The sequence below is a fragment of the Ectopseudomonas composti genome, from assembly GCF_001567565.1.
GTDB classification, from domain to species: Bacteria; Pseudomonadota; Gammaproteobacteria; order Pseudomonadales; family Pseudomonadaceae; genus Aquipseudomonas; species Aquipseudomonas composti_A.
The window spans coordinates 1-56,827 of sequence record NZ_LSSW01000013.1 but is presented as its reverse complement, the minus strand read 5'-3'; the positions used below and the strand labels follow the sequence as shown (position 1 = coordinate 56,827).

Genomic DNA, 56,827 nt, shown 5'->3' with positions numbered 1-56,827 from the left:
AGTCAGGGCATGCTGAGCAAGATCGAGAACGCCCAGGTCTCCACCAGCCTCGACACCCTCAGCCGGCTCTGCGACGTGCTCGGCATGCCCATGTCCAAACTGTTCAGCCAGTACGACCAGCAAGGCGGCAGCGCCCTGCTGGTGAAAGCCGGTGAAGGCCTCGAAGTGGTGCGGCGTGGTACCGACAAGGGCCATACCTATCGCCTGCTCAACCACACCCGTGGGCCGAAGAAGAGTTTCGAGGCCTACATGGTCAGCATGGACGACGCCAGCGAGGAGTTCCCCACCTTCGCCCACCCCGGCACCGAGTTCCTCCATCTGCTCGAAGGCGAGCTGGTGTACCGCCACGGCAACCAGCTGTACCCGATGCAGGCCGGCGACAGCCTGACCTTCGACGGCGAAGTACCGCACGGCCCGGAAAAGCTGGTGCAGGTGCCCATCCGCCTGCTGTCGATCATGAACTACGGGGCCGATTGAGCGGCATCGCGCAAGCCCCCTGGCCCATAGTGCGCAGCCTGGTATCCGGCCAGCGCGCACATCATTGCCCATCCCCCTCGAAGCGCTTGACTTAGAGCGCGCTCGAACCTCTAGGCTGCCTCCATGGAATCACATCTGAGCATCGACGAAGTCGCCAAACGCACTGGCTTGAGCGCCCACACCCTGCGCTACTACGAGCGCATCGGTCTGATCGCGCCAGTGGCCCGCGCTGCCGGAGGGCAACGCCGTTATGCGGCTTCGGACATGGCCTGGATCGAATTCCTGCTGCGCTTGCGAACCACGCGCATGCCTATCGGCAAGATGCAGACGTTCGCAAAGCTACGTGGCGCTGGGGACTCGACGGTCAAGGATCGTCGCCAGATGCTGGAGGGGCACTTAACGGACGTCCTTGCAGAAATCGAGGCGATGCGCCAGGCCGCGAGCGCACTGCAGAGCAAGATCGAGCACTACCGCTCGCTCGAGCAGCCCTCGGCGCCGGACTCAATCTATGAGGAAGGACATGCCGATGAACGCCAACGATGATCGCTACACCCGTGGACTCGCCAAACTGCGGGAAATAGACGGCCACGCCGGAGAGCAGGTGGTGGAAAGCCTGGCCGCCATCGCCCCGGACTTCGCCCGCTATCTGATCGAATTTCCCTTCGGCGACATCTACTCCCGCCCCGGGCTGGATCTGAAAAGCCGGGAAATTGCGGTGGTCGCGGCGCTGACGGCGCTTGGCAATGCCGCCCCGCAACTCAAGGTGCATATCCAGGGCGCACTCAATGTCGGCGTCAGCCGCAGCGAAGTGGTCGAGACCATCATGCAGATGGCGGTCTACGCCGGCTTCCCCGCGGCCCTCAATGGCCTGGCTGCGGCCAAGGAAGTCTTCGCCCAGGCAGAACCGGCGCGCTGATCGGCGCCAGCCTGAGATACCCCAGGTCTAGGCCCGCTCGGTTTCCCGCAGTTGCTGGCTCAGCCCGTCGCAACTGCTCGACCACAGCTGCAGCCATTGCGGCAAGGGTGGCGACTGTTCGTCCAGGCCAAGCTCACGGGCGAACTCGGCGGGCGTGACATTGCCTTTCGGCCCACGGAACAGCCCGCGCATGATCACCACGGCGATCACTCGCTGATCCTTGACGAAGCGGTGCTCGACGAAGCTCCACCTGTCGTCCCAGCCGAGCATGCGCGTGTGCACCTCGAAGCGCTCGAACAGCCTCAGTTCGCGGCGAAACTTGCCGCAAACATCGCCGACGATGGGCAGTGCGCGATGGCGCAGGGCCACGCGAAAGGCGCCGCTACGCAGCACGTAATCCATGCGTCCGACATCGGCCAGGGTGAAGTAGCGACCATTGGTGACGTGCCGATTGAAGTCCAGATCCAGCGGCCAGACCCGCATGCGCACCACGGTGGTGGTGAGCCCTGGCACCGGCTTGCGCCAGGGTCTGCGCAGCAGCATCAGCAGAAGACGAAACCATAGGTTCATACGACGAACACCTGTTTGAATGAGAGTGCCGCACTCTAAGTAGGGCGTCTGCAGTAAAGTAGGTGCAGAAATGACTAATACCATGCGACTTACGCAAGAGACGCTTCATGCATATCACCCTGCTCCTGGCCGAACACAGTTCACTGGCCAGCGCCGCGCTGGCCCTCGAAGTGCTCGATGCGGCCAATCGCTTCGCCCTGCCAGCCCCTGCGCCCTTCACCCTCAGCGTGGCCTCGCTGGATGGGCAAGCGGTGGCCAATGCGCTGGGGCGTGCCATGCCGGTAGACATGGCGCTGAACGCAGTGGAGAAAACCGACCTGGTGCTGATCCCCGGCTTTCTCTTCAGCCTGCGCGAGGCCCTGCCCACCTTCGCGCACTATCGCGGCTGGCTGCGCCAGCAGCATGAGCAGGGCGCGGTCATCGCCTCGATGTGCACGGCCACCTTCATGCTCGCCGAAGCCGGCCTGCTCGATGGTATCGAAGCCACCACCCACTGGGCCTTCGCCGACCTGCTGCGGCGCCGCTACCCCAAGGTTCAGGTGGACGAGCGGCGTATTCTTTGCGAGGACGGGCGGATGATCAGCAGCGCCGGAGCGAGCGCCGCGATGGACCTGTTGCTGCACCTGATACGCCGCTTCGCCTCGCGCGAACTGGCCCAGCAATGCAGCCGCTACCTGCTGATCGACAACGTGCGCAGCGAGCAGTCCGTCTACATCAGCTGGTCGATGCCCCGCAGCCATGGCGACGAAGCGGTCCTGCGCGTGCAGGACTGGATGGAGGCGCACTTCGCCGAGCCCTGCAGCATCGACGACCTGGCCACGCGCTTCGGCTTCGGCGTGCGCAACTTCAAGCGCCGCTTCAAGGACGCCACCGGCCACACGCCGCTGGCTTACCTGCAGGCCCTGCGTCTGGAAAAGGCCAAGGAACTGCTGGAAACCACCCGCCTGAATTTCGAGCGGATCACCAGCCGAGTGGGCTATGAGGACAGCAACTCGTTTCGTCGTCTGTTCTGCCAGCGCGTCGGTATCTCGCCGGCAGTCTTTCGCAAACGCTTCCAGCGCATGCCAGGTAACGCAGAGCAAGCCTGAGAGACAGGGATCCCCCGTTGCTTACAGCAAGCGCCGAACGGCTGATCGGCAGAGACCAATGTGCAGAAGTAGCGCCTTGTCTACGCTCTCTGCGGCCTAGCCGGTAACGCCGTTCAGGCCCCAGCTTGCCGGGCGCAGGTCTGACTCAACCAGTGCTGCAGATCCTCCGCCGAAAGTGGTCTGGAAAACAGATAGCCTTGCCCGACTGGATAACCCTGTTCGCGCAGCAGCCGATGCTGGGCTTCGTTTTCCACCCCTTCGGCCACCACCGTCAGATGCAGGCTCTTGCCAATCCCTAGAATTGCACTGCTCAGGGCACGAGTCGCTTCGTCATGCTCCAGGTCGAAAACGAAGCTGCGGTCGAGCTTCAGTTCCGAGATCGGTAGTCGCCGCAGGTAACTGAGGCTGGAGTAGCCAGTACCAAAATCGTCCATCGACAAGCGGATACCCTGCCGATGCACCTCATCGAGGACTTTCATGGTGCTGGGGTTGCTATCGAGCAGCATGTTCTCGGTCAGCTCCAGAGTCAGATCCTCTGGTTGCAAGGCATTGGCCTGCAGGGTCGTAGCCAGGAAGTTCGGCAAATCGAGGTTGTGGAAACTGGTCGGTGACAGGTTGACCGATATGGCCGGCACATGCAGCCCTGCGGCGCGCCACGCGGCCAATTGCCGGCAGGCCTCCTGCACGGCCCAATGCCCCAGTTCGACGATCAGGCCGCACTCCTCGGCCAGGGCAATGAAGCGCACGGGCGGGATGTCCCCCAACTCCGGGTGCGTCCAGCGTGCCAGTGCTTCGACCCCATAGAGACCGCCACCGACCATATCGATCTGCGGCTGGTAATGCAGGTGCAATCCATCCTGCTTGATCGCCTGGCGCAAGGCGCTTTCCATCTGCAGGCGTTCCTGGGCCAACCTGTTGATTTCGCTGCTGTAGAAATGGAAGCGGCCTCGCCCGCTGCTCTTGGCCTGGTACATGGCCATGTCTGCGCGGCCCATCAGCGTCTCCATGTCACGCCCGTCATTGGGATACATGGCGATGCCGATGCTGCCGGAAACCTGCAAGCTGGTGCCGATCAGGGTGAATGGCTCCGCCAGCAACTGCAGCAGCCGCTCGGCCACCGCAGTCACGTCGTTGGCATCGCAACCTGGCAATACCACGACGAATTCATCACCTGACTGCCGCCCGGCGATGTCCGACTCGCGCAGCACGCTCTGGAGGCGCGCCGCGACCTGACGCAGCAGGTCGTCCCCGGCCGAGTGCCCGAGTGAGTCATTGACGTGCTTGAAACGATCGAGGTCGATGAACAACACCGCCAGGCACTCACCCTCGCGCGTGACAGTGGCGATGGCCTGATCCGCACGGGCCTGCAGCAGGCTGCGGTTCGGCAGGCCGGTGAGGGCATCGTAGAACGCCAGTTGGCGTATGCGCCGGCGTGTCTGCTCGCGCTCCAGCGCCAACCCGCACAGATGCTGGCAAGCCTCGACCAGGCGCCTGTAGAACTGCATCGAGCAATCCTGCGGCGAGCGCCGGAAGTAGAAGGCGAAGGTGCCGACGACCCTATCCTGGGCATTGAGCACAGGCGCCGACCAGCACCCCCGGAACCCCAGTGGCAGGATCAGATCTCGGTAATCGGCCCAGAGCGGGTCACTGGCGATGTCATCGACCCAGACAGAGGCCTTGCGCCAGGCCGCCGTCCCGCATGAGCCGACTGATGGCCCGATCGCCACGCCATCGAGTTTCTGCTGGTAGTCCAGCGCCAGGCTTGGCGCCGCCAGTGGGTGTAGCAGGCCATTCTCGTCCACCTCGAGAATCGAGGCGACCACCTCGGGAGCAATCCGCTCGACCTCTTCGCAGATCAACTCCAGCACCTCGGTCAGCGGACGCTCGCGGGCCATGGCCTCCATGACGCTGTGCTGCAACACCTCATGCATCTTGGCCTGGGTGATGTTGGTCAGGATGGTCACCGTCAGCTGCCATTGTCCGACCTCGTCCATGATCGGGTTGCTGATGCTCTTGACCCAGTAACGCTGCCCGTCCCTGCCCTCGACGATCTCCTCACGCTCCACCGGCAGGCCTGCTGCCAGCGTGTCACGATACTGCTGCGCATACGCGGCGTCCTTTTCAGGAGCCAGCAGGCGAATGGGGCGACGCCCCAGCACTTCCTCTGCCGTCCAGCCAAACATCCGACAGAACCCGGCATTGACGTAAACGATGTAAGGGTTCGCATCGCTGATCACCACAGCCGAATCGCTGGCGTCGGCCACCAGCGATAACCGCCTCAGATGCTGTTGCTGCTCCTGCTCGTGCAGCAGCCGCACGGTGATATCGATGGCGACCTGGAGGATCTGCCGCACCTGGCCGGTTTCATCCATGACCGGCATGTAAGTGGTCTGCAGCCAGCAACTGCGGCCATCCTGACGCAGGCGTTCGACCTGCCCGCTGTAGGCCTCGCCCGCACCCAAGGGCTGCCAGAAACGCTCGTGCGCCGCCTGCTCGGCGCAATCGGCATGGCAGAAGAATGAATGATGCCACCCTTCGACCTGCTCCGCGCGATAGCCGAACAGGGCCAGATAGTTGTCGTTGGCGCGCACGAGCTGGCCATCGAGGGCAAATTCGGCGATGGCCATGACCCGTTCCAATGCAGCCCATTGCGCATCGAGCAGTGTCTTCAAAATGATCGAACTCCACGGCTATACAAACGGTGCGGTGACATAAACCAGGGCCTTGCAGTGGAACAAGCCAAATGCAGCGCTGCTGTCTCTGCAGCTTGCCAACGGCTTTGCCGCGAGCCTGATAGCGCCCGTCCTTTCGGCGTCATACCCATCGATTAAGCCTAGATCATCGCGTCGTGGCTGCTCGTAGGCGAAGTGCCGCAGCAGCCTACAGGCTTCCGCTCAAGGGTCGCGCAACCACTGCGCCTCCTCTTTCATCACTTGCGCCAGTGCCTGGCGTCGGGCGTCGGTCATGCGCGGTCGGGCCAGCGCGCAACTGAGGGCACCGAGCGGCTGACCATCGCCATCGAGAATCGGCACCGCCAGGCCGGTGTAGCCCGGCAGGCGCTTGTCCACCAGACCACTGGCGTAACCCAGGCGCTTGACGCTGGGCAGGCTGGCGGCGATGCGCTCGACGTCCAGGCCATAGTCCAGGCGCAGTGTGGCGGCGTTGTGGGCGAGGATGTCGTTGCGCTCGGCGCGGCCAAGCCAGGCCAGCAGCACCTGCGAGGCCTGGCCGACGCCCATGGGGATGCGCCCGCCCACCGCGCCGCTGTAGCTCTGCACCGGCAGTTGCCCGGCCAGCATGTCCAGGCACAGCAGCTGATGACCGTCTGCCACCAATAAAAAGAAGGTATCGCCAAAGCGTTGTGCCAGGCGCAGCAGCACCGGCCGCGCCCGTTCGCGCAGCGCGCTGGCATTGCCGGCCTGGGCGCCGAGGGCGAACAGTTCGTAGCCGAGCACGTAGCGCCCGCGCTGCTGCGCCCCCCGCACGAAGCCCTGCCGGCGCAGGTACTGCAGCAGGCGGTAAGCGGTGGCCTGCGAACAGTCGGCGGCCTCACGCAACTCGGCCAGGCTGGCGCCCTGCCGGCCGGCAGCGGCGATGACGCGCAACAGCAGGAACGCTCGCTCCAGGGTCTGGGTGCCGCCCATAGCATTTCTCACATATTGATAAAAGAAAGCGGACGGATGCAATGCAAATTGCACGCCTTGAGGGCCGGCGCATGCTCGCCGACATCACAGCGCAGCCCGAGGAAAGGTGCATGTACCCACAGATCGAACAGGTGACCAGCGACAAGCTGCCGGAGAGCACCGAGGTGGCCATCATCGGTGGCGGCATCATCGGCGTCAGCACGGCCTACTGGCTGGCCCGCCGCGGTATCGCCGTGACCGTACTGGAGAAGGGCCTGATCGGCGCCGAGCAGTCGTCGCGCAACTGGGGCTGGTGTCGCAGCATGGGCCGCGACCTCAGCGAAATCCCCCTGGCCATGGCCAGCCTGCAGCTGTGGGATCGCTGGCAAACGCAGCTCGGCGAAGACCTGGGGTTTCGCCGCAGTGGCGTGCTCTACGCCTGTGAAACGCCGCGCCAACTGCAACAACAGGCGCACTGGCTACAGGCGGCCAGCACCCATGGCGTGCAGGCGCGCCTGCTGGAGGGTGCCGATCTGCTCCGGGTGATGCCCGAAGGCGCCGCTGCCGGCTGGAGCGGCGCACTGCATACGCCCAGTGATGGCCGCGCCGAACCGCACCGCGCCAGTGCAGTGATCGCCCGTGCGGCGCAACGCCTGGGCGCGCGCATCGTCACGGGCTGTGCGGTGCGGGGGTTGGACATCACGGCCGGCAAGGTCGCCGGGCTGTACAGCGAACAGGGGCGCCTGAGCTGCAGCAGCGTGGTGCTGGCTGGCGGCGCCTGGTCGACGCTGTTCTGCGCCAACCTCGGCCTGCGTCTGCCGCAACTGAAAGTGGTGGCCTCGGTACTGCGTACTGCACCGATGGCGGGTGGCCCGGAACTGGCGGTCGGCGCCAGCCGCTACGCCTTTCGCAAACGCGCCGACGGTGGCTACACCATTGCCCAGCGCAACGGCAACCTGGCGCCGATCACCCCGGACAGCTTTCGTTACCTCGGCGATTTCCTTCCGGCGCTGAGCCAGCAGTTTCGCGAAGTACGCCTGCGCCTGGATGGCCGTTTTCTCGAGGAACTGCGCCAGCCCAGGCATTGGGCCATGGACAGCGCAAGCCCCTTCGAGCGCTGCCGGGTACTCGACCCGCGCCCTTGCCCGGCCATCCTGGCCGAAGCACGCGAAGCCCTGGCAGGCGCCTTTCCCTTCTTCCGGCAAATTCGCGTGGAGCAAAGCTGGGCCGGGGTGATGGACGTCACCCCGGACGCCATTCCCGTGATCGGCCCGGTCGAGCGACTGCCAGGGCTGTTTCTCTCCACCGGTTACTCCGGCCATGGCTTCGGTATCGCGCCAGGCGCCGGTCATCTGCTCGCCGACCTGATCGATGGCAGCACGCCGCTGGTCGATCCACGCCCCTTCGCCTACGACAGGCTCTAGGCCTGAGCGGTGGCCCCGGCGCGCCAATGCGTGGGCGTGGCCGCCACTCGTCTTTTATTTCTTGAAAGGATAAAAAAATTCCCCACAGGCATGGACACGCTTTGTTCATTCACTTATAAAAATCACCAGCACGAAAAATAGATTACCCACAGTTAATTTTATTCATGAACGAACATCCATTTCATTCATGAAGATTTTCCTGCCGCCGCCCCCAGCAGAGGATTCGCCATGCACGCCAAGCACCCATACGTGATCAAGATCAGTTGCCCGGCCACATCCGGCATCGTCGCCGCCGTAACGTCCTTCCTCGCCGACCATGGTTGCTACATCAGCGAAATGGCGCAGTTCGACGACGAGATCAGCGGCGCCTTCTTCATGCGCGCGGTATTTCGCTTCAACGAAGGTTTAGCCGGTGATATCCAGCAGATCGAGGACGGCTTCGTCGAGGTCGCCGAGCGCTTCGAGATGAGCTGGGAGCTGCACGACACCACCGAGCCGACGCGCGTGCTGCTGATGGTCAGCAAGTACGACCATTGCCTGGCCGACCTGCTCTATCGCCACCAGAAGGGCGAGCTGCAGATGACGATCACCGCCATCGTCTCCAACCACCTCGACCTGCGGCCAATGGCCGAGCGCGAAGGCATCCGCTTCATCTACCTGCCGGTGACCAGGGAGACCAAGACCCAGCAGGAAGCCGAGCTGCTGAAGATCGTCGACGAAACGCGCACCGAGCTGGTGGTGCTGGCGCGCTACATGCAGATCCTCTCCGACGATCTGTGCAAGCAGCTATCGGGGCGCGCCATCAATATCCACCACTCCTTCCTGCCCGGTTTCAAGGGCGCCAAGCCCTATCACCAGGCCTTCGACCGTGGCGTCAAGCTGATCGGTGCCACTGCCCACTACGTCACCTCCGACCTCGACGAAGGCCCGATCATCGAGCAGGAAGTGCAGCGCGTGGACCACAACTACACCCCCGATGCCCTGGTGGCGGTGGGCCGTGACACCGAGACCGTGGCCCTGTCCAAGGCGGTCAAGTACCACCTCGAACACCGCGTGTTCCTCAACCACGACAAGACGGTGATCTTCCGATGAGCGCACAACTGATCGACGGCAAGGCCACCGCCGCACGCGTGCTCGCCGAGGTCGCCGCTGAAGTCACCACGCTCAAGGCCCAGGGGATCGAGCCGGCGCTGGCCGTGGTGCTGGTCGGCGATGACCCGGCCAGCCAGGTCTACGTGCGCAACAAGGTGCTGCGGGCGAGCGAAGTAGGCATCCACTCGCTGGAATATCGCCTGGGTGCCGACGCCAGCGCCGCGGCGGTGCTGGAAGTGGTGGCCGGGCTCAATGCCGACGTCTCGGTCAACGGCATTCTGGTGCAGTTGCCGCTGCCGGCGCATATCGACGAGACCCGCGTGCTGCAGGCCATCGACCCGGCCAAGGACGTCGACGGTTTTCACAGTGAGAACGTCGGCGGCCTCAGTCAGGGCCGCCCGGTGCTCACACCCTGCACACCGGCCGGCTGCATGCGCCTGCTGCGCGACACCCTCGGCGACCTGTCTGGCAAGCATGCCGTGGTGGTCGGCCGGTCGAACATCGTCGGCAAGCCGATGGCGGCGCTGCTGCTGGCCGCCAACTGCAGCGTCAGCGTGCTGCATTCGCGCAGCGTCAAGCCGGAGAAACTGTGCGGCCAGGCCGACATCGTGGTCGCCGCCGTCGGCCGCCCACGGATGATCGGCGCCGACTGGATCAAGCCCGGCGCGGTGGTGATCGACGTTGGCATCAACCGCATCGAGGACAACGGCCGCTCGCGCCTGGTCGGCGATGTCGACTTCGATGCCGTACGCCAGGTGGCCTCGGCCATCACCCCGGTGCCCGGTGGCGTCGGCCCGATGACCATCGCCATGCTGATGCACAACACCTTGCTCGCCGCCCGCCAGCAACACGGCCTGACGGCCCAGGAGTAATCGCAATGCCCCTTGCCCTGCTCAAGTACGGCCTGTCCTCGGAGTACCCCGTGGAGGTCGACCTGCCTGCGCCGAAGGATCTCAAGCCGGCCTACGACGTGGTCATCATTGGCGGCGGCGGCCATGGCCTGGCCACCGCCTATTACCTGGCCAAGTACCACGGCGTGACCAACGTCGCGGTGCTGGAGAAGTCCTACCTCGGCGGTGGCAACACCGCGCGCAACACGGCGGTGATCCGTTCCAACTACCTCACCAGCGAAGGCGTGCGCTTCTATGCCGAGTCGGTGCGGATGTTCAAGGAGCTGTCTAACGAGTTCGACTTCAACATCATGTATTCCGAGCGTGGTCAGCTCACCCTGGCGCACACCGACGCCACCGTGCGCGCCTTCCGCCAGCGCGCCGAGGTCAACAAGCACTTCGGTGGCCGCACCGAGATGCTCGACCGCCAGCAGATCCGTGAACTGGTGCCTTGCCTGAACCTCGACCCCGGCCATCTGCCGGTACTCGCCGGGCTTTGGCATATCGACGGCGCCACCGCCCGCCACGACGCCGTGGCCTGGGGCTACGCCAAGCAGGCGGCCAAGCGCGGCGTGGAAATCCACCAGCTCACCGAAGTGCAGGATTTCGTCGTCGAGCACGGTAAGGTCACGGCAGTGAAGACCAACCGTGGCGACGTTCGCTGTGGCTGCGTGGTGCAGGCGGTGGCCGGCGCCAGCTCGCTGCTGATGAACAAGCTGGGGATCAAGGCACCGATCCACACCTACCCGCTGCAGGCCATGGTCACCCAGCCGTTCAAGCCCTTCCTCGATCCGCTGGTGAGCTCCAGTGCGCTGCACTGCTACGTGCAGCAGACCAGCCGTGGCGAGATCGTCTTCGGCGGCGGCTCCGACCCCTACCCGCTGTACAACACGCGCTCGACCCTGGATCTGAAGGAAAGCCTGCTGGCAGCAGCCATCGAGATGTTCCCCTTCATGGCCGGCGCCAAGCTGATGCGCCAGTGGGCCGGCAGCACCGACATGACCCCGGACTACAGCCCGATCATGGGCCTCTCGCCACTGGACAACTACTACCTCGACGCCGGCTGGGGCACCTGGGGCTTCAAAGCCACGCCGATCTGCGGCAAGACCATGGCCGAGCTGGTGGCCACCGGCAGGCCCCCGGCGCTGATCCAACCCTTCGCCCTCGAGCGCTTCTCCACCTTCCGCCAGGTCAACGAGATGGGCGCCACGGCGGCGAGCCACTGAACGAACTCCCCTCTCCCGCTTGCGGGAGAGGGGTTGGGGGAGAGGGCTGCATTGATCAAAAGCACCCTCTCCCCAGCCCTCTCCCATAGATGGGAGAGGGGGCAGATAGAAGCTCGGGTGGCGTTCCGACGCCACCCGCTACGCAAGCTGAATGACTGGGGATCACCATGAAGATCATGCCCTGCCCGCTCAACGGGCCTCGCAACATCAACGAATTCACCTACGGCGGCGAACTCAAGCGCATGCCCGACCCGAGCACCTGCTCGGACGCCGAATGGGCCGACTACGTGTTCAACAGCGAGAACATCGCCGGCGTGGTCACCGAATGGTGGATGCACAACGCCTCCAGCTACTGGTTCCTGGCCGAGCGCCACACCGTCAGCGACGAGATCCTGCGCACCTTCGACCCCAAGGAGCTGTTCGACCACCGCGTCGATTTCGCCGCGCCCGCCCAGGAGGTGAACGCATGAGCGCCGATGTCCGCCTGCCGGCCCCGCTGGGCCTGCTGATCGACCGCAACCGCCCGGTCAGCTTCGACTTCGAGGGCAGCACCTACCAGGGCCTGGCCGGCGACAGCATCGCCAGTGCCCTGCTGGCCAACCAGCGCTGGCTGCTGTCGCGCTCGTTCAAATACCACCGCCCGCGCGGCCCGCTGTCGATGGCCGGGCAGGACGCCAACACCCTGGTGCAACTGCCGGACGAGCCGAACGTGCTGGCCGATATGCAGCCGCTGGCTGGCGGCCTGCAAGTCAGCGCGCAGAACTACAGCGGCAGCCTGGACAAGGATCGCGACGCCCTGCTCGGGCACTTCTCCAGGTTCATGCCGGTGGGCTTCTACTACCGCTCGTTCTACAAGCCCAAGGGCATGTGGAAGGCCTGGGAACCCTTGATCCGCAAGAAAGCCGGCCTCGGCGTACTCAACCTCGAACTGCAGCCGCAGTACCACGACAAGGCCTTCCTGTTCACCGACCTGGCGGTGATCGGCGCCGGCCCAGCCGGCCTGTGCGCGGCGCTGACCGCAGCCAACGCCGGGGCCAAGGTGCTGCTGATCGAACAGCAGAATTATCTGGGCGGCGCGCTGGCCTGGGCGCGCTTCGATGTCGAAGGCAAACGTGCCGCCGAGCTGCGCGCCGAGCTGTTGGCCGCCGTCGAAGGCCACGCCAATATCCGCATCCTCAAGAAAGCCACCTGCAACGCCTGGTTCACCGACCACTACCTGCCGGTGATCCAGGGCAATCGCATGTACAAGGTGCGCGCCCGTCAGTGCATCAATGCCGCTGGCGCCTTCGACCAGCCGGTGGTGTTTCGCAACAACGACCTGCCCGGCGTATTGCTGACCAGCGCCGCACAGCGCCTGATCAAGCTCTACGCGGTCAAGCCGGGCCAGCGCGCCGTGCTGCTGACCGGCAACGACGACGGCTACCTGGCCGCCCTCGACCTGCTCGATGCCGGTGTCGAGGTCGCCGCCCTGGTGGACATGCGCGAACGCGCCGAAGACGCCAATCTGGCCACGGCCCTGCAAGCCCGTGGCGTCGCCTGCCATGTCGGCAGCACGGTGTACGAGGCGCAGGGCGACAAACACCTGAACGCCGTGGACGTGCGCCGCATCGCTGCCCAGGGCGAGGTGGCCGCGAGCGGCCTGCGCATCGACTGCGACCTGCTGTGCATGTCCGCCGGTTACATGCCGGTGTACCAGTTGCTGTGCCAGGCCGGCGGCAAGCTGGCCTACGACGACGCCAGCGCCTGCTTCAGCCTGTCCGGCCTGCCAAGTGGGTTGCAGGTGGTCGGCTCGGTCAACGGCCGCAACGCCCTCGACGCGCTGCTCATCGATGCCGTCAACGGCGCCCTGCGTGCACTCGCCGCCCTCGGCCTGGAGGCGGGTTCGAGCCCGCGCGAGCTGCCAAACGAGCCGCGAGTCAACTTCCCCTGGCCGATCTTCCCGCATCCCAAAGGCAAGGATTTCGTCGACTTCGACGAAGACCTGCAGGTGCGCGATATCGTCAATGCCACCCGCATCGGCTACCGCGACGTGCAGCTGGTCAAACGTTTCTCCACCGTCGGCATGGGCCCCTCGCAGGGCCGCCACTCGGCGCTGCCCACCGCACGCCTGGTGGCCCAGGCCACCGGGCGCAGCGTCAGCGAAACCGGGGTGACCACCGCGCGCCCACCGTTCTGCCCGGAAACCCTGGCGCAGGTCGCCGGCCGTGGTTTCGACCCGTATCGGCAGACCGCCATGCACGCGCGCCATCTGGAGCTGGGGGCGAAGATGATGCCCGCCGGCATCTGGCAGCGCCCGGCCTACTACGGCAAGCCGGAAGAGCGCGAAGCCTGCATGCAGGCCGAGGCGCGCCAGGTGCGTGAGAAGGTTGGCCTGATCGACGTCTCTACCCTGGGCGGCCTCGACGTGCGCGGCCCGGACGCCGCCGAGCTGCTCAACCGCCTCTACACCTTCGCCTTCGCCAAGCAGCCGGTGGGCCGCTCGCGCTATGCGCTGATGACCAACGAGCACGGCGTGGTGATCGACGATGGCGTCTGCGCGCGCTTTGCCGACGAGCACTTCTACGTCAGCGCCACTACCAGCGGCGTCGACCGCGTCTACCAGCAGATGCTCAAGTGGAACGCGCAGTGGCGCCTGAACGTCGACATCACCAACGTCACCGCCGCACTGGCTGCGGTCAACCTGGCCGGGCCGGATGCGCGCAAGGTGCTGGCAAAACTGTGCAGCGACGTCGATCTGTCCGCCGAAGGCTTCCCCTACCTGGCGGTGCGCCTGGGCACGGTTGCCTGCATTCCCGCCCGCCTGCTGCGGGTCGGTTTCGTCGGTGAACTGGGCTACGAGATCCACGTTCCGGCGCGTTACGGCGAAGCCCTGTGGGATGCGCTGATGGAAGCCGGCCGGGAGTTCGACATTCGCCCCTTCGGCGTCGAGACCCAGCGTCTGCTGCGCCTGGAAAAGGGTCACGTGATCATCAGCCAGGACACCGACGGCATGACCAGCCCGGCCGAGATCGACATGGGCTGGGCCATCGCCCGCAGCAAGCCGTTCTTCGTCGGCAAACGCTCGGTGGAAATCCTCGAGGCGCAGGCGCCGATTCGCAAGCTGGTCGGCTTCACCCTGGCCAAGGGCAGCAGCCAGCCGCTGGAAGGCCATCTGGTGCTCAAGGGGCCGGACATCAGCGGCAACGTCACCTCCTGCGAGTACTCGCAGACCATCGACCAGATTATCGGCCTGGCCTACTGCGCGCCCGAACAGGCCACGCCCGGCCAGCAAATCCCGATCCGCGTCGAAGGCGGCGAGGTGGTGCAGGCCACGGTAGTGAAGCTGCCCTTCTATGACCCTGAAAGCCAACGCCAGGAGCTGTGAGATGACCGTGCAAGCCAATCAATTCACCGCGCGCAGCCCGCTCTATCGCCTGCAGACCGGCGCCACCCTCGCCCCGTTCGGCGAGAGCTGCATCGTCACCACCTACGGCCAGGACGAGGAAAGCGCCCTGCTGAGCCACTGTGCCCTGCTCGATCTGACCAACCTGGCGCGCTACGGCCTGCGTGGCCCGAATGCCGCCGACTACCTCTCCGCGCTGGGCTACCAGTTGCCGCAGGCACCCAACCAGGCGCTGAGCCAGGCCGATGGCAGCCACGTTCTGCGCCTGTCGCAAACCGAGTACCTGCTGCTCGGCAGCCTGGACGATGCCGGAAGCAAAGCGCTGCGCGAGGAAAGCCAGTGGCAGACCCGCGCCGGCCAGTACCTGCTGCCGCGCCAGGACAGCCACGCCTGGCTGGCGCTCAGCGGCACCTGCCAGGCCGAGGTGATGGCCAAGCTCTGCGGCGTCGACCTCAGCGCCCAGGCCTTCGCCGTCGGCCAGGTGGCGCAGACCTCGGCGGCGCGGGTCAACGTCATCGTCGCCAATCTGCCGCTGGGCGAAGTGCCGTGCCTGCACCTCCTCTGCGACCGCGCCTCGGTGCATTACTTCTGGGGCGCGCTGCTCGATGCCATGCAGGAGTTCGGTGGACAGCCGGTAGGGATCGACGCCCTGCCATGAGCTCTCCCCCAGCCCCTCTCCCATTCATGGGAGAGGGGCTGGGGGAGAGGGCAACACAGCCACGAGGGCAGCATCATGAGCATCCACGAAGACGAGCTGGACTACCGCGTTCCCGCGCTGCAGCGCGGCCTGAGCATCCTGCAGATGTTCAACGCCAACGAACGCAACCTAAGCAGCAACGTCATCGCCGAGCGCCTGGGCGTCAGCGTCTCGGCCATTTACCGGATCCTGATCACGCTCACCGACATGGGCTACCTGCGCAAGCTCGGCAAGAACAGCTACGAACTCGGCCCGCAAGTGCTCTGCGATGGTTTCGCCTACCTGGCCAGCCGCGACCTGGTGGACATCGCCATGCCGCATCTCAATGCCCTGCGCGACCGCACCTCGCTGTCGTGCCACCTGTCGATCCGCGAGCACACCGATAGCCTCTACATCGGCCGTGCCTTCGCCGCCCAGCGTCTGTCGGTGAACATCCCCATCGGCACACGCATTCCCTGCCACTGCACGGCCATGGGCCGCATGCTGCTCAGCGGCCTGACGCCCATGGAGCTGGACGCGCTCTACCAGCACGTGCGCCTGGACGACTACCCGCCGCCCGCCCCCAAGACCCTGCCCGAGCTGCAGCAACTGCTCGAGCGCGACCGCGAGCGCGGCTGGGTGATGCACCGTTCCGATTACTCCACTGCCATCGCCTGCGCCGTGCGTGACCACCGTGGCAACGTGGTGGCGGCGATCAACCTGTCCGGCCCGGAAGCGGTGATGGACAGCCCCGTGGCACGTGAACGCTACCGGGAAAGCCTGCAGCAGTGCGCGGATGCGATTTCCGTCGAATTGGGCAGCGCTGCCCAGCGTTGATGCACACCTGGGCCTGCATGACAGGCTGCGCGGCGCCATCGACAAAGACGCTGAAGGCAGACCGTCCAAAAAATAAGTAACATCATATTGCCATCATCGCGTTGCCTGCTATCCTCCGCCCATGTACCGCGCAGCTTTCCGGGTGGGGATACTTTCTTTGAGTGTCCATTGCCCCTACTGCGGCAAGACACATCGGGAAACGGCACTCACTTCTCGCTCAACGCCATTCACTGCCGCGCTCCCGGAGCCCCTCACCCCATCGGCTACGCTCAACAGAGGTTGCTAGATCCACGACATCACAGGGAATCGTCATGAATACTGTTTCTCGCATGCTTCTTGACCTTAGTGTTCGCAAAAAACTACTCGGCAGTTTCGGCCTGATTCTGATCATCACCCTGGTGACGGCCTGGATCGGCAACGCCAGCCTGGACAGCACTCTGCATCGCATCGACAACCTGCTCGGCGTCAGCGAAATCGACGCCAACCTGATGCGCGCACGCCAGCAGGAGAAGAACTACCTGCTGCGCGACGACGAAGCAGCCATGCAGCAAGCCCTGACTATTTCGCAGCAGATCCAGGAGCAGGCCGCCGCGAAGGAAGCTGAACTGGCGCGCCCGGAAAACAAGGCATTGATGCGTCAGATTCAGGAAGACGCCAGTGGCTATCACAGCGAACTGGAGCAATTGCAGGCCGCTAGTACGGCCAGCAGCAATGCACAGAAAGCCATGGAAGTTTCCGCCCGGGCAGCCCTCAAACGCTTCTCTGAGCTGGAGCTCAGCCTGCGCCAGCGGGCGGTCGAACAGATTCGCGCAAGCGGCGCACAAGACAGCATCGACACCCTGAGTCGAGCCAACCAGGCCAGCGACCTGGCCATGGAGCTGCTCGAAGCCCGGCGCCGGGAGAAAGATTTCCTGCTGCGCCGCGACGACCAATATGCGCAGTTGCTCGACGAGCATTTCAGCTCACTCGACAGCAAGGGCCGAGAACTGCTCGGCACCCTGCAAGACAGCGGCGCGCGCTCGGCGATAGAGGATGCGTTGCAGCAACTGAACGACTACCGCAACAACTTCGGCCAGCTCAAGTCCAGCATCGGCCAGCTGGACCAGAGCGAAAAGGACATGACCGATCGCGCTCGCGAGGTTGCCGACGCCTCCAGCCAATCCCTCAAACTGCAACGTGAGCTGCTGGTCAGCGACTCCAGCAACGCCAAGCGAACCCTGCTGATCGCTGCCGTGATCGCTTTCGCGCTGGGGGTGCTCTGCTCGCTGATCATCACCCAGGCCATCGTCGGCCCGTTGCAACGAGTGGTTGGCATCGCCCGCAAGGTCGCCGACGGCGACCTGACCACGGACATCGACAGCGACCGACGTGACGAACTGGGTCAGTTGATGCAAGCCATGCAGGCCATGACCCTGAGCCTGCGCGACCTGATCGGCAAACTCGGCTCCGGCATCACCCAGCTGGCCACCGCCGCCGAAGAGCTTTCGGCAGTGACCGAAGAAACCAGTGCCGGCGTCACCGGACAACGCATGGAGACCGAACAGGTCGCCACCGCCATGAACCAGATGGCCGCCACCGTGCTGGACGTCGCGCGCAATGCGGAAAACGCCGCCAGCTCGGCCACCGAGGCCGAAGACCAGACCCGCGAAGGCGGCAGGATCGTGCAGCAGGCCATCTCTCGTATCGAGCAACTGGCGAAAACCGTCGAGGCCTCGGCCGAGGCCATCGGCCGGCTCAAGGGTGACAGTGCCAACATCGGCACCGTGCTCGACGTGATCAAGAGCATTGCCGAACAAACCAACCTGCTGGCGCTCAACGCTGCCATCGAAGCTGCGCGCGCTGGCGAAGCCGGGCGTGGCTTCGCGGTGGTCGCCGACGAGGTGCGTGCCCTGGCCAGGCGCACGCAGGAGTCCACGCAGCAGATCGAACAGCTGGTTGCAGCCCTGCAGAACGGTGCCGAAGGCGCCGTCGGCGTCATGGCGCAGAGTCGCGGCATGGCCGGTGAAACCGTGGAGGCGGCGCGCCACGCCGGCACCGCCCTGACGCGCATCGACGAGGCGGTTTCGCGCATCCAGCAGATGAACCAGCAGATCGCCACGGCATCGGAACAGCAAAGCTCGGTCGCCGAGGAGATCAACCGCAGCATTTCGAGCATCCGCGATATCGCCGAGCAATCGGCAGCCGCGACCGAAGAAACCTCGGCGGCCAGCATCGACCTGGCGCGCCTGGGCAGCGAGCTGCAGGAGCAGGTCAACCGCTTCCGCATCAGCGCCTGAACCCAAGGCGGCGCGCCTCGCCACGCGCCGCCCTTCCCGCTGCATCGTCCTGCCGCTAATCTGTCGCGCCACGTTCTCTGGACAGCTACCGGCAGGATGCACATGACCCCGCGAACCTTTATCGTCACCACCGCCCATCGCAGTGAATTTCCCAACCCGATTACCTTCAACGAGGGCGCACCACTCACGGTTGGCGAGGAGTATCAGGGCGACGAGGGCTGGGAAAACTGGTTGTTCTGCAGCACGCCGGGGCAGGAAGCGGGCTGGGTCCCCAAGCAGATCATCGAACGACTCGACGGACAGCGCGCCCGCGCTCGCGAGGCCTACACGGCTCGAGAACTCGATGTGCACGCAGGCGAGCGCCTGATCGCTTCGCGCAGCCTCAATGGCTGGCTCTGGTGCACACGCGCAGACGGCACCGCGTCAGGCTGGGTGCCACAGGCCAACCTCGCCGAACACACACGACGCTGTGTCATACAGGAAGAAGTCAGCGGCTGCGGCATCGCCGCCTGTGCCAACATTCTCGGGCAAACCTACGCCGAGATGAAGGCAACCGCCAACGCCATGGGCATTCATGCCGAAGACCCATCTCTGTGGTCCGACAGCCAGTACGTCAGGCGACTGCTGGCGGCGGGCGGCGTGACGGCAGCGGCAGGCGAGACCCCCTTCGAATCCTGGGAGAAGCTGCCGGACCTGGCCCTACTGGCCATCAAGCACCACCAGGAAAACGGCCGCGACTTCTGGCATTGGGTGGTCTTCGAACGCTCGGACGACCAGATGCATGTTCTGGATTCCGCCAGCTACCTGCCCAGTAACGTACGCACCGACTTCGCGGCCATGCAGCCGAAGTGGTTCATCGCCGTGAACAGAACCAGTGCCTGACAGCTCCAGCCACGTCGCGCTGAGGCGACGCGGCCGCCCCGCGACTTCTGGCCGCGTCTAGATAACGCTAATCCATCTTATTTAAATTCCGTTAGCCTGCTAATCTTGGCGCCCCATTTCCTCGCCTGCTCGGATAGTTCCTCGATGTCGCCGCTCCAGCGTTGTCTGCTGCCTCTTCTGGCTCTGTCCCTGATCGCTTGCGAGCAGCAGCCCGAATTCACCCAAGCCGAACCCGGCGAGGCTTTCTCGGCCGGAGCCGCCACGGTACGCAAGTTCGATCACAACGCCTTTTCCCAGCCCTCGGCCAACCTGGCGCCGAGCCGGCGCCTGGACTTCTCGGTCGGCAACAGTTTCTTCCGTAACCCCTGGGTCACGGCACCGGCCACGACCACTGCGCGCGACGGTCTGGGGCCGTTGTTCAACACCAACGCCTGCCAGAACTGCCACCTCAAGGACGGTCGCGGTCACCCGCCAGGGCCGGATGCGGTCAGCGCGGCCTCGATGCTGGTGCGCCTGTCGATACCCGCCGGCCCGGAGCATGCCGACCTGCTGATCCATCAGGGAGTGGTCGCAGAACCGACCTACGGCGCCCAGTTGCAAGACATGGCCAACCCCGGTGTAGTGCCGGAAGGCAAGGTCCGCGTTACCTACAGCAGCGTACCGCTGCGCTTCGCCGACGGCACCCTGGTGGAGCTGCGCAAGCCGCAGCTGCAAATCACCCAGCTCGGTTATGGCGAGCTGCACCCGGAGACCCGACTCTCTGCCCGCATCGCCCCGCCGATGATCGGCCTCGGCCTGCTCGAAGCCATCGCCGAGCAAGACATCCTGGCTGCAGCCGACCCGGATGACGCCGATGGCGACGGCATTTCCGGGCGCGCCAATCAGGTCTGGGATCGCGCCCAGCAGCGCACTGCGCTCGGCCGTTTCGGCTGGAAGGCCGGACAACCCAACCTCAACCAGCAGAATGCCGACGCCTTCGCCAACGACATGGGCCTGACCACCACGCTGATTACCCATGACAACTGCACCCAGGCCCAGCCTGACTGTTTGGCAGCGGTCAACGGCGGCGCGCCGGAGGTGAGCGACAACATCCTCGCCAGCGTGCTGTTCTACAGCCGCAACCTCGGCGTGCCGGCGCGGCGTAACGTCGACGCTCCTGAGGTGCTCAAGGGCAAGAGCCTGTTCCATCAGGCCGGCTGCCAGAAGTGCCATACCCCCAGCTTCACCACCTCGGCCGATGCTTCCGAGCCGGAGCTGGCAAGTCAGTTGATCCGCCCCTACACCGACCTGCTCCTGCACGACATGGGCGAAGGCCTGGCCGATGACCGCGAGGAGTTTCTCGCCAGCGGCCGCGAATGGCGCACGCCACCGCTTTGGGGCATCGGCCTGACCCAGGCCGTCAACGGCCACACCCAGTTCCTGCATGATGGTCGCGCACGCGACCTGCTGGAAGCCATACTCTGGCACGGCGGCGAGGCCGAAACGGCCAAGCAGCAGGTGCTGAAATTCGATGCCGACGAGCGAGCCGCACTGCTCGCCTTCCTCAATTCCCTTTAAGGAGCCCGAGATGTTGCACAAGAGCCTGATCGCCTCCCTGCTCGGCCTGGCCCTGGTCGGCTGCGGCCAGCAGGATCAGACCGCCAAGGTCACTGGCGCCCTCACCGATGGCGTGTTGCTGCCGGCCTACACCAGCTGGCAGGAAGCCGACCATCAACTGGCCGAACGTGCCGCGGCCTTCTGCGCCGGCAGCGCCGATCTGCCTGCCGCGCGCCAGGCCTTTCTCGGTGCCATGAGCGCCTGGTCGGCGCTGCAGCCACTGATGCTCGGCCCACTGGCCGAGGGCAATCGTGCCTGGCAGGTGCAGTTCTGGCCGGACAAGAAGAACCTGGTACAGCGTCAGGTCGAGGCCCTGCTCAAGAGCAAACCACAGCTCACCCAGGCCGCCCTGGCCAGCGCCAGTGTCGTGGTGCAGGGGCTGACCGCCTCCGAATACATACTGTTCGACGCCGGCATCGACTTGACCCAGCAGGAGCAAAAAGCCCGCTACTGCCCATTGTTGCAGGCCATCGGTCAGCATCAGCAAGCCCTGGCCGCCGATATCCTGGCGCAATGGCGCGCCAACGACAGTGGCATGGCCGCACAGCTCAAGCACTTCCCCAACGAGCGCTACGCCGACTCCAAGGAAGCCCTGGCAGAGCTGCTGCGTGTTCAGGTCAGCGGTATCGACGGCATGAAGAAAAAGCTCGGTGCGCCGCTCGGCCGGCAGACCAAGGGCATTGCGCAGCCATACCAGGCCGAGTCCTGGCGCAGCAACGCCAGCCTGGCCAACCTCGGCTCGGCGCTGGCCAGTGCCGAACTGCTCTGGCACGGCAGCAACAAGGACGGCCTGCAATCGCTGCTGGGCAGCGATCAGGCCGAACTGGCGCAACGCATCGATGCGGCCTACCTCGACACCCGCCAGCGCCTGGCTGCACTCGACCTGCCACTTACCGAACTGCTCACCAGCGAAGCCGGGCGCAACCTGCTCAACGAGCTGTACGACAGCCTCAATCGCCTGCATCGCCTGCAGGAAAGCGACCTGGCCAAGGCCCTTGGCGTGCAGATCGGCTTCAACGCTCACGACGGGGACTGATCAATGCAACGCAGAGCCTTCCTCGGTCTTGGCGCAGCCGCCGCCAGCCTGGCGGCGGCGGGCGCCTTCGGCGGCTGGACGCTGTTCGGCCCATCCGGACAGCCGTTGCTGCTATCGGCGCGTGACGATGGTGACGGCAAGCACTATGCCGTCGGCTATCGTCTCGATGGCGAACGCGCCTTCGCCACCCCGGTCAGCGAACGCTGCCACGACGTGGTGCCCCATCCCAGCCTGCCCATGGCCCTGTTCGTCGGGCGCCGCCCGAGCACCGAGAGCTACCTGGTCGACACGCGCGACGGCCGCCTGCTGCAGACGCTGAGCTCGCCGGCCGGGCGCCACTTCAATGGCCATGCCGTGTTCCACAAAGGCGGTGACTGGCTCTACGCCACCGAGAACGACACCAGCGAACCGGGTCGTGGCGTACTTGGCAGCTATCGCCTGCAGGGTACGCAGCTGCTGCGCGATGGCGAACACAGCACCCACGGTGTCGGACCGCACCAGCTGCTGTGGATGCCCGACGGCGAAACCCTGGTGGTGGCCAACGGCGGCATCCGCACCGAGGCGGAAAGCCGCGTGGAGATGAACCTCGACGCCATGCAGGCCAGCCTGGTGCTGATGAAGCGCGACGGCAGCCTGATCAGCCAGGAGCGCCTGGCCGACCAGCAAAACAGCATTCGTCACCTTGCCGTCGCGCGCGACGGCACCGTGGTCAGCGGCCAGCAGTACATGGGCGATGTGCACGACAAGGTACCGTTGTTGGCGATCAAGCGTCCCGGCCAGGCCTTCCAGCCCTTTGCCCTCGGCGAGGCTCAGCGCGTGGCGATGAACCAGTACACCGCCAGCGTGGCCATTCACGACGAGTTGCGCCTGCTGGCGATGACCGCGCCGCGTGGCAACCGCTTCTTCATCTGGGACCTGGACAGTGCGCAGGTGCGCCTGGACGTGCCGCTGCCGGACTGCGCCGGAGTTGGTGCGGTGGCCGATGGTTTCGTGGTGACCTCAGGCCAGGGCCGCTGCCGGTTGTACGATTGCCGCAGCACGCGCATCGTCACCAGCGCCCTGCAGCTGCCGGCCGGCTTGTGGGACAACCACCTGCGCCTGGCCTGAGCCTGAACCTGCCGTGCCAGGCTCAGGCACTACCGCGCTCGATCAGCTCGAAGCCGACGTCCAGGCGTAGCGGCTGACGCGCGCCCGCAGGCTCGGCGAAACGCGCTAGCAGCGCCTCGGCGATGGCGCAACCGATGCGCGGCCCGTCTACCCGCACGGTGGAAAGCGGCGGATGGGTGTGCGCTGCGCTGTAAAGGTCGCCGAAGCCCATCACCGCCAGGTCTTCGGGAATGCGCAGGCCACGGCTGAGCGCTTCGGCCATCACCCCCTGGGCCACGGTGTCGGAGCTGCAGACCACGACCTCACCGGCCGTACCGTCCTGTAGCAGACGCGCCAGGCCTTGGCGACCGATCGCCAGGGTCGCCGGCGCAGGCAGAATCTGCGCAGCCACCGGCGCTTGCACCTGCTCTTGCAGGGCCTGCAGCAAACTGCGGTAACGGCGCAGGCCGCGGGGATCATCGATGCCCACGAACGAGACGCGGCGGTAGCCTTTGCCGATCAGATAGTGCGCCACCGCCTGGCCAACCGCCTCGTGAGAAAAGCCGACCAGCATATCCATCGGGTGCTCGCACAGATCCCAGGCCTCGACCAGCGGAATGCCGACTCGCGCCAGGCGTTCGCGGCTCGCCTGGGTGTGCTCGGTGCCGGTCAGCACGATGCCATCCGGACGGCGGCCCAGCACGGCCTCGAGCAAGGCCTCCTCCTGCTCTGGGCTGTAACCGGTCAGGCCGAGCAAGGTCTGATAGCCGGCGGCGGCCATGCGCTCGGTCAACGCCTGCACGGTGTCGGAGAAGATCGAGTTGGCAATGGTCGGCAGGAAGATCGCCACCAGCCGACTGCGGCTGGAGGCCAGAGAGCCGGCAGCGAGATTGGGCACGTACCCCGTCGCCCGTACCGCCTCCAGCACGCGCTTGCGAGTGGTATCGCTCACCACTTCAGGCCGGCCCAGGGCGCGCGATACGGTAATCGGTGATACCCCCGCCACCCTGGCAACATCGATCAGCGTCGGTGCCGTGCTCGTGCGAATGCCCGCAGGTTTCCTGCCCATGTCACGTCTCCAATCATTCGAGTGCCTTGCATTGCAGGCACTGACTCTCAGCGAGATACGTCGTCATACAACTTTAGTCAAAGACTCGGCCGCGTGAACAGCCTGATAGGGCGGCGCGCGCTCGCATCCCCTTCTTCAAGCACACCTTGATAGCACGAGAAACTGGCGGATTAGAGACGCTCAGTCAACATCCGCGCACATCCGATTGCACCCCATCAGGTCATTCAAGCGCAGCAGCTGAACAGCCTGATTTCTCGTTTCGGCTGCGTTGACATTGCCTGATTTGCTACTGATAATCAGGCCAAGTCATACGACAACGTATGACAACCCAATAACAACAAGCAACAAGAGTCCAGGCCCCGCCATGACCACGACATCCAGCGAACTGCGTCCCTTCAACCGCCTGCTGCTGACCGGCGCCGCCGGTGGACTGGGCAAGGTACTGCGCGAACGCCTGCGCCCCTACGCCAACATCCTGCGCCTGTCCGACATCGGTGAAATGGCCCCCGCGGCCGGCCCGCACGAAGAGATCGTACGCTGCGACCTGGCCGACAAGAACGCGGTGCATCAACTGGTCGAAGGTGTCGACGCCATCCTGCACTTCGGTGGCGTCTCGGTCGAGCGCCCGTTCGAAGAAATCCTCGGCGCCAACATCTGTGGCGTATTCCATATCTACGAAGCGGCCCGTCGCCATGGCGTGAAACGCGTGGTGTTCGCCAGTTCCAACCATGTCATCGGCTTCTACCAGCAGGACCAGCACCTCGACGCCAACTGCCTGCGCCGCCCGGATGGCTACTACGGCCTGTCCAAGTCCTACGGTGAAGACATGGCCAGCTTCTACTTTGATCGCTACGGCATCGAGACCGTCAGCATCCGCATCGGCTCTTCGTTCCCCGAGCCCGCCAACCGCCGCATGATGAGCACCTGGCTGAGCTACGACGACCTCACCCACCTGCTCGAACGCTGCCTGTACAGCCAGAACGTTGGCCACACCGTGGTCTATGGCATGTCGGATAACCGCGATGTCTGGTGGGACAACAGCCAGGCCGCGCACCTGGGCTTCGCGCCCAAGGACAGCTCGGAAGTGTTCCGCGACAAGATCGAAGCGCAGCCCATGCCGGCCGCTGACGATCCGGCGCGTATTTACCAGGGCGGCGCCTTCGTGGCCGCAGGCCCGTTCGGTGACGACTGAAGCGACGCCCCGCCACCGCCCCACGCCATAACAACAACTAGAGCGCCCCTGCCATGACAGCCGAACTGATTGTCGATGCGCGCAACGCCACGGGTGAAAGCCCGGTCTGGAATACAGCCGAACAGGCCCTGTACTGGGTCGACATCCCTGCCAGTCGTCTGCATCGCTGGTCCGCTGCCACGGGCCAGACGCAGAGCTGGCAAACCGAGGAAATGCTCGCCTGCATCGCCCGCCACCCGGCTGGCGGCTGGATCGCCGGCATGCAGAGCGGCCTCTTCCACCTGCGCCCTCAGGACGACGGTACGCTGCACACCGAACGCCTGGCGCAGGTCGAGCACGCCCGTCCGCAGATGCGTTTCAACGATGGTCGCTGTGATCGCCAGGGGCGCTTCTGGGCCGGCAGCATGCTGCTCGACATGGCCCAGGGCGCCCGCGTCGGCGCCCTGTATCGCTACGACGGCCAGTTGCAGCAGGTGCTCGATGGCTTCATCGTCCCCAATGGCCTGGCCTTCAGCCCCGATGGCCGGACGATGTACCTGTCCGACTCGCACCCGAGCGTGCAAAGCGTGTGGGCCTTCGATTACGACACCGACAGCGGCACGCCGCATAACCGGCGCCTGTTCATCGACATGCAGCAGCATGCCGGGCGCCCGGACGGCGCGGCGATGGACGTCGATGGCTGCTACTGGATCTGCGGCAACGACGAAGGCCTGGTGCACCGCTTCACCCCCGACGGGCGCCTCGACCGCTCGCTGGCCGTTCCGGTGAAAAAACCGGCCATGTGTGCCTTTGGCGGCGCGAATCTGGACACCCTGTTCGTCACCTCGATCCGCCCTGGCGGCGACCTTCGCGACCAGCCACTGGCTGGCGGCTTATTCGCCCTGCAGGCAGGCGTGCGAGGTATCGAAGAGCCAGCCTTCAACCCCTGATCCGATTCACCCCGGGCCGTTCGCGGCATCGGGCTGCCCTGCTGTTCACCAACAACAACAAGACGGAGTTTTCCGCATGAACCTCAAACGCAAGTTGCTTCTCGCCACACTTCCGCTAGCGCTCGGCCTGTCGTCCTTCGTGCAGGCCGAGACGACCCTGAAGATTGCCGAAATCCACCCTGCCGGCTACCCGACCGTGGTCGCCATGGAGAGCCTCGGCAAGAAGCTGGAAGCGGCCACCAACGGTGAAATCAAATACCGCATGTTCGCCGGCGGTGTGCTGGGTTCCGAGAAGGAAGTGATCGAACAGACCCAGATCGGCGCCGTGCAGCTGACCCGCGTCAGCCTCGGCTCGGTCGGCCCGGTGGTGCCTGCCACCAACGTGTTCAACATGCCGTTCGTGTTCCGCGATGTCGACCATATGCGCAAGGTGGTCGACGGCGAGATCGGCCAGGAAATCCTCGACGCCATCACCGACTCGGATTTCAACATGGTCGGCCTGGCCTGGATGGAAGCCGGCAGCCGCAGCCTGTATACCAAGAAGCCGGTGCGCAAGATCGAAGACCTCAAGGGCATGAAGATCCGCGTGATCGGCAACCCGTTGTTCATCGATACGCTCAACGCCATGGGTGCCAACGGCATCGCCATGGACACCGGTGAAATCTTCAGCGCCCTGCAGAGCGGCGTGATCGACGGCGCCGAGAACAACTCGCCGACCCTGCTCGAACACAACCACTTCCGCGCGGCCAAGTACTACACCCAGACCCATCACCTGATCCTCCCCGAGCCGCTGCTGATGTCCAAGACCACCTGGAACAAGCTGACGGCAGACCAGCAGGCACTGGTCAAGAAGCTGGCCAAAGAAGCCCAACTGGAAGAGCGCGACCTGTGGGTTGCCAAGGAAAAGGCCAGCGACGAGAAGCTCAAGGCTGAAGGCGTCGAGTTCATCGAAGTCGACACCAAGCCCTTCTACGACGCTACCGCCCCGGTACGTGAGAAGTACGGCGCGCAGTTCGCTGACCTGATCAAGCGCATCGAAGCCGTTCAGTAATCCACGCGCAAGCGCGCGGCGCGGGCCCATCGCCTGCGCCGCGCAACCGGTGAAGTCTCATGAAAAACCTGGTTCTGGGCGTCAATGACGTCATCTACCGCGCCTGTATCGCGACCGCCGGCCTGGCGATCGTGATCATGGCCCTGATCATCCCCTGGGGCGTGTTCAGCCGCTATGCACTCGGCCAGGGCCTGGGCTGGCCCGAACCCATCGCCATCCTGCTGATGGTGCTATTCACCTTCATCGGCGCCGCCGCCAGCTATCGCGCGGGGGCGCACATGGCCGTGCAGGTGCTGAGTGACCGCCTGCCCGAAGTGGCTCAGCCCTTTCTCACCCTGTTCGTACGCCTGGCAATGGGCGCCATCAGCCTGTTCATGCTGATCTGGGGCTACAAGCTGTGCGTCGCCACCTGGAACCAGTACCTCAGCACGCTGACCTGGATGCGCGTCGGCATCAGCTACGCACCGATTCCGCTGGGCGGCCTGATCACCCTGCTGTTCGTCATCGAACAACTGCTGTATGGCGATCAGCACAAGCGCCGCGTCGTCGATTACGAGAACTGCGAAGATTCCAAGGAGTCCGTGTAATGGATGCCGCCATTCTGCTGGGCAGCTTCATTGCCCTGATCCTGCTGCGCGTTCCGGTCGCCTACGCCCTCGGTCTGGCGACCCTGATCGGCGCCTGGTGGATCGAGATTCCCCTGCACGCCGTGATGATTCAGATCTCCGGTGGCGTGAACAAATTCTCCCTGCTGGCCATTCCGTTCTTCGTCCTGGCCGGCGCGATCATGGCCGAAGGCGGCATGGCGCGGCGCCTGGTGGCGTTCGCCGGGGTGCTGGTGGGCTTCGTCCGTGGTGGCCTGTCGCTGGTCAACATCACCGCCTCGACCTTCTTCGGCGCCATCTCCGGCTCCTCCTTGGCCGATACCGCCTCGGTCGGCTCGGTGCTGATCCCGGAAATGGAAAGGAAAGGCTATCCGCGCGAGTTTTCCACCGCTGTCACCGTCTCCGGCTCGGTGCAGGCGCTGCTGACCCCGCCCAGCCACAACTCGGTGATCTACTCGCTGGCAGCTGGCGGCACCGTGTCCATCGCCGCGCTGTTCGTCGCCGGTATCGGTCCGGGCCTGCTGCTCAGCTTCACCATGGCCACGCTGTGCCTGTGGTTCGCCAAGAAGCGCAACTACCCCAAGGGGGAAGTGATTCCGCTGCGCCAGGCGCTGAAGATCTGTGTCGAGGCACTATGGGGCCTGATGACCATGGTGATCATCCTCGGCGGCATCCTCAGCGGCGTGTTCACCGCCACCGAGTCGGCTGCAGTCGCGGTGGTCTGGGCATTCTTCGTGACCATGTTCATCTACCGCGACTACAAGTGGCGTGAACTGCCGAAAATGCTGCACCGCACCGTGCGCACGCTGTCGATCGTGATGATCCTGATCGCCTTCGCCGCCAGCTTCGGCTACATCATGACCCTGATGCAGATTCCATCGAAGATCACCACCGCGTTCCTGACCTTCTCGGACAACCGCTACGTGATCCTGATGTGCGTGAACTTCATGTTACTGGTGCTGGGCACGCTGATGGACATGGCGCCGCTGATCCTGATCCTGACCCCGATCCTGCTGCCGGTGGTGACCTCGTTCGGCGTCGACCCGGTGCACTTCGGCATGATCATGCTGGTCAACCTGGGGATTGGCCTGATCACGCCACCGGTAGGTGCGGTACTCTTCGTCGGCGCCGCCATCGGCAAAGTCAGCATCGAGAGTACGGTCAAGGCCCTGCTACCGTTCTACATCGCGCTGTTCGCCGTACTGATGGCTGTTACCTACATCCCTGCCATCTCACTGTGGCTGCCGAGCGTCGTGCTCTGACAGCAACCGGGCCTTGAACGATGACGCCGCCCAATCGGGCGGCGTTTTGCTTGAGGGCCTGACTTACAGACCATGACAACAGGATTTCGTCATGCAAGGTTCCGCACCGTTTCCGCGTCACATCGCTGCCCTGATCCTCGCGACACTGGCGTGCTCGTTCGCAGCCAACCATATCGCTGCGCGGATCGCCTTCGACCACGACACCGGCCTGCTACTGGCCATGCTCGCACGTGCCGGCGTGACCCTGATCGCGCTGGCGGCCTTGGTGCTGTGGCGACGTGAGTCGCTGAAACTGAGTCGCGCCACCTGGGGCTGGCAAGTTCTGCTGGGCCTGCTGATCGCCATTCAAAGCTTCTGCATCTACTCGGCCGTGGCACGTATTCCGGTGGCGCTGGCGCTACTGGTGGTCAACCTCTCGCCCATCCTGCTGGCATTGCTCACCTGGGCGCTTGGCGGTGCGAAACCAACCCGACAGGCACTGGCCATCATGGGCGTGATCCTCTTCGGTCTGGTGCTGGTGCTCGATGTCCCCGGCCGCCTGAGCAGCGCCGATGTGCCAGACAGCGAGTGGAGCGCCGGCATTCTGTTCAGCCTGACGGCGGCCGCCGTTTTCGCCGTGGCGCTATGGATCACAGAGAATCGCCTGTCGAACGTCGCCGGCTCGGTACGCAGCATGCTGACCCTGGCGGTGGTATTCAGCACTTCGACCCTGCTAGGCGCCAGCGGCCTGATTCCGGGAGGCCTGAGCCTGCCCAGCGCCAGCCCTGGCTGGATCGCACTGGCCTGCCTGGTACTGCTTTATGGCGCGGCCTTTTCCACCCTGTTCATCTGTATGCCGCGCCTGAACATCGCACGCAATGCGCCGGTGATGAACATGGAGCCGGTCGCCGGCATGATTCTGGGCTGGCTGATTCTGGGGCAGGTACTGGGTGGCCTGCAGGTGATCGGCGGCTTGATCGTGGTCGGCGGCATTGTCGCCCTGGCCTACCGCCGCTAGAGAGCGCCATGCGTGCTGATTTGTGCTCAGCGCTGAAACGCATTCGGCGGCCCAGGGCCGCCGAGTGTGTGAATGGAAGTTCAGCCGTGCAGCGCTTCGGCCTCGGCCGCTTCGTGTGCCTGGCGCAGGCGCTCGCGGCTGTTGGTCAGGTGCAAGCGCATGGCCGCGCGCGCGGCCTCGGCGTCCTGACGCGCGATGGCTTCGAAGATCTGCTCGTGCTCACGTTCCAGACGTGCCATGTAATGGGTCTGATCGTCACGCGCCAGGCTGGCGGAATTGACCCGGGTACGTGGAATGATGCTGGTGCCCAGATGGCTGAGGATGTCGGTGAAATAGCGGTTACCCGTGGCCTCGGCGATACGCAGGTGGAATTGGAAGTCCGAGGACACCGCATCGCTGGCATGTGCAGCGTGTTCGTTGATGGCGTCCAGCGCCTCGCGAATGGCCTGCAGTTGCGCGTCACTGCGACGCTGAGCGGCCATGCCGGCGGACTCCACCTCGAGACTGATACGCAGCTCGAGAATGGCCAGCACATCGCGCAGGGTGACGATGGTCGCCGGGTCGATGCGAAAACCGCTGGCACTGGGCGTATCCAGCACGAAAGTACCGATGCCGTGACGGGTTTCCACCAGGCCAGCCGCCTGCAAACGCGACAGGGCCTCGCGCACCACTGTACGGCTGACGCCTTGCTCTTCCATGATCGCCGACTCGGTCGGCAGCTTCTCACCACGCTTGATCAGCCCATCGCGAATGCGCTGCGACAGGTCTGCCACCAGCTCCTGAGCCAGGCTGCGGTGCTTGCGACGAGCACGAGGTTGAGCGTTTTGCATTTCCATATTGGACGAGCTCTCGACTGAAGACGTAAGGCTTTGCCGTAATGATAGCCCAGCAGTTGTACGATGACACTATGAATTCCCGACACTGACTGCCTCAGGAACGCCAAATGACAACGCCTCTGCTGACCCTGCGCGACAGCCTGACACAACTGACCCTCGCCCCGGAACTGGGCGCTAGTCTGGTCAACTGGGTGCGCCTGAGCGATGGTCTGCCGCTACTTCGCCATAGCGACGAGCAGGCGCTGGCCGCCGCCAATCCTCGGCGTCTGGCCTGCTATCCATTGCTGCCCTGGTCCAATCGCATCGGCGGCGGCGGCTTCGCCATACCGGATGGCTGGCAGGCACTGAACGCCAACACCGGGCATGAAGCGCTGCCGATACATGGCAGCGCGTGGCAACAACCCTGGCAGACAGTCAATGCGACATCCGACAGCGCCACCCTGCAACTGGAGAGCCAAACGCCTTTTGCCTATCGCGCCAGACTCGAGGTGCACCTGATCGACGGTCGCCTGCGCCTCGAATTGCAAGCCACTCACCTGGGTAAGCAGCCCAACTGGTATGGACTCGGATTCCACCCCTATCTGCCGCGCACTGCACAAACGCATATCCAGGCACAGGCCGCAGGCGTCTGGTTGTGCGACGAGAGCAAACTTTCCAGCCAGTGGATCGACCTTCCGCAAACCTGGAATTTCGAAGAGCCCGCCTTGTTGCCGCAACAACTTGTCGACAATGCCTTTACCCAATGGCCCGGCAAGGTTCGCATCATTCAACCGGACGCGGGTTATCAACTTGTCTGCGAGGCGGAAGGCAGCGATGTATTTCTTTTGTTCTGCCCCGAGGCGCAGAACTTCTTCTGCTTCGAGCCCGTCACTCACCCGGTCAACGCCCACCATCTGGCGGGGCGGCCCGGGCTTCACCTGCTGGCAAGCGAGCAAAGTTGCCAGATGAACTTCAGCCTGCAATATCAGGCATTGGCCACCTGATCACTGGACATTCGAAGGGCGATGGCGATAATGAGCACTCGTTGCCCCATGCAACTTTTCTCGGAAAAAAGTTACTGATACACAAGTAACTGAAGAGAAAGGGGAAAGATGCAAAGCATGACACTTTGCAAAGTTTTCTCCCGGCCAACCCAGGCCAAAAAGCCCTAGATCGACTCCCGACATCGTATCGAAACTTGGCGTTTCGAATGCTCTGTGGGCCGATCACAACCGACAGGTAAACACGTGACGAAAGACGAACTGCGCGCCGAACTCGAGCGCCAGGCGCAGCGTTACAAGGATGTATACGGCGGAGAAGTCATCACCTACGCCGCTCAACCGGACCCGGATCGCAAACCCTGGCGCAAAAGACCCAGCCTGCTCGATCAGGCTTTCGACAAAGAAATCGAGAAGATCGAAAAAGAACGCCAGGACAAGAAAGAAGCGGCCAGCGAATACGACTGACTCCGCCCGAGAGCAGCTTGCAGCCGCGTGAAGCGCGGCTGCAAGCTGGCTTCAGCGTTTCTTCCCGCCCAAGAGCGACCCCATCAGCCCCCGCACCAGTTGCCGGCCGATTTGATTGGCCGCCTGTCGCAAGGCGCTTTTCATCGCACCGCCAAGCAACTCGCCCGCCATCTGTCCCAGCCCTTGATCCTGCGCTGCCGCCTTGGTCTTGGTACTCGCTGGCGCCAGCACCTCGGCGGATGCCTGCGCGGCTCGCGCGGTAAGCAGCTCGTAGGCCGACTCACGATCGTTGGGCTTGTCGTAACGGCCCGCGAGCGGCGATTGACGCACCAGTGCCGCTCGCTCGGCTTCGCTTAGCGGGCCGATGCGTGATTGCGGCGGCGCGATGGCCACGCGCTGAACCATGGCCGGCGTGCCCTTCTCCTCCAGCGTACCGACCAACGCCTCGCCAATCCCCAACTCGGTGAGCACACTGAGCGTGCTGAACGCCGGGTTCGGACGAAAACCGTCGGCCACCGCACGCAGGGCCTTCTGCTCCTTGGCGGTGAAGGCGCGCAAGCCGTGCTGGATGCGCAGACCCAGTTGGGCCAGCACATCGTCCGGCAGATCGCTGGGCGATTGGGTGACGAAATACACCCCTACGCCCTTGGAACGAATCAGCCGCACTACCTGCTCCAGGCGCTCCTGCAAGGCCTTCGGCGTACCCTGAAAGAGCAGATGCGCCTCGTCGAAGAACAGCGCCAGCACCGGTTTGTCCGCGTCACCGCGCTCCGGTAGTTGTTCGAACAGTTCGGCCAACAGCCACAGCAGGAAGGTGGCATAGACCTTGGGCGCTTCATGAACCAGACGAGAGGCATCGAGCAAGTGCACACGGCCGCGGCCGTCGCGGTCCGGGTGCAGCAGGTCTTCGAGTTGCAACGCCGGCTCGCCGAACAGCGCCTCGGCGCCTTGCTGCTCCAGCCCGGCCAGACGACGCAACAGTGCCTGCGCGGAGGCACTGGTGAACAGCGCGCTGTCCGCGCCCAGCACCTGTGGATTGTCCTTGAGGTAGCCAAGCAGCGCTTTCAGGTCCTTCAGATCGAGCAGCAGCAGCCCCTCGCGGTCAGCCACCTTGAACGCCGCATAGAGCGCCGCTTGCTGGCTGTCGGTCAGCTCGAGCAGTGCGCCAAGCAGCAGCGGCCCCATCTCGCTGAGGGTGGTGCGCAAGGGGTGACCGCTCTGCCCGCGCACGTCCCACAGGGTCACCGGATAGGCCTGCGGCTGATGGTTCAGCCAAGGCATGCTGGCAATGCGCTCGGCGACCTTGCCTTGCGGTGCGCCGGCAGCGCCAAGACCACACAGGTCACCTTTGACATCGGCAGCGAATACCGCCACGCCAGCGTCGCTGAACGTCTCGATCAGACGCTGCAGAGTGACCGTTTTACCGGTACCGGTAGCACCTGCGATCAGACCATGACGATTGGCCAGACGCAGCGGCTGGCCAACCGGCATCCCCTGGCTGTCGGCCCCCATGATGAACTGTGAAGTTGCAGGCATCTTGCCATCCTCTGAGTTAGCGCTTTACTGCAGATATGCCGACACGGAAGTCAGACCGGCGAACGATCTTCGCTTGGTCTGGCAGGCTTCCGCAATCCGGCAGATGCCGGTTGGCGGAAACAATCAGCCGTCAACCGGAGGCACGACCATGGCCAACTCCCTGCGTTTTAGCCACAAGATCCTGCTCGCCGCCTCACTGGTGGTGATTGCGGCCTTCTCGCTGTTCACCCTCTATAACGACTACCTGCAGCGCAATGCGATACATGACGATCTGCAGAATTACCTGCGCGAAATGGGCGATGTCACCGCCAACAACATCCAGAACTGGCTGGATGGGCGCATTCTGCTGGTCGAAACCGTCGCCCAGTCCTTCGCCGGCGACAGCAGCACTGATCATGTGATCAAGCTGCTCGAACAGAAGGCGCTGGCCAACACCTTCGCCTTCATCTATCTGGGTACCGCCCAGGGCGCCTTCACCATGCGCCCGGACGAGAAGATGCCCGATGGCTACGATCCAAGAGCCCGGCCCTGGTACAAGGACGCCCAAGCGGCCGGCGGCACGACCCTGACCGAGCCCTATATCGATGCAGCCACCAACGTACCGATCATGACCATCGCCACCCCCGTGCCTGCGGTCGGTGTGGTCGGTGGCGACCTCAACCTGCAGACCCTGGTGACCATCATCAATTCGCTGGATTTCGACGGCATGGGCTATGCCTTTCTGGTCAGCAGCGACGGCAAGATTCTGGTTCACCCGGACAAGAACCTGGTGATGAAGAACCTTAGCGATCTCTACCCGCAGAACACACCACCGATCAGCAGCACGTTCAGCGAAGTGGAGCAGGATGGCCAGACCCGCATCCTGACCTTCACCCCGATCAAGGGCCTGCCCTCGGTACAGTGGTACGTCGGCTTGTCGGTCGACAAGACCCAGGCCTACAGCATGCTGAGCGAGTTCCGCACCTCAGCCATCGTCGCCATGGTCATCGCCGTGGTGCTGATCATCGCCCTGCTCGGCCTGCTAATCCGCGTGCTGATGCAGCCACTGACCACCATGGGCACCGCCATGGAGGACATCGCCCAGGGCGAAGGTGACCTGACAAAGCGCCTGGCGATTCAGTCCAACGACGAATTCGGCGCCCTCGCCAGTTCCTTCAACCGCTTCGTCGAGCGAATCCACAGCTCCATCCGAGAAGTGTCATCCGCCACCGTTCAGGTCAACGAAGTGGCCAAGCTGGTGGTCAACGCCTCCAACTCGTCGATGGCCAACTCCGACGAGCAGGCCAGCCGCACCAACAGCGTGGCGGCGGCGATCAACCAGCTCGGCGCCGCCGCCCAGGAAATCGCCCGCAACGCCGCCGACGCCTCGAATCAGGCCTCGGATGCACGCCATCAAGCAGAGGACGGTGGCAAGGTGGTGCAACAGGCGATCCGCTCGATGAGCGAACTCTCGGACAAGATCAGCGACGCCTGCGCCAAGATCGAAATGCTCAACAGCAAGACCTCAGACATCGGCCAGATTCTCGAAGTGATCAAGAGCATTTCCCAGCAGACCAACCTGCTCGCACTCAACGCCGCCATCGAAGCCGCGCGCGCCGGTGAAGCCGGTCGTGGTTTCGCCGTGGTCGCCGACGAAGTGCGCAATCTGGCGCACCGTACCCAGGAATCGGCGCAGGAAATCGAGAAGATGATCGAGGAGCTGCAAGTCGGCTCGCGCGAGTCGGTTACCACCATGACCGAGAGCCAGCGCTACAGCGAAGACAGCGTGAAAATCGCCAATCAGGCCGGTGAGCGCCTGGGCACCGTGACAGCCCGTATCGGCGACATCGACGGTATGAACCAGTCGGTGGCCACAGCTACCGAAGAGCAGACCTCGGTGATCGAGTCGTTGAACATGGACATCATCGAGATCAACACCCTCAATCAGGAGGGCGTGGAGAACCTGCAGTCCACCCTGCGCGCTTGCGGCGACCTGGAGCAACAGGCGGTGCGCCTCAAGCACCTGGTCGACAGCTTCCGCATCTGAGCCGAGCAACATGAAACAGGGCGCCTGCATGGCGCCCTGTGTTCTTCACTCATTGTCGGACTTCGGCTCTTGCGGCTGTTGCAGCTGTCGCCACAGCTCGGCAGCCTCGGGAAAATCGGTGCCATCCTCGTCCGTCAGCGCCTCAGGGTCATAGCGCCGCACACAACCTTCGCCCAGAGTCGGCGGCGCCTTGGAAGTGGCCTTGTCCAGCGGATCGCTCATTGCCCCACCCTCAACCGATGCTCAGCTCACCCTGCTCGTGCTGAGCGAATTCCTTCACCGCACGAAGCACGTCATGCCGGCTGATCTGCCCGACCAGACGACCATTCTCGATCACCGGCATGCGCCGACGCCGGCCACGCAGGAAACGCTCGGACAGCTCGATGATGTCCGCTTCCGGGCTGACCGTCTCGACCGCTGTCGTCATGTAGGTGCTGACGTTGCCACCGATAGCCTCGTAATAGGCACCAGAGAGAATGCCGCGCAGGCAGTCCCCCTCGGACAACAGACCAATCAGGTGGCCCTGCGAATCGACCACCGGAGCTCCGGAAATACGGTGCTCCAGCAATCGATTGATGGCGGTGAACAGGTCGGTATCCGATCTGAAGGTCACCAGATGGCGAGTCATGTAGTCACGCACCTTGATGGACTTGAGCATGGGCGTTCTCCTCGGACATGCATCGGGCCAGCCCACGCCGCAAGATCAGTCGAATACCACCGTCTTGTTGTCGTGTACCAGCACTCGGTCTTCCAAGTGATAGCGTAGCCCACGAGACAGAACCATCTTCTCCACGTCCTTGCCCAGACGCACCATTTCTTCGATGTCGTCGCGGTGAGTCACCCGCACCACGTCCTGCTCGATGATCGGGCCGGCGTCCAGTTCCTCGGTCACGTAGTGCGAGGTGGCACCGATCAGCTTCACGCCGCGCAACGAAGCCTGGTGATAGGGCTTGGCGCCGACGAACGACGGCAGGAAGCTGTGGTGAATGTTGATCACGCGCTGGGCAAACTCGGCGCACAGCGCAGGTGGCAGGATCTGCATGTAGCGCGCCAGGACGATGACATCGGCTGCGTGCTCCTTGACCAGGCGCTCCACCTCGGCGAAGGCCGGGGCCTTGTCCTTGGGGTCAACCGGCACATGGAAGTAAGGAATGCCATGCCACTCGACCATGCTGCGCAGATCGTCGTGGTTGGCGATCACGCAGGGAATCTCGCAATCGAGTTCATTGCTGTGCCAACGATGCAGCAGATCGGCCAGGCAATGCGACTCACGGCTCGCCATCAACACCACACGCTTCTTCTGCGCCGAATCGGTGACACGCCAGTCCATGGAGAACTCACGGGCAATGGGCGAGAAGGCCTGCTTGAAACCGTCGAGGTCGAACGGCAGCGAGTCCGCACGAATTTCATGGCGCATGAAGAACCAGCCACTCTGTGTATCGGAGTGGTGACTGGCTTCGGTAATCCAGCCGTTATAGGTGGCGAGGAAATTACTGACTTTGGCAACGATGCCGACGCGGTCAGGGCAGGAAATGACCAATCTGAACGTACGCATGACTAAAACCCCAATGCCAATGGCGGCGCAAAAGTCGGGCATTCTAACGATATGCCGGAAAAACTGCAGCAACGGCGCAACGTTGAAGCACTCGGCCGTGCCGAGAGAAAGTGCACTACTAAAGCGCATTGAATTTACCAACGAGTTGCAACAGTCAATTTAATTTGGGCGCGTGCGACACAAGGCGTTGCACGGTCGTGCAGTCATTTCAATATTCGCTGTTTACTTGTTATAAGTGCGTGACTATTATTGGCTCACTGTCCACCGCATTGATTTATTCACGCCAAGGTAATGCCCATGTCGCTGATCAACGAATACCGCGCTACAGAAGAAGCCATCAAGGAACTGCAAGAGCGTCTGAAAAACCTGTCGCAAGACGACAAGCTGAAGAAAGAACTGGAGTTCGAAGGCAAACTGCGCACTCTGATGGGCGAATATCAGAAGTCGCTGCGCGACATCATCGCCCTGCTCGACCCTGAAGCCAAAAGCACCAAAGGCGTACGCGCCAGCAAGCCGACCACTACCAAGCGTGCGCGCAAGGTCAAGCAGTACAAGAACCCGCACAGCGGCGAAGTGATCGAAACCAAAGGCGGCAACCACAAGACTCTGAAAGAGTGGAAAGCCAAGTGGGGCGCCGACGTCGTCGAAGGTTGGGCCACGCTGCTGGGCTAACATCTGAGCGACACCCAAAACGCCAGCCATGCTGGCGTTTTTTATTGCGCGTTTTTCAGCATCGTCCGAGAACAGTTTTGGGCAATCCCTTGCCTCGCGCCTGACCACACTCAATTAGCCTGACTACCGCCTTACTGACAGCAAACCAAAAAGTTCCCGCCCGCTGCACTTTTCTTACAAAACTTCGACCACGGCGTTGCGATAGAGCCATCACCGCAGTGTTTTCTCGTCTAATTACACAGCCGCTGAACTCGCAGCCAGACGCGATTGCACTTGTTCCGCATACGCCTGCCACTGCTGAAGAAGTTGCAATTGGTCCGGGTTGCAGTCAACGCGCAACTGCTCCAGCGCAGCATGAAATTGCGCCAGCGTATTGGGCGCCCCGTACTCCGGGTCGGCCAGTCGCCGGCAACAGAAGTCCGTCCAGCGTTGACGCTCGGTCACTGAAAGACTCTCCGGGAAATTGCGAGCCCGATAGCGAAACAGCAACTCTGGCAATCGCGCATCGTCGAACGGCCATTTATCGCCGGCCAATGCCTGAGGCTGGGCACGACGCACCTGCTCACACAACCGACGATCTCGATCACCAATAAAACCATCGTAAAGCTGCTGTTCGGGATCATTACTTCCAGCGAAAGCCTCTTCAGCGTATATGGCCGCCAGTTTGTCCTGCCATAGCGGTTGTTCGTTCGTCAGCGTCTCGACATGGCGCTCGCAGTTCGACCAGTCCAGCTGCAGGCGCTGCCGATCGGCCTCGCGCAGTACCGAAAGCGGCGCCACCACCGGACAGCGATTGATATGCAGCAGTTTCAGCGGCACCGGCGCCTCACCCTCGGCCAGTTCCTCACGGCGGGTGTAAAGACGGCTGCGCAGGGTATCGGCGTCCAGGTTCAGCAGCGGCGATGGGTCGGCCTGCAGGTCGCAGACGATCAGCGCGTTGCGATTGCGCGGATGCCAGGCCAGCGGTAACACGGGCGCCAGGTAATGGCGCGCAGCCGAGAAACGTCCGGAGATATGCAAGACCGGTTGAAGCAGGCGAATCTGGTCCATGACGCGCTGCTTGCTACGCAGTTGATAGAGAAAGTCGTAAAGCCGTGGCTGCCGGTCACGCAGCAGACGCGCCAGGCCAATGGTGGCGCGCACATCGGAGAGCGCGTCATGCGCCTGGCCATGATCGATACCGTTGGCCTGGGTCAGCCGCTCCAGCTTGAGCGACACCCGCCCCTGCTCCTCGGGCCACTCGATGCCTTCGGGGCGCAACGCATAGGCCGTGCGCACCAGATCGATCAAGTCCCAGCGGCTGTTGCCGCCCTGCCACTCGCGCGCATAGGGGTCGAAGAAGTTGCGATAGAGGCTGTAACGCGTCACCTCGTCATCGAAGCGCAAGCTGTTGTAACCGGCGCCACAGGTACCCGGTGCCGAGAGCGCGGCGTGCACCCGCGTCATGAACTCGCCCTCATCGAGCCCCTGCTGTTGCAGGCGTTGCGGGTCGATACCGGTCACCAGACAGGCCGCAGGGTGCGGCAGAATATCGTCGCTGGGTCGGCAGTAGATGTTCAGCGGTTCGCCGATTTCGTTCAGCGCCTCATCGGTACGGATACCTGCCACCTGCAGCGGACGGTCACAACGCGGATTGATACCGGTGGTCTCGTAGTCGTACCAGAAGATGCTGGAAGTCATGGGCGGCTCCGTACCTGATGCAAGTTTTTCGGCAGTCTATCATCCACCTCCCGACTCGCCGCCGCGCGCAAAAGCATGAACCAGCGCACAGTCGCCATACTGCCAGGTGCCCCGCGCTTGTCGGGCGAGCGCCGTAACCACTAGCATTGACACCCCTCCCACTCAATGTACAAGGATGCAACCATGAGTGACGCGATCACCCCCAATCCCTACGCCGCACCCACCAGCGACCTGCAACCGACCTCGCACAACCAGACGCCAAGCATCGAAGAAGCCCTGGCACGCGGTTATGACTTCAGCATCGGCGAACTGCTGAGCGAGTCCTGGAGCAAAGTCAAAGGCACCAAGGGCATCATCATCGGCGGTTTTCTGGTGTTCTACGTGGTACTGCTGGCAGCGACCTTCATCCTCGGTGGTGTGGTCGGCATCTTTACCGCTCTGAGCCAGAACATGGTGCTGATGGTCGTCGGCGAAATCATGATTTCGCTGCTGGCGTCGGCGCTGGCCTACCCCTTCATGGCTGGCATCAACATGGTCGGCATCCGCCGCGCCGCCGACCAGCCGCTGAACTTCAACGAAATCTTCAGCCACTTCGGTCGCACCGTGCCGCTGATCATCACTGCGGTGGTGATGATGCTGCTGATCTACCTCGGCATGATCCTGCTGCTGATCCCCGGTATCTACCTGGGCGTCGCCTACCTGCTGGCCATTCCGCTGGTGGTCGAACGCGGCCTGTCGCCCTGGCAGGCGCTGGAAGCCTCGCGCAAAGCCATCACCCAGCACTGGTTCAAGGTCTTCGGTCTGTTCATCGTGCTCGGCTTGATCATCGTAGTCAGCGCCATCCCCCTGGGTATCGGCATGGTGTGGAGCATTCCGCTGATGGTCGTGGCCATGGGCGTGCTGTATCGCACCATTTTCGGCGTACTGCCTGCCGCCCAATAAGTCGACGAGACTCGGGTCAGTTCGCTGGCCCGGTTGCGTTCGTGGCCCGCTGCTCGCTAGCATCGGGCTTTCCTTGATGCAGTCCGCCGATGCCCTCACGCTCAAGCGCCAGCCTTTCGCCCACCCTGCCGCCCCTGGATACTCGCTATCAGGTCGAAACGCCGGAAGGTATCGATCTGCATCTGCGACCAGCTGGGCTGGTCCCACGCGCCCTTGCATTCGCCATCGACCTGGCCATTCGCGGCCTGATCCTCACGGTCGTCTATATCATCCTTGGCCTGCTCGGCCAGTTCGGCATGGGTCTGGGTACCATCCTGCTGTTTCTCGTGACCTGGTGGTACATGGTGCTGTTCGAGGTGCTCAACCAGGGCCGCTCCCCCGGCAAGCAGATGCTGGGCCTGCGCGTGGTCCACGATGACGGTACGCCGATTGGCTGGGCCGCCTCGTTGACCCGCAACCTGCTGCGCTTCGTCGACATTCTGCCGTTCGGCTACACCCTGGGCATCATCAGTTGCCTGAACCACCCTGCATTCAAACGCCTCGGCGATATCGCCGCCGGCACGCTGGTGGTTTATCGCGATGCGCCACTGAGCAAACCGCAACTGACCGACGCTGCCCCCCTGCCAGCGCCCTTCCCGCTCAGCCTCGGCGAACAACGCGCCATTCTCGGTTTTGCCGAACGGGGCAGTCAGTTGTCCGCGGCTCGCAGAGCCGAACTGGCTGCGCTGCTGGCCGAACCCTTGCAAGTGCCGGCCGAGCAGGCTGAACCTCGCCTCAATGGCATTGCCCATGGCCTGCTAGGGAGCGCCCCGTGAAGCAGAGCCTGTTCGAAAATCGCCATCAGGCCGACTGGGATGCCTTCCACAACCAGCTCGAAGCGCTGGAGCGCGGCAAGGCCGACGCCCAGGTTTCGCAAGGCTTTGCCGCCCGCTACCGGCAGCTTTGCCAGCACCTGGCCTTGGCCCAGGCGCGCGGCTACAGCAGTCACCTGATCGACCAGTTGCAGCAACTGGCGATGCGTGGCCACCAGCAGTTCTATCGCCATCGCAGCCACCTTGTCGCACAGCTGGTCCGCTTTCTGTTCGGCGGCTTCCCACGTTTGGTACGCAGCGAATGGCGCAGCGTGTGCGCGGCCAGCCTGCTGTTCTTCGGCAGCCTGGCGGTGATGGGGCTGCTGACCTACCTCTACCCCGAGCTGATCTTCAGCCTGGTCAGCCCTGACCAGGTCAGTGAAATGGAAAGCATGTACGACCCAGACGCCCGCCGTCTTGGCCGCTTCAGCGAACGCGGCTCCGGTGATGACTGGGTGATGTTCGGTTTCTACATCATGAACAACATCGGTATCGCCTTTCAGACCTTCGCCAGCGGCCTGCTGCTGGGCCTTGGCAGCCTGTTCTTCCTGCTGTTCAACGGCCTGATGATCGGTGCAGTGGCCGGCCACCTGACGCGCATCGGCTACGGCGAGCCGTTCTGGTCCTTTGTCATCGGTCATGGTGCCTTCGAGCTGACCGCCATCGCCCTGGCCGGTGCTGCGGGGCTCAAGCTCGGCTGGGCGCTGCTGGCCCCCGGACGTCTGCCCCGTGGCGAAGCCCTGCGTCTGGCCGCCAGCAAGGCGATTCAACTGGTGTGCGGGGTGATTCTGTTCCTGCTGCTGGCCGCCTTCATCGAGGCGTTCTGGTCCTCCACCACCTTCGCCAGCCCGAACATCAAGTACATCGTCGGTGCCGGGCTCTGGGCGCTGGTGCTGGGCTATCTGCTGCTGGCCGGACGGAGGCAGCATGCGCCTGACTGAAGCCAGCGTCGCCATCCGCCCACGCAGCGCCTGGGAGGCCATCGACCTCGGCGTGCTGCTCGCCCGTCGTCACGCCGGTCTGCTGATGGCCAGCTGGGCGCTGGTCACGCTCCCGGTGTTCGGCCTGCTCTGTGCCCTGCTGTGGCAGTATCCGGGCTGGGCCATCTTCCTGTTCTGGTGGCTCAAGCCGGCCTATGAGCGGTTGCCGCTGTACATCCTTTCGCAGGCCCTGTTCGGCAATACGCCCTCGTTGAAACAATCGCTGCGCGCACTGCCGAAACTGCTATGGCCGCAACTGCTGGCCAGCCTGACCTGGCGCCGCCTCAGCCCGACCCGCAGCTTCGATCTGCCCGTGCTGCAGCTCGAAGGCCTGGCCGGTCAGGCGCGCAGCCAGCGGCTGGTGGTGCTCGGTCAACGCGACAGCGCGGCCGCCACCTGGCTGACCCTGGTGGGCATGCATCTGGAAATGGCCCTGTGGCTGGGCCTGATCGCCCTGTTCTACCTGATGCTGCCGCAACAGGTGGAACTGAACTGGAGCTGGGAAAGCCTGATTGCCGCCAGCAGCGGCCAGTGGATGTGGCTGGAGCACTTGTCCAACCTGCTCTACGTACTGCTGCTGATCATCTGGGAGCCGGTCTACGTCGCCTGCGGCTTCACCCTCTACCTCAACCGCCGCACCGCCCTGGAAGCCTGGGATATCGAGCTGAACTTCCGCCGTCTGCGCCAGCGCCTGACCGGCAGTGCCTACGCCTTGCTGCTCGGTTGCGCCGTGCTGCTGACCCAGCTGCCCAGCCATGCCTGGGCCGACACCTCGCCAATCGCCAGCGAAGAGGTTGAGCAGAGCGACTCGCAAGGCCCCGATGCCCCGCGCCTGCTGAAACAGCCGCTGACCAGCCAGGCCGCGCGTGCAAGCATCGAAGCGCTGCTCGACGAGCCGCCCTTCCAGCACCGCGAAACCGTCACACGCTGGCGCCTGGGCGAGGAGAAGCCTGCTGAGGAAGCCAAGCCGGAAGACGTCGAAGCCTTCATCGACATGCTCAAGAACCTGCTCAAGCTGGGCGAATGGTGGAAGAGCCTGGACGTCGTCGCACAGATCTTCGAAGTGCTGCTGTGGGCAGCGCTGGCCGCACTGCTGGCTTTCGTCCTGTGGCGCTACCGCGAATGGCTGCAGACCTTTGGCGAACGCATCGGCCTGCCGGCGCGCCGCCGACACGCCGCACCGCAGCAGCTGTTCGGTCTGGAACTGGCACCGGAGACGCTGCCCGACGATGTCGCCAGCGAAGCCGAGCGGCTCTGGACCGAACAGCCGCGCGCAGCATTGGGTTTGCTCTACCGCGCCCTGCTCAGCCGGCTCTTGCACGAACACCGCCTGCCCTTGAAACAGTCGCACACCGAAGGTGAGGTGCTGCACATGGTCAGCGGCCTCGGGCAGCAGAGCCTGGAGGATTACAGCCGTCAACTGACCCTGCATTGGCAGGCCCTGGCCTATGGTCATCGCCCGCCTGCCGAGTCGCTGCGTCAGGGCCTGTGCCAGGGCTGGCGTAACTTGTTCGGCCAGGAGCGTGCAGCATGAGTCGGCGCGCCGGTTTCGCGCTCAGCATGGTCCTGCTGCTGGGCCTTGGGCTGCTCGCCATTTATCTGCTGGGCAAGCTCGAACCTTATGAGGAAGTGGTCGAACACGGTCCTTCTCCCGAGGTTGCCAGCAGCCCTTACCTGGCTGCCGAGTACTTCCTGCGCAAACAGGGCATCGACGCCCGCCGCGCCGAGGGCCTGGAAGTGCTGGACGGGCTGCCCAGCGAGGGCCAGACCCTGATGCTCCTGGCTGATCGCGGCAACATGACGCCGCGCCAGGTCGAGCGCGTGCTGCAATGGACGGCTAACGGCGGCCATCTGCTGTTCATCGCCGAACGCCTGTGGGACGAAGAGGAAGGCAAGAGCGGCGACCTGCTGCTCGATCTGCTCGGCATTCAGCAATACATGAGTGACGAACTGGACGACGACGAAGCCAGTGAGCCCGAGCCAGAGAGCGAAGCGAGCGAGGACTACCCGCAACTCACCAAGCTCTACCTGGAGAACGAACAAGCCCCGGCCTACATCGCCTTCGACACCGACTTTCACCTCTACGATGCGCAGAACCGGGCTCACGCCTGGGCCAACAGCGACGCTGCCACGCATCTGCTGCAGCTTTACCACGGCGATGGCCTGATCACCGTACTCAGCGACCCGTGGATCTGGCAGAACCGCAGCATCGACGAATACGACCACGCCTGGCTGCTCTGGTATCTGAGCCAGGACAGCGCCGTGACCCTGCTCTACCACGCCGACAGTGACGGCCTGGCGCGCCTGCTCCTGCGCCATTTCCCGCTGGCCTTGCTGCTGCTGGCGCTGTTGATCGGCGCCGCGCTGTGGCACTTCGGCGTACGCCACGGCCCGCTGCAGGCGCCAGCCAGCCGTGCCCGTCGCCAGCTTGAAGAACACCTGCGCGGCAGTGCAGATTTCCTCCTGCGCCGCAGTGGCCAGCACAGCCTGCTCAAAGGCCTGCAACAGGACATCAATCGCCGCGCCCGGCGCCGCTACCCCGGCTTCGAGAAACTCGCCGTCGCCGAACAATGGCAGGTGCTCGGTCGCCTGACCCGCCTGCCCGCCAGAGACATCAGCCAGGCCATGCGCCCATTGCCGCCGCAGCGCCTGTCCGCCAGTGACTTCACCCGCCAGGTCGCCCACCTGCAAACCCTCAGGAATGCCCTATGAGCGAGACCCCCGAGAACGACAACCTGCCGGCGCAGGACGCCCCGGCTGCCGCACCGAGCAATCCGCAGATGCAGCAGCGCCAGCGTGCCAGCCAGCTGGCCCAGGCCCTGCGTGCCGAGTTGCGCAAGGCCGTGATCGGCCAGAGCGCAGTGATCGACGATGTGCTGACTGCACTGATCGCCGGCGGCCATGTGCTGGTCGAGGGCGTGCCCGGCCTCGGCAAGACCCTGCTGGTGCGTGCCCTGGCACGTTGCTTCGGCGGCGAGTTCGCGCGCATCCAGTTCACCCCGGACCTGATGCCCAGCGATGTCACCGGTCATGCCGTGTACGACATGCAGAGCGAGCAGTTCAAACTGCGCAAGGGCCCGGTGTTCACCAACCTGCTGCTGGCCGATGAAATCAACCGCGCGCCGGCCAAGACCCAGGCCGCGTTGCTGGAGGTGATGCAGGAGCGCCAGGTGACCCTTGAAGGTCGCGCCCTGCCGGTACAGCTGCCGTTCATGGTGCTGGCGACCATGAACCCGATCGAGCAGGAGGGCACCTACCCGCTGCCGGAAGCCGAACTGGACCGTTTCATGCTCAAGCTGCGCATGGATTATCCGCAGCAGGACGAAGAGCTGAACATGGTGCGCCAGGTGACGCGCTCGGCCAAGGCCGACATGCTCGAAGTCAGCCCGCTGCGTACCCTGCTGCAAGCCAAGGACGTATTGGCGCTGCAGAAGATCGCCAGCGATCTGCCGCTGGACGATCAAGTGCTCGATTACGCCGTACGCCTGGCCCGCGCCACCCGCAGCTGGCCTGGCCTGGCCATGGGCGCCGGACCACGCGCCTCGATCGCCCTGGTACGCGGTGCCCGTGCTCGCGCGCTGCTGCGTGGCGGTGACTTCGTCCTGCCGGATGACATCAAGAGCTGCGCGCTGGCGGTACTGCGCCATCGTGTACGCCTGGCGCCCGAGCTGGATATCGAAGGCCTGTCGGTGGATCAGGTCCTGCAACAGGTGCTCGATCAGGTGCCGGCACCGCGCCTATGAAGCCTTCGCGCCTGCTCCTCGGGCTGCTCGGCGGCCTGTTCGCCACTGCCGTATTGCTCGGCGCCCTGCCCCTGCTCGGCATACGCCTGGCGGACAGCCTGATGCCAATGGCCTGGGGGCTGTCACTGGCGTTGCTGCTGGTCGCGACGGTCGACGCGCTATGGCTGCGTCGCCAGCGTTCGCCGCGTCTGCAGCGCGTCTTACCGGGCAACCTGCCGCTCGGACGCTGGAGCGAGGTGCAGCTGATCGTTCACCACGACTTCGCCCAGACACAGGAAATCGAGGTCTTCGACCATGTGCCAGAGGGCATGGCCTTCGACTTTCTGCCGCAACGCGTCACCCTGCATCCTGGCCAGCAGACGTGCGCCAGCTATCGCCTGAAACCATTGATCCGCGGGCACTTCCACTTCGCCCTGTGCGAGCTGCAGTTGCCCAGCCCGCTGCGCCTGTGGCGAGCCAAGCGCCTGCTGCCGCTGCCCGACGAAAGCCGCGTCTACCCGGATTTCGCGCGCCTCTACGGCGCGCAACTCAAGGCCGTGGATGACTGGCTGAGCCAGTTGGGTGTACGCCAGCGTCCACGGCGCGGCCTGGGCCTGGAATTTCACCAGCTGCGCGAATTTCGTGACGGCGACACCCTGCGCCAGATCGACTGGAAGGCCACTGCACGCAAACGCATTCCCATCGCTCGCGAGTATCAGGACGAACGCGACCAGCAGATCGTCTTCCTGCTCGACTGCGGCCGGCGCATGCGCAGCCAGGACGACGAGCTGTCGCACTTCGACCATGCCCTCAACGCCTGCCTGCTGCTCAGTTACGTAGCGTTGCGCCAGGGCGATGCGGTTGGCCTGGCGACCTTCGCCGGCAACCAGTCGCGCTACCTGGCGCCAGTCAAGGGGCCTGCCCAGCTGAACGTGTTGCTCAACGCCGTTTACGACCTCGATACCAGCCAGCAACCTGCCGATTTCAGTGCCGCCGCCGACCTGCTGCTGACGCGTCAGCGGCGTCGCTCGCTGGTGGTGCTGGTGACCAACCTGCGCGATGAAGACGATCAGGATCTGCTCGCTGCCGTGCGTCGCCTGTCGCGCCAGCATCGCGTACTGGTCGCCAGTCTGCGCGAAGAAGCACTCGACCGCCTGCGCCAGACTCCCGTGGAGCAATTCGATCAGGCCCTGGCCTACTGCGGCACGCTGGATTACCTCAACGCCCGCGCCGACCTGCACGAGCGCCTGGCTGCCCATGAAGTGCCAGTGCTCGACGCGCGCCCGGGCGAACTCGGCCCGGAGCTGGTGAGCAGTTACCTGGCCTGGAAGAAGGCCGGCGCACTGTAGGGACCACTAGCAAGCACCGTCGCGGTCATCGCTGCGCTAAAAACACACGCAAAACAGCAGGTAAGCTCCGCGTTTTCGCAGGCCTTGGCGCTGCGCTGCGTGCCTCACCTGTTTTTAGAGGTTCTCTTTTTAGAAGCAACTGCTGGCGCAGCAGGTTGTCGAAGACATTGCTGCAACCGCCCTCGCACCGGCTTTTCCACACAGATGTTGCGTGGTTATGGCCGTGGCCGGGTGCTATGATCCCGAGTCTGCGGCGCAAAGAGTACAGACTCGACGCCGCCTATAGGCCGCCCGTGATCGGCCTTGCGCATACCGCACACGACCTGAGTAGGAGATAGAACATGGCTTTTGAATTGCCGCCGCTGCCTTATGAAAAGAACGCCCTCGAGCCGCACATTTCCGCCGAGACCCTCGAATTCCACCACGACAAGCACCACAACACCTACGTCGTGAACCTGAACAACCTGGTGCCGGGCACCGAGTTCGAAGGCAAGAGCCTGGAAGAAATCGTCAAGACTTCCTCGGGCGGCATCTTCAACAACGCCGCTCAGGTGTGGAACCACACCTTCTACTGGAACTGCCTGTCGCCGAACGGCGGTGGTCAGCCGACTGGTGCCCTGGCTGACGCCATCAACGCGGCCTTCGGTTCCTTCGACAAGTTCAAGGAAGAGTTCAGCAAGACTTCCATCGGCACCTTCGGTTCCGGTTGGGGCTGGCTGGTGAAGAAAGCTGACGGCTCCCTGGCCCTGGCCAGCACCATCGGCGCTGGCTGCCCGCTGACTTCCGGCGATACTCCGCTGCTGACCTGCGACGTCTGGGAACACGCCTACTACATCGACTACCGCAACCTGCGTCCGAAGTACGTCGAGGCGTTCTGGAACCTGGTGAACTGGGACTTCGTCGCCCAGAACTACGCGGCCTGAATCCAAGCCCCGTAATGCGAAAACCCGGCCTTGATGGCCGGGTTTTTCGTTTCTGGCCCTGGCGTCGGCAGAGCGTCGAAACACGCAGGCGCCGGCGGCATGGATGCAGAAAGCAGACAGGCGCCCAAGGCCAAAGCCGGGGCAGTTTTTTCAGCAGTCTGCTAGAGAAGCCGGCGCGGTGAGAACTCCACCCCCTGCGCCTCCACACGGCTGACCGCCTGGCTCAGCACGCGGTCGGCACGCACCGGCCCGAGAAACTCGCAAAGCCCGATATAGAGCAGATTCAGCAGCTTGCGCAGTTGCTCAAGCCCCAGACTGGCGACTGCGTCGTCCCCGCCCTGCTCCAGCCAGATACGCAAGCGTGTCGACAGCTCGGCACTTACCCCCATGCCGGACAGGTTACCGGCGGCAAAGAGCCTCAATGCCATCTGCTGCGGGCTCTCTAGCTGCTCCAGCAAGGTCCGACTCAAGGCCAGGAAAGTCGATTGCGCAGCGCTATCAGGAGTCGCGACTTGCCGCACCGCCTCATTACGCCCCTGGCGCCAGGCGGTCAGTTGCTCCGACGGATCCGGCAGCAACTGCGCAGGAGGACCGGTCAAGGCACCGACCAACTCGCGGTACAGCCGCGCGCGCTCGACTTTTCGCTCGGTACGCAGCACCACCTCGGCGAGAAATTCATTGAGGGCGAACGGCGGCTGCTCCGCGTACTTGTTCTCCCACAGCGCCAGCAACGGCCAGACCTCTTCATCGGAAAAGTGCCCAACCAGGCCGGTATAGATCGCGCGTCGTCGCAGGCTCAATCTCATCCTCACCCCCTCCTCGACCATTGTTCACTGTCGAAGGTCTGCGTCAGATTGAACTCCGGATAACCGACTTCGGCATGTTCGGCGAAATCCAGACCGCGCTGCTCCTGCTGGGTCGAAACCCTCAGCCCGATGGTCCTGGCCAGCAGGAAGTAGAACACCAGAGCAACCGGAAAAGCCCAGGCAAAGGCGGCTGCCGCGCCCAATGCCTGCACGGCGACACGCTCCCAGTTGAACAGATCGCCCTGATAGAACAGACCCGCTGCCAACGTGCCCCAAATGCCGGCGAACCCATGGACCGGAATCGCACCGACGACATCGTCGAGCCGCATACGATCGAGCAAGCGCATGCCGTACACCACGACGAAGCCGGCAACCAGCCCGCTGAGCAACGCGAAGCCAGGCGCCATGCTGGCACAGCCGGCGGTGATACCCACCAGCCCGCCAATCGAACCGTTCACCGTGGTGGTCAAGAGCACCGGGCTGGATGCGCTGCGTTGCGCCAGTAGAGCGCCGAGCGCGCCAGCGACTGCAGCCAGATGGGTATTCAGGGCAATCAGCCCAAGGCTGCTGCTGACTTTCAGGTTGCTGCCAGCGTTGAAACCGAACCAACCGACCCAAAGGATGAAACCGCCCAATGCCACCAGACCGAGATTGTGCCCTGGAATCAGACGCGCCTTGCCATCGGGGGCGAAGCGACCGAGACGCGGGCCAAGCACCAGAATCCCCGCCAGTGCACACCAGGCACCGATGCTGTGCACCACGGTCGACCCCGCGAAGTCGATGAAGCCGAGCTTGGCCAACCAGCCCTGACCGCCATACAGGCCGCCCCACACCCAACTGCCGAATATCGGGTAGATCACACCGCTGATCAGCAGCGCACCGATCAGGTAGGCACCGTAGCGCGTACGCTCAGCCATCGCCCCGCTGGCAATGGTCGCAGCGGTGGCGGCGAACATCATCTGAAACAACAGGAAGGTGTAATCCCAGGGTTCACCCGCGTTGGGGGCGAAATGACTCATACCGAACCAGCCAGTGGCATTGGCGCCGAACATCAGACCAAAACCGAACAGCCAGAACACGATGCCGCCAACACAACAGTCCATGTAGTTCTTCATCATCACGTTGACAGCGTTCTTGGCCCGCGCCATGCCACTCTCCAGCAAGGCGAACCCCGCTTGCATGAAGAACACCAGCACACTGGCCAAGACCAGCCAGGCCGTATTGGCAGCCTCTTCACTGGCAGCCTGAGCCTGCGGGGCAAAGCTGATAACGACGAGCAACAGCATGAGCGTTTTCATCACGGTTCCCTCCTGTGCGATGCCCGACGTTCGCAACTCTTGTGCCAGCCTCGAATCAGGCGACAAACTGCGCTACTGCGGACGCCACGACGAAACGCGGCCAATACCACCAAGAGCGCTCAAGTCGGTCACCATCGCACCGACACAGAGCAAGGAATTGCGCTGAAGACGTCGACTCGCACCAGGAGCGACCCTTGAGGAATAAAAATTGCCACCAGAGGTGATGGCCCTTTGACGGCCAAGATTAGATTGCCAATACTCTCGTCTGACTGACGCTGTAAGCATCGACATAAGGAATTGCCTTTGAAGCTGGATTTGAAAAACAGCTTGTCACTCAAGTTGCTCCGTGTGGTGCTGCTTTCAGCACTGGTGGTCGGGGTGGTGCTGAGCTGCGCGCAAATCGTGTTCGATGCCTACAAGACGCGTCAGGCCGTCTCCAACGATGCTCAGCGCATCCTCGGCATGTTCCGTGATCCCTCGACCCAGGCGGTGTACAGCCTGGACCGGGAAATGGGCATGCAGGTGATCGAGGGGCTGTTCCAGCACGAGTCCGTACGCTACGCCGCCATCGGCCACCCCAACGAACCGATGCTTGCCGAACGCACGCGGGATCTGGCGCAGATTCCCACGCGCTGGCTGACCGATCCGATCCTTGGCCAGGAGCAGCATTTCTCCACCAAACTGGTAGGTCGCGGCCCCTACAGCGAGTACTACGGCGACCTCAACATCACCCTCGACACTGCGCCCTACGGCGAGAGTTTCGTCACCAACTCGGTGATCATCTTCATCTCCGGCGTGCTACGCGCCATGGCCATGGGCCTGGTGCTCTATCTGGTCTACCACTGGCTGCTGACCAAGCCTCTTTCACAGATCATCGAGCACCTCACCAACATCAACCCCGACCGCCCCAGCGAGCACAAGCTGCCCATGCTCAAGGGCAACGAGAAGAACGAGCTGGGCTTGTGGATCAATACCGCCAACCAGTTGCTCTCCTCTATCGAACGCAACACTCACCTGCGCCGTGAGGCCGAGAACAGCCTGCTGCGCATGGCGCAATACGACTTCCTCACCGGCCTGCCCAATCGCCAGCAGCTGCAACAGCAGCTCGACCAGATTCTCGAAGACGCCGGTCGCCTGCAGCGTCGTGTCGCTGTTCTGTGCGTCGGCCTGGATGACTTCAAGGGCATCAACGAGCAGTTCAGCTATCAGAGCGGTGACCAGCTACTGCTGGCGCTGTCCGACCGCCTGCGCAGCCACAGTGGCCGCCTTGGCGCCCTGGCCCGTCTCGGTGGCGATCAGTTCGCCCTGGTGCAGGCCGATATCGAGCAACCTTACGAGGCCGCGGAACTGGCGCAGAGCGTGCTCGACGATCTGGAACTGCCCTTCCAGCTCGATCAGCACGAAGTACGTTTGCGCGCCACCATCGGCATCACCCTGTTCCCCGAAGACGGCGACAGCACCGAGAAGCTGCTGCAGAAAGCCGAGCAGACCATGACCCTGGCCAAGAGCCGCTCGCGCAACCGCTACCAGTTCTACATCGCCAGCGTCGACAGTGAGATGCGCCGTCGCCGCGAGCTGGAAAAGGACCTGCGCGATGCCCTCGCGCAGAACCAGCTGCATCTGGTCTATCAGCCCCAGGTGGACTACCGCGACCATCGCGTGGTTGGCGTCGAAGCGTTGCTGCGCTGGCAGCACCCGCAACATGGCTTCGTCGCGCCGGACCTGTTCATCCCGCTGGCGGAGCAGAACGGCACCATCATTCCCATCGGCGAGTGGATTCTCGACCAGACCTGCCGCCAGCTGCGCGAATGGCATGACCAGGGGTTCAGCGACCTGCGCATGGCCATCAACCTGTCCACGGTGCAGCTGCACCATGCCGAACTACCACGCGTGGTCAACAACCTGATGCAGGTCTATCGCCTGCCGCCGAAGAGCCTTGAGCTGGAGGTGACCGAGACCGGCCTGATGGAAGACATCAGCACCGCGGCGCAGCACCTGCTCAGCCTGCGCCGCTCTGGCGCGCTGATCGCCATCGACGACTTCGGCACCGGCTATTCGTCGCTGAGCTATCTGAAGAGCCTGCCGCTGGACAAGATCAAGATCGACAAGAGTTTCGTCCAGGATCTGCTCGAGGACGAAGACGACGCCACCATCGTTCGCGCCATCATCCAGCTGGGCAAGAGCCTGGGCATGCAGGTCATCGCCGAAGGTGTGGAAACCGCCGAGCAGGAGGCCTACATCATTGCCCAGGGTTGCCACGAGGGTCAGGGCTACTTCTACAGCAAACCGCTGCCAGCTCGCGAACTGACCCTGTTCCTCAAGCAGGCAAGGCGCCTGAGTTCCGCCGCGACGCTGTGATCCTCACCGACGAAAACGCCGCGATCTGTCGCGGTGTTTTCGTTTGAGCGCAATAACCGGCTCACCAGTTCTGCACACCCAATATCCAGGCAGTGGCCAATGCCCCGCCCAGGCACAGCACAGCGCCCCCGGCGGCTTGCCAGTAAAAGCTGCGGGCCAGCTCGTCCTCTCCGCTGTTGGAAAGAATGAACGGCTGGCGTTCGCCGGATTTGGCCATGTGATGCTGTGCCGGTTCGGATGCCTTTTGCCGATGCCTGTCCTCGGCCTCCAGTTGCGCCGCAAGTCGCACGCGATTCCACTCCTGCTCGTCGAGTTCGCCGTTGCCGTCACTGTCGAAACGTCGCAAAAGACCGGAGTAATCGCCTTTCCATTCGCGGATCACCTCGCCTTGCGCGGCATGCCTGTCGAACCCCTGTTGTGCCGCACCTCGTGTGCAAAAATCACCGATGGCATACAACGGCTGGCCGCTATGGAAGCGCTCCTCGCTGTAGCGATAACGCTGGCCGCTGCTCAGAAAGCCAAACAACCCGCTCTTGGCCGGGCCCAACGGATGCCGCAGATTGCCCTCCCAGACTTCGCGCACCGCAGCACGAATCTCGGCACCACGAGGGTCTATCAAGCATTCGCCGGTACCATCGACCAGGCGCAGCCAGGCGTCGCTGGCGCCACTCTCGACGACCCGCCAGCTGCGCTTCTTGCCACTGGAACGGTACTCCTCGATGCGAAAGCGCCACCACAGGCAGGGCTTACCGGTCAGAGGTCCACGCAGCTGCATGTCCGGCAGCTCTTCGAGCACACCATAGAGCTCGACGTAACCCTGCGCCGCCGAGCGAATCTTCGAGGTCGGAGTGTCGAGCAGATGGCGCGCCTGCGACCAGCGCCGCAGGCACCACCAGGCGCCAGCCAGGCAGGCACCAAGGGTCAGGGTGAGCGTGAAGAAGAAGCCGAAAGGGTCGACCTGCAACATCGGCAGACGCTCAGTTGAACAGCGACTTCAGATCGACGTCAGCTTTTTCCGCCTCACTGAACACCAGCAGCTCGGCCGCCTGGAAGTTGAACATGCGCGCGATGAGTACGTCGGGGAACTGCTCGATACGCACGTTATTCAGATTGACCGCTTCGTTGTACAGCTCGCGGCGGTCGGCGATGCCGTTTTCCAGGCCGCTGATGCGTTGCTGCAGGTGCTGAAAGCTGTCGTTGGCCTTCAGCTCGGGGTAGTTCTCGGCCAGTGCGAACAGTTGACCGAGGCCCGCGCGCAGGCCGCTCTCGGCCTTGCCCAGGGCACTGACATCCTGCTGCTCACGCGCGCTGGCAACGGCGCTACGCGCGGCAATCACCCGCTCCAGGGTCGAGCCTTCGTACTGCATGTACTGCTTGCAGGTCTCCACCAGCTTGGGCAGCTCGTCATGCCGCTGCTTGAGCAGCACATCGATGTTCGACCAGGCCTTGCTCACGCCATGCTTGAGGCGCACCAGACCGTTGTACAGCGACACCGCATAGGCGCCGAGCAGGACGAGGACAACGATGACGATCACGGCGGTTAGGCTCATGCAGTTTTCTCCATGCAGAACTGCGATTCAGGTACTGGCATTCTAACGGCAGCGCGGCGCCTCGGCAGCGATATCCCGCACAGCAACGAATAATGGCCTTTACACATAATGCGAAACATTTGCATTATGTTGCAGTTTTTCAGGTACCTCTGAGTACCGTCCACATTTCGACACGCAAAGGACCCCGCCATGATTCGTATGCCCCTGGCCTCCGCCAGCCTGCTGGCCATCGCCATTTCCCTCGCTGGCTGTGGCGAAGACAAAGCCCCTGCCACCCAGGCAGCCACCCCTGCTACCGCCACCGAGAACGCGGCCCCAGCTGCAGGCAAGGTCGACGAGGCGGCGGCCAAGGCCGTGGTCAACCATTACGCCGACCTGGCCCTGGCCGTGTTCAGCGACGCCGCCAGCACCGGCAAAGCGCTGCAAAGCGCTGTCGATGCGCTGCTTGCCGATCCCAGCGAGGCGACCCTGAAGGCCGCGCGCGAAGCCTGGCTGGCCGCCCGCGTGCCGTACATGCAGAGCGAAGTGTTCCGTTTCGGCAACCCGGTGGTCGACGAGTGGGAAGGTCAGCTCAATGCCTGGCCGCTGGACGAAGGCCTGATCGACTACGTCGCCGACGACTACCAGCATGCGCTGGGCAACCCGGGCGCGCAGGCCAACATCATCGCCAACACCGAGATCCAGGTCGGCGAAGACAAGATCGACGTCACCGAGATCAACGGCGAGCTGCTGGCCAGCCTGAACGAGCTGGGCGGCTCCGAAGCCAACGTGGCGACCGGCTACCACGCCATCGAATTCCTGCTCTGGGGCCAGGACCTCAACGGCACCAACCCAGGCGCCGGTGAGCGTCCGTACACCGATTATGTAGTGGGTGAAGGCGCCACCGGCGGCCACAACGAGCGCCGCCGTGCCTTCCTCAAGGCAGCCACAGACCTGCTGGTCAGCGACCTGAACGACATGGTCGAGCAGTGGAAAGACGGCGTTGAAGGCAACTACCGCAGCGAGCTGGTCGCCGACTCGGGCGAGAACGGCCTGCGCAAGATGCTGTTCGGCATGGGCAGCCTGTCGCTCGGCGAACTGGCTGGCGAACGCATGAAGGTCGCGTTGGAAGCCAACTCCACCGAAGACGAGCACGACTGCTTCAGCGACAACACCCATAACTCGCACTTCTACAACGGCAAGGGCATTCGCAACGTCTACCTGGGCGAGTACAAGAAGGTCGACGGCACCACCCTGACCGGTCCGAGCCTGTCCGAGCTGGTGGCCAAGGCCGATGCTCAGGCCGACACGACGCTCAAGGCCGACCTGCAGGACACCGAAGCCAAGCTGCAGGCCCTGGTCGACAGCGCCGAGAAGAACAACGTGCACTTCGACCAACTGATCGCGGCCGACAACGCCGAAGGCCAGCAACTGGTGCGCGATGCCATCGCCGCCCTAGTCAAGCAGACCGGTGCCATCGAGCAGGCTGCCGGCAAGCTGGGCATCAGCGACCTGAACCCTGACACCGCCGATCACGAGTTCTGATCGACGCCGCAGGTTGAAAAGCCGGCACCCCGCAAGGAGTGCCGGCTTTTTTTTGGCTCTTCGCATAGTTTGGGGAATGTGCGAGTTGACACCGGGCTGGCAATTAAGTGCTAGCTGTCGATGACTTGGCACTCTCCATTAGCACGCCGCCTGGCCTGATGGGTTTCGCCCCTTACGGGCGACTCACTTTCTTTGCTTGTGCAAAGAAAGTAAGCAAAGAAACACCCCCCTGCATACGGCCCCGGCTGCGCCGGGGTTCCCTCCTTCCATCACCGCTCCAGGGGCACGCTGCGAAGGGCCATCCCTGGCCCATCGCAGCTCTCGCGACATCCATGTCGCTCAACCCCTTCCACGGTGATTCCACTCGGCCTCCTGAAGGGGACTTGGGCGTCGTCTGTGAGATCGCGCTTCAAGAGCAAAAGCCAAACGCTACCGACTTTGATCTTCCGGAGATGTCGCAAGCTTGCGACCAGGTCCCGTCAGGAGGCCGAGTGGAGGTGTTGCGTAGGGGAGTGAGCCGCATGGATGCGGCGAGAGGCTTAAAGGGCCAGGGACGGCCCTTGTAAGCCGGCCCCCGGAGCAGCACCGGAAC

At 63.7% G+C, this 56,827-nt stretch carries 51 protein-coding genes (1 of these 51 cut by a window edge); 37 read left to right on the top strand and 14 right to left on the bottom strand.

The window, feature by feature from the left end; translation table 11 throughout:
- The 3 genes from PCLY_RS02535 to PCLY_RS02525 form a co-directional block, all read left to right on the top strand.
- Positions 1-477: the 3' portion of a helix-turn-helix domain-containing protein gene (locus PCLY_RS02535; protein WP_061237673.1), read on the top strand. Its footprint begins 123 nt before the window's first position; only the last 477 of its 600 coding nucleotides appear in the window; the start codon falls outside the window, past its left edge; its stop codon occupies positions 475-477.
- A 123-nt stretch (positions 478-600) separates the two neighbouring features.
- Positions 601-1,020, top strand: a complete 420-nt coding sequence (locus PCLY_RS02530) for a MerR family transcriptional regulator (RefSeq protein WP_061237672.1) — start codon at positions 601-603, stop codon at positions 1,018-1,020.
- Positions 1,004-1,393, top strand: a complete 390-nt coding sequence (locus PCLY_RS02525) for a carboxymuconolactone decarboxylase family protein (protein ID WP_197432129.1) — start codon at positions 1,004-1,006, stop codon at positions 1,391-1,393. The genes PCLY_RS02530 and PCLY_RS02525 overlap by 17 nt, the downstream gene beginning before the upstream one ends.
- Before the next feature lie 27 nt (positions 1,394-1,420).
- Here PCLY_RS02525 and PCLY_RS02520 read toward each other — a convergent pair whose 3' ends face one another.
- Positions 1,421-1,963: a thioesterase family protein gene (locus PCLY_RS02520; RefSeq protein ID WP_061237670.1), complete on the bottom strand. Its 543-nt coding sequence runs from the start codon at positions 1,961-1,963 to the stop codon at positions 1,421-1,423.
- Positions 1,964-2,070: 107 nt separating this feature from the next.
- Here PCLY_RS02520 and PCLY_RS02515 point away from each other — a divergent pair, with 107 nt between their 5' ends.
- Positions 2,071-3,051 carry a GlxA family transcriptional regulator gene (locus PCLY_RS02515; protein ID WP_061237669.1) on the top strand — a complete coding sequence of 327 codons (981 nt, stop codon included), beginning with the start codon at positions 2,071-2,073 and terminating at the stop codon, positions 3,049-3,051.
- A gap of 113 nt (positions 3,052-3,164) precedes the next feature.
- Here PCLY_RS02515 and PCLY_RS02510 read toward each other — a convergent pair whose 3' ends face one another.
- The gene (locus tag PCLY_RS02510) at positions 3,165-5,678 is read right to left on the bottom strand and encodes a sensor domain-containing protein (protein WP_082767995.1); all 2,514 of its coding nucleotides are present in this window, start codon (positions 5,676-5,678) and stop codon (positions 3,165-3,167) included.
- Between the two features lie 267 nt (positions 5,679-5,945).
- Positions 5,946-6,695 (bottom strand): IclR family transcriptional regulator, encoded by a 750-nt coding sequence (locus PCLY_RS02505; protein ID WP_061237667.1) that lies wholly within the window; start codon positions 6,693-6,695, stop codon positions 5,946-5,948.
- 110 nt (positions 6,696-6,805) lie between these two features.
- Between PCLY_RS02505 and PCLY_RS02500 the strand changes: the two genes are divergently transcribed.
- The 13 genes from PCLY_RS02500 to PCLY_RS02440 all read left to right on the top strand — a co-directional run bounded on the left by PCLY_RS02500 (position 6,806) and on the right by PCLY_RS02440 (position 23,098).
- Positions 6,806-8,098 carry an NAD(P)/FAD-dependent oxidoreductase gene (locus PCLY_RS02500; protein WP_061237666.1) on the top strand — a complete coding sequence of 431 codons (1,293 nt, stop codon included), beginning with the start codon at positions 6,806-6,808 and terminating at the stop codon, positions 8,096-8,098.
- Positions 8,099-8,326: 228 nt separating this feature from the next.
- Positions 8,327-9,190, top strand: coding sequence for a formyltetrahydrofolate deformylase (gene purU / locus PCLY_RS02495; RefSeq protein ID WP_061237665.1), 864 nt, complete (start codon positions 8,327-8,329; stop codon positions 9,188-9,190).
- Entirely contained in the window at positions 9,187-10,062 is an 876-nt protein-coding gene (gene folD, locus PCLY_RS02490; RefSeq protein ID WP_061237664.1) for a bifunctional methylenetetrahydrofolate dehydrogenase/methenyltetrahydrofolate cyclohydrolase FolD, read from the top strand. Before purU (PCLY_RS02495) ends, folD begins: the two co-directional genes overlap by 4 nt.
- Before the next feature lie 5 nt (positions 10,063-10,067).
- Positions 10,068-11,306 carry an FAD-dependent oxidoreductase gene (locus tag PCLY_RS02485; RefSeq protein ID WP_061237663.1) on the top strand — a complete coding sequence of 413 codons (1,239 nt, stop codon included), beginning with the start codon at positions 10,068-10,070 and terminating at the stop codon, positions 11,304-11,306.
- Positions 11,307-11,473: 167 nt separating this feature from the next.
- Positions 11,474-11,776, top strand: a complete 303-nt coding sequence (locus PCLY_RS02480) for a sarcosine oxidase subunit delta (RefSeq protein ID WP_061237662.1) — start codon at positions 11,474-11,476, stop codon at positions 11,774-11,776.
- Entirely contained in the window at positions 11,773-14,670 is a 2,898-nt protein-coding gene (locus PCLY_RS02475; RefSeq protein WP_061237661.1) for a 2Fe-2S iron-sulfur cluster-binding protein, read from the top strand. Before PCLY_RS02480 ends, PCLY_RS02475 begins: the two co-directional genes overlap by 4 nt.
- 1 nt (position 14,671) lies before the next feature.
- Positions 14,672-15,346 carry a sarcosine oxidase subunit gamma gene (locus PCLY_RS02470; protein ID WP_082767994.1) on the top strand — a complete coding sequence of 225 codons (675 nt, stop codon included), beginning with the start codon at positions 14,672-14,674 and terminating at the stop codon, positions 15,344-15,346.
- A 75-nt stretch (positions 15,347-15,421) separates the two neighbouring features.
- Positions 15,422-16,201, top strand: coding sequence for an IclR family transcriptional regulator (locus PCLY_RS02465; RefSeq protein WP_061237660.1), 780 nt, complete (start codon positions 15,422-15,424; stop codon positions 16,199-16,201).
- A 311-nt stretch (positions 16,202-16,512) separates the two neighbouring features.
- Positions 16,513-18,477, top strand: coding sequence for a HAMP domain-containing methyl-accepting chemotaxis protein (locus PCLY_RS02460; protein ID WP_061237659.1), 1,965 nt, complete (start codon positions 16,513-16,515; stop codon positions 18,475-18,477).
- Between the two features lie 102 nt (positions 18,478-18,579).
- The gene (locus tag PCLY_RS24290) at positions 18,580-19,359 is read left to right on the top strand and encodes an SH3 domain-containing protein (RefSeq protein ID WP_082767993.1); all 780 of its coding nucleotides are present in this window, start codon (positions 18,580-18,582) and stop codon (positions 19,357-19,359) included.
- Positions 19,360-19,503: 144 nt separating this feature from the next.
- Positions 19,504-20,916, top strand: a complete 1,413-nt coding sequence (locus PCLY_RS02450; RefSeq protein WP_061237658.1) for a di-heme oxidoreductase family protein — start codon at positions 19,504-19,506, stop codon at positions 20,914-20,916.
- A gap of 10 nt (positions 20,917-20,926) precedes the next feature.
- On the top strand, positions 20,927-21,991 hold the full coding sequence (locus PCLY_RS02445; RefSeq protein WP_061237657.1) for an imelysin family protein: 1,065 nt from the start codon (positions 20,927-20,929) through the stop codon (positions 21,989-21,991).
- A 3-nt stretch (positions 21,992-21,994) separates the two neighbouring features.
- A complete protein-coding gene (locus PCLY_RS02440) occupies positions 21,995-23,098 on the top strand; it encodes a DUF1513 domain-containing protein (protein WP_061237656.1) in 1,104 nt (367 codons plus the stop codon).
- Positions 23,099-23,120: 22 nt separating this feature from the next.
- On the opposite strand, the gene PCLY_RS02435 is transcribed toward PCLY_RS02440, so the two are convergent.
- Positions 23,121-24,146: a LacI family DNA-binding transcriptional regulator gene (locus PCLY_RS02435; RefSeq protein WP_061237655.1), complete on the bottom strand. Its 1,026-nt coding sequence runs from the start codon at positions 24,144-24,146 to the stop codon at positions 23,121-23,123.
- A 364-nt stretch (positions 24,147-24,510) separates the two neighbouring features.
- Here PCLY_RS02435 and PCLY_RS02430 point away from each other — a divergent pair, with 364 nt between their 5' ends.
- The 6 genes from PCLY_RS02430 to PCLY_RS02405 all read left to right on the top strand — a co-directional run bounded on the left by PCLY_RS02430 (position 24,511) and on the right by PCLY_RS02405 (position 30,182).
- Positions 24,511-25,338, top strand: coding sequence for an NAD-dependent epimerase/dehydratase family protein (locus PCLY_RS02430; RefSeq protein ID WP_061237654.1), 828 nt, complete (start codon positions 24,511-24,513; stop codon positions 25,336-25,338).
- A 53-nt stretch (positions 25,339-25,391) separates the two neighbouring features.
- A complete protein-coding gene (locus PCLY_RS02425) occupies positions 25,392-26,267 on the top strand; it encodes an SMP-30/gluconolactonase/LRE family protein (RefSeq protein ID WP_061237653.1) in 876 nt (291 codons plus the stop codon).
- A 76-nt stretch (positions 26,268-26,343) separates the two neighbouring features.
- Positions 26,344-27,318, top strand: coding sequence for a TRAP transporter substrate-binding protein (locus PCLY_RS02420; RefSeq protein WP_061237652.1), 975 nt, complete (start codon positions 26,344-26,346; stop codon positions 27,316-27,318).
- A 59-nt stretch (positions 27,319-27,377) separates the two neighbouring features.
- Positions 27,378-27,905 carry a TRAP transporter small permease gene (locus PCLY_RS02415; RefSeq protein WP_061237651.1) on the top strand — a complete coding sequence of 176 codons (528 nt, stop codon included), beginning with the start codon at positions 27,378-27,380 and terminating at the stop codon, positions 27,903-27,905.
- Positions 27,905-29,185: a TRAP transporter large permease gene (locus PCLY_RS02410; protein ID WP_061237650.1), complete on the top strand. Its 1,281-nt coding sequence runs from the start codon at positions 27,905-27,907 to the stop codon at positions 29,183-29,185. The genes PCLY_RS02415 and PCLY_RS02410 overlap by 1 nt, the downstream gene beginning before the upstream one ends.
- A 91-nt stretch (positions 29,186-29,276) precedes the next feature.
- Complete coding sequence (locus tag PCLY_RS02405; RefSeq protein ID WP_061237649.1) at positions 29,277-30,182, top strand: EamA family transporter; 906 nt, start codon at positions 29,277-29,279, stop codon at positions 30,180-30,182.
- Positions 30,183-30,262: 80 nt separating this feature from the next.
- Here the strand turns inward: PCLY_RS02405 and PCLY_RS02400 are convergent, their stop codons facing one another.
- Positions 30,263-31,018, bottom strand: coding sequence for a FadR/GntR family transcriptional regulator (locus tag PCLY_RS02400; protein ID WP_061237648.1), 756 nt, complete (start codon positions 31,016-31,018; stop codon positions 30,263-30,265).
- Positions 31,019-31,125: 107 nt separating this feature from the next.
- On the opposite strand from PCLY_RS02400, the gene PCLY_RS02395 reads away from it, so the two are divergent.
- Positions 31,126-32,001: an aldose 1-epimerase gene (locus PCLY_RS02395; RefSeq protein ID WP_061237647.1), complete on the top strand. Its 876-nt coding sequence runs from the start codon at positions 31,126-31,128 to the stop codon at positions 31,999-32,001.
- Positions 32,002-32,244: 243 nt separating this feature from the next.
- Entirely contained in the window at positions 32,245-32,463 is a 219-nt protein-coding gene (locus PCLY_RS02390) for a hypothetical protein (RefSeq protein WP_061237646.1), read from the top strand.
- Positions 32,464-32,514: 51 nt separating this feature from the next.
- Here the strand turns inward: PCLY_RS02390 and PCLY_RS02385 are convergent, their stop codons facing one another.
- Positions 32,515-33,999 carry a helicase HerA-like domain-containing protein gene (locus tag PCLY_RS02385; RefSeq protein WP_061237645.1) on the bottom strand — a complete coding sequence of 495 codons (1,485 nt, stop codon included), beginning with the start codon at positions 33,997-33,999 and terminating at the stop codon, positions 32,515-32,517.
- 148 nt (positions 34,000-34,147) lie between these two features.
- Between PCLY_RS02385 and PCLY_RS02380 the strand changes: the two genes are divergently transcribed.
- Complete coding sequence (locus PCLY_RS02380; RefSeq protein ID WP_061237644.1) at positions 34,148-36,025, top strand: methyl-accepting chemotaxis protein; 1,878 nt, start codon at positions 34,148-34,150, stop codon at positions 36,023-36,025.
- Positions 36,026-36,070: 45 nt separating this feature from the next.
- On the opposite strand, the gene PCLY_RS24985 is transcribed toward PCLY_RS02380, so the two are convergent.
- From PCLY_RS24985 to purU (PCLY_RS02370), 3 genes are read right to left on the bottom strand one after another with little or no spacing between them, the layout of a single operon-like run.
- Positions 36,071-36,247 carry a hypothetical protein gene (locus tag PCLY_RS24985; protein ID WP_197432128.1) on the bottom strand — a complete coding sequence of 59 codons (177 nt, stop codon included), beginning with the start codon at positions 36,245-36,247 and terminating at the stop codon, positions 36,071-36,073.
- Positions 36,248-36,257: 10 nt separating this feature from the next.
- Positions 36,258-36,683, bottom strand: a complete 426-nt coding sequence (locus PCLY_RS02375; RefSeq protein WP_061237643.1) for a CBS domain-containing protein — start codon at positions 36,681-36,683, stop codon at positions 36,258-36,260.
- Between the two features lie 45 nt (positions 36,684-36,728).
- On the bottom strand, positions 36,729-37,580 hold the full coding sequence (gene purU / locus PCLY_RS02370; RefSeq protein WP_061237642.1) for a formyltetrahydrofolate deformylase: 852 nt from the start codon (positions 37,578-37,580) through the stop codon (positions 36,729-36,731).
- Between the two features lie 297 nt (positions 37,581-37,877).
- On the opposite strand from purU (PCLY_RS02370), the gene mvaT reads away from it, so the two are divergent.
- On the top strand, positions 37,878-38,252 hold the full coding sequence (mvaT, locus tag PCLY_RS02365; RefSeq protein WP_061237641.1) for a histone-like nucleoid-structuring protein MvaT: 375 nt from the start codon (positions 37,878-37,880) through the stop codon (positions 38,250-38,252).
- Positions 38,253-38,486: 234 nt separating this feature from the next.
- On the opposite strand, the gene sbcB is transcribed toward mvaT, so the two are convergent.
- Positions 38,487-39,932: an exodeoxyribonuclease I gene (gene sbcB, locus PCLY_RS02360; protein WP_061237640.1), complete on the bottom strand. Its 1,446-nt coding sequence runs from the start codon at positions 39,930-39,932 to the stop codon at positions 38,487-38,489.
- A gap of 183 nt (positions 39,933-40,115) precedes the next feature.
- Between sbcB and PCLY_RS02355 the strand changes: the two genes are divergently transcribed.
- From PCLY_RS02355 to PCLY_RS02320, 8 genes are all read left to right on the top strand, one after another.
- Entirely contained in the window at positions 40,116-40,874 is a 759-nt protein-coding gene (locus PCLY_RS02355) for a DUF975 family protein (protein ID WP_061237639.1), read from the top strand.
- Positions 40,875-40,963: 89 nt separating this feature from the next.
- Complete coding sequence (locus PCLY_RS02350; protein ID WP_061237638.1) at positions 40,964-41,689, top strand: RDD family protein; 726 nt, start codon at positions 40,964-40,966, stop codon at positions 41,687-41,689.
- The gene (locus PCLY_RS02345; RefSeq protein WP_061237637.1) at positions 41,686-42,666 is read left to right on the top strand and encodes a stage II sporulation protein M; all 981 of its coding nucleotides are present in this window, start codon (positions 41,686-41,688) and stop codon (positions 42,664-42,666) included. The genes PCLY_RS02350 and PCLY_RS02345 overlap by 4 nt, the downstream gene beginning before the upstream one ends.
- Entirely contained in the window at positions 42,653-44,239 is a 1,587-nt protein-coding gene (locus PCLY_RS02340) for a DUF4129 domain-containing protein (protein ID WP_061237636.1), read from the top strand. The genes PCLY_RS02345 and PCLY_RS02340 overlap by 14 nt, the downstream gene beginning before the upstream one ends.
- A complete protein-coding gene (locus tag PCLY_RS02335) occupies positions 44,236-45,417 on the top strand; it encodes a DUF4350 domain-containing protein (protein WP_061237635.1) in 1,182 nt (393 codons plus the stop codon). Before PCLY_RS02340 ends, PCLY_RS02335 begins: the two co-directional genes overlap by 4 nt.
- The gene (locus tag PCLY_RS02330) at positions 45,414-46,448 is read left to right on the top strand and encodes an AAA family ATPase (RefSeq protein ID WP_061237634.1); all 1,035 of its coding nucleotides are present in this window, start codon (positions 45,414-45,416) and stop codon (positions 46,446-46,448) included. The genes PCLY_RS02335 and PCLY_RS02330 overlap by 4 nt, the downstream gene beginning before the upstream one ends.
- Entirely contained in the window at positions 46,445-47,776 is a 1,332-nt protein-coding gene (locus PCLY_RS02325; protein WP_061237633.1) for a DUF58 domain-containing protein, read from the top strand. Before PCLY_RS02330 ends, PCLY_RS02325 begins: the two co-directional genes overlap by 4 nt.
- 341 nt (positions 47,777-48,117) lie before the next feature.
- Positions 48,118-48,699, top strand: coding sequence for a superoxide dismutase (locus tag PCLY_RS02320; RefSeq protein WP_061237632.1), 582 nt, complete (start codon positions 48,118-48,120; stop codon positions 48,697-48,699).
- Positions 48,700-48,860: 161 nt separating this feature from the next.
- Here the strand turns inward: PCLY_RS02320 and PCLY_RS02315 are convergent, their stop codons facing one another.
- Both PCLY_RS02315 and PCLY_RS02310 read right to left on the bottom strand, forming a co-directional pair.
- Complete coding sequence (locus PCLY_RS02315; RefSeq protein WP_061237865.1) at positions 48,861-49,505, bottom strand: hypothetical protein; 645 nt, start codon at positions 49,503-49,505, stop codon at positions 48,861-48,863.
- A 2-nt stretch (positions 49,506-49,507) separates the two neighbouring features.
- Positions 49,508-50,803 (bottom strand): ammonium transporter, encoded by a 1,296-nt coding sequence (locus PCLY_RS02310; RefSeq protein ID WP_061237631.1) that lies wholly within the window; start codon positions 50,801-50,803, stop codon positions 49,508-49,510.
- 303 nt (positions 50,804-51,106) lie between these two features.
- Between PCLY_RS02310 and PCLY_RS02305 the strand changes: the two genes are divergently transcribed.
- On the top strand, positions 51,107-53,161 hold the full coding sequence (locus tag PCLY_RS02305) for a putative bifunctional diguanylate cyclase/phosphodiesterase (protein WP_061237630.1): 2,055 nt from the start codon (positions 51,107-51,109) through the stop codon (positions 53,159-53,161).
- Positions 53,162-53,222: 61 nt separating this feature from the next.
- On the opposite strand, the gene PCLY_RS02300 is transcribed toward PCLY_RS02305, so the two are convergent.
- The gene (locus PCLY_RS02300) at positions 53,223-54,128 is read right to left on the bottom strand and encodes a GIDE domain-containing protein (protein ID WP_061237629.1); all 906 of its coding nucleotides are present in this window, start codon (positions 54,126-54,128) and stop codon (positions 53,223-53,225) included.
- A 10-nt stretch (positions 54,129-54,138) separates the two neighbouring features.
- Entirely contained in the window at positions 54,139-54,711 is a 573-nt protein-coding gene (locus PCLY_RS02295) for a LemA family protein (protein WP_061237628.1), read from the bottom strand.
- 189 nt (positions 54,712-54,900) lie between these two features.
- Here PCLY_RS02295 and PCLY_RS02290 point away from each other — a divergent pair, with 189 nt between their 5' ends.
- Positions 54,901-56,235: an imelysin family protein gene (locus PCLY_RS02290; RefSeq protein ID WP_061237627.1), complete on the top strand. Its 1,335-nt coding sequence runs from the start codon at positions 54,901-54,903 to the stop codon at positions 56,233-56,235.
- Positions 56,236-56,827 lie beyond the last annotated feature (592 nt).

Excerpts from the sequence above, each read along its gene's own strand:
- PCLY_RS02530 (WP_061237672.1), top strand. The coding sequence starts at position 601 with ATGGAATCACATCTGAGCATCGACGAAGTCGCCAAACGCACTGGCTTG.
- PCLY_RS02525 (WP_197432129.1), top strand. The coding sequence starts at position 1,004 with ATGAACGCCAACGATGATCGCTACACCCGTGGACTCGCCAAACTGCGG.
- PCLY_RS02520 (WP_061237670.1), bottom strand. The coding sequence starts at position 1,963 with ATGAACCTATGGTTTCGTCTTCTGCTGATGCTGCTGCGCAGACCCTGG.
- PCLY_RS02515 (WP_061237669.1), top strand. The coding sequence starts at position 2,071 with ATGCATATCACCCTGCTCCTGGCCGAACACAGTTCACTGGCCAGCGCC.
- PCLY_RS02510 (WP_082767995.1), bottom strand. The coding sequence starts at position 5,678 with ATGGCCATCGCCGAATTTGCCCTCGATGGCCAGCTCGTGCGCGCCAAC.
- PCLY_RS02505 (WP_061237667.1), bottom strand. The coding sequence starts at position 6,695 with ATGGGCGGCACCCAGACCCTGGAGCGAGCGTTCCTGCTGTTGCGCGTC.
- PCLY_RS02500 (WP_061237666.1), top strand. The coding sequence starts at position 6,806 with ATGTACCCACAGATCGAACAGGTGACCAGCGACAAGCTGCCGGAGAGC.
- purU (WP_061237665.1), top strand. The coding sequence starts at position 8,327 with ATGCACGCCAAGCACCCATACGTGATCAAGATCAGTTGCCCGGCCACA.
- folD (WP_061237664.1), top strand. The coding sequence starts at position 9,187 with ATGAGCGCACAACTGATCGACGGCAAGGCCACCGCCGCACGCGTGCTC.
- PCLY_RS02485 (WP_061237663.1), top strand. The coding sequence starts at position 10,068 with ATGCCCCTTGCCCTGCTCAAGTACGGCCTGTCCTCGGAGTACCCCGTG.
- PCLY_RS02480 (WP_061237662.1), top strand. The coding sequence starts at position 11,474 with ATGAAGATCATGCCCTGCCCGCTCAACGGGCCTCGCAACATCAACGAA.
- PCLY_RS02475 (WP_061237661.1), top strand. The coding sequence starts at position 11,773 with ATGAGCGCCGATGTCCGCCTGCCGGCCCCGCTGGGCCTGCTGATCGAC.
- PCLY_RS02470 (WP_082767994.1), top strand. The coding sequence starts at position 14,672 with ATGACCGTGCAAGCCAATCAATTCACCGCGCGCAGCCCGCTCTATCGC.
- PCLY_RS02465 (WP_061237660.1), top strand. The coding sequence starts at position 15,422 with ATGAGCATCCACGAAGACGAGCTGGACTACCGCGTTCCCGCGCTGCAG.
- PCLY_RS02460 (WP_061237659.1), top strand. The coding sequence starts at position 16,513 with ATGAATACTGTTTCTCGCATGCTTCTTGACCTTAGTGTTCGCAAAAAA.
- PCLY_RS24290 (WP_082767993.1), top strand. The coding sequence starts at position 18,580 with ATGACCCCGCGAACCTTTATCGTCACCACCGCCCATCGCAGTGAATTT.
- PCLY_RS02450 (WP_061237658.1), top strand. The coding sequence starts at position 19,504 with ATGTCGCCGCTCCAGCGTTGTCTGCTGCCTCTTCTGGCTCTGTCCCTG.
- PCLY_RS02445 (WP_061237657.1), top strand. The coding sequence starts at position 20,927 with ATGTTGCACAAGAGCCTGATCGCCTCCCTGCTCGGCCTGGCCCTGGTC.
- PCLY_RS02440 (WP_061237656.1), top strand. The coding sequence starts at position 21,995 with ATGCAACGCAGAGCCTTCCTCGGTCTTGGCGCAGCCGCCGCCAGCCTG.
- PCLY_RS02435 (WP_061237655.1), bottom strand. The coding sequence starts at position 24,146 with ATGGGCAGGAAACCTGCGGGCATTCGCACGAGCACGGCACCGACGCTG.
- PCLY_RS02430 (WP_061237654.1), top strand. The coding sequence starts at position 24,511 with ATGACCACGACATCCAGCGAACTGCGTCCCTTCAACCGCCTGCTGCTG.
- PCLY_RS02425 (WP_061237653.1), top strand. The coding sequence starts at position 25,392 with ATGACAGCCGAACTGATTGTCGATGCGCGCAACGCCACGGGTGAAAGC.
- PCLY_RS02420 (WP_061237652.1), top strand. The coding sequence starts at position 26,344 with ATGAACCTCAAACGCAAGTTGCTTCTCGCCACACTTCCGCTAGCGCTC.
- PCLY_RS02415 (WP_061237651.1), top strand. The coding sequence starts at position 27,378 with ATGAAAAACCTGGTTCTGGGCGTCAATGACGTCATCTACCGCGCCTGT.
- PCLY_RS02410 (WP_061237650.1), top strand. The coding sequence starts at position 27,905 with ATGGATGCCGCCATTCTGCTGGGCAGCTTCATTGCCCTGATCCTGCTG.
- PCLY_RS02405 (WP_061237649.1), top strand. The coding sequence starts at position 29,277 with ATGCAAGGTTCCGCACCGTTTCCGCGTCACATCGCTGCCCTGATCCTC.
- PCLY_RS02400 (WP_061237648.1), bottom strand. The coding sequence starts at position 31,018 with ATGGAAATGCAAAACGCTCAACCTCGTGCTCGTCGCAAGCACCGCAGC.
- PCLY_RS02395 (WP_061237647.1), top strand. The coding sequence starts at position 31,126 with ATGACAACGCCTCTGCTGACCCTGCGCGACAGCCTGACACAACTGACC.
- PCLY_RS02385 (WP_061237645.1), bottom strand. The coding sequence starts at position 33,999 with ATGCCTGCAACTTCACAGTTCATCATGGGGGCCGACAGCCAGGGGATG.
- PCLY_RS02380 (WP_061237644.1), top strand. The coding sequence starts at position 34,148 with ATGGCCAACTCCCTGCGTTTTAGCCACAAGATCCTGCTCGCCGCCTCA.
- PCLY_RS24985 (WP_197432128.1), bottom strand. The coding sequence starts at position 36,247 with ATGAGCGATCCGCTGGACAAGGCCACTTCCAAGGCGCCGCCGACTCTG.
- PCLY_RS02375 (WP_061237643.1), bottom strand. The coding sequence starts at position 36,683 with ATGCTCAAGTCCATCAAGGTGCGTGACTACATGACTCGCCATCTGGTG.
- purU (WP_061237642.1), bottom strand. The coding sequence starts at position 37,580 with ATGCGTACGTTCAGATTGGTCATTTCCTGCCCTGACCGCGTCGGCATC.
- mvaT (WP_061237641.1), top strand. The coding sequence starts at position 37,878 with ATGTCGCTGATCAACGAATACCGCGCTACAGAAGAAGCCATCAAGGAA.
- sbcB (WP_061237640.1), bottom strand. The coding sequence starts at position 39,932 with ATGACTTCCAGCATCTTCTGGTACGACTACGAGACCACCGGTATCAAT.
- PCLY_RS02355 (WP_061237639.1), top strand. The coding sequence starts at position 40,116 with ATGAGTGACGCGATCACCCCCAATCCCTACGCCGCACCCACCAGCGAC.
- PCLY_RS02350 (WP_061237638.1), top strand. The coding sequence starts at position 40,964 with ATGCCCTCACGCTCAAGCGCCAGCCTTTCGCCCACCCTGCCGCCCCTG.
- PCLY_RS02340 (WP_061237636.1), top strand. The coding sequence starts at position 42,653 with ATGCGCCTGACTGAAGCCAGCGTCGCCATCCGCCCACGCAGCGCCTGG.
- PCLY_RS02335 (WP_061237635.1), top strand. The coding sequence starts at position 44,236 with ATGAGTCGGCGCGCCGGTTTCGCGCTCAGCATGGTCCTGCTGCTGGGC.
- PCLY_RS02330 (WP_061237634.1), top strand. The coding sequence starts at position 45,414 with ATGAGCGAGACCCCCGAGAACGACAACCTGCCGGCGCAGGACGCCCCG.
- PCLY_RS02325 (WP_061237633.1), top strand. The coding sequence starts at position 46,445 with ATGAAGCCTTCGCGCCTGCTCCTCGGGCTGCTCGGCGGCCTGTTCGCC.
- PCLY_RS02320 (WP_061237632.1), top strand. The coding sequence starts at position 48,118 with ATGGCTTTTGAATTGCCGCCGCTGCCTTATGAAAAGAACGCCCTCGAG.
- PCLY_RS02315 (WP_061237865.1), bottom strand. The coding sequence starts at position 49,505 with ATGAGATTGAGCCTGCGACGACGCGCGATCTATACCGGCCTGGTTGGG.
- PCLY_RS02310 (WP_061237631.1), bottom strand. The coding sequence starts at position 50,803 with ATGAAAACGCTCATGCTGTTGCTCGTCGTTATCAGCTTTGCCCCGCAG.
- PCLY_RS02300 (WP_061237629.1), bottom strand. The coding sequence starts at position 54,128 with ATGTTGCAGGTCGACCCTTTCGGCTTCTTCTTCACGCTCACCCTGACC.
- PCLY_RS02295 (WP_061237628.1), bottom strand. The coding sequence starts at position 54,711 with ATGAGCCTAACCGCCGTGATCGTCATCGTTGTCCTCGTCCTGCTCGGC.
- PCLY_RS02290 (WP_061237627.1), top strand. The coding sequence starts at position 54,901 with ATGATTCGTATGCCCCTGGCCTCCGCCAGCCTGCTGGCCATCGCCATT.